This window comes from Fulvivirga lutea (genome assembly GCF_017068455.1).
Lineage (GTDB): Bacteria > Bacteroidota > Bacteroidia > Cytophagales > Cyclobacteriaceae > Fulvivirga > Fulvivirga lutea.
In genome coordinates this window covers 2,154,972-2,212,642 of sequence record NZ_CP070608.1, presented here as the reverse complement: position 1 = coordinate 2,212,642, position 57,671 = coordinate 2,154,972, and the positions used below count along the sequence as shown (strand labels likewise).

General features: G+C 37.6%; 55 protein-coding genes (1 of these 55 only partly in view). 20 read left to right on the top strand and 35 right to left on the bottom strand.

The genetic code is table 11. From position 1 onward, the window contains the following. On the top strand, positions 1-157 hold the final stretch of the coding sequence (locus JR347_RS10020; RefSeq protein WP_205720470.1) for a hypothetical protein. Its footprint begins 539 nt before the window's first position; only the last 157 of its 696 coding nucleotides appear in the window; its start codon lies beyond the left edge, outside the window; the stop codon is at positions 155-157. A 17-nt stretch (positions 158-174) separates the two neighbouring features. Here JR347_RS10020 and JR347_RS10015 read toward each other — a convergent pair whose 3' ends face one another. Genes JR347_RS10015 through JR347_RS09990 form a run of 6 tightly spaced genes read right to left on the bottom strand, consistent with a single transcriptional unit; the run spans position 175 to position 5,515 of the window. Then, a complete protein-coding gene (locus tag JR347_RS10015) occupies positions 175-543 on the bottom strand; it encodes a DUF2784 domain-containing protein (RefSeq protein WP_205720469.1) in 369 nt (122 codons plus the stop codon). 14 nt (positions 544-557) lie between these two features. Beyond that, a complete protein-coding gene (locus tag JR347_RS10010; protein ID WP_205720468.1) occupies positions 558-1,481 on the bottom strand; it encodes an aspartate carbamoyltransferase catalytic subunit in 924 nt (307 codons plus the stop codon). Beyond that, positions 1,481-2,029 carry a bifunctional pyr operon transcriptional regulator/uracil phosphoribosyltransferase PyrR gene (gene pyrR, locus JR347_RS10005; RefSeq protein ID WP_205720467.1) on the bottom strand — a complete coding sequence of 183 codons (549 nt, stop codon included), beginning with the start codon at positions 2,027-2,029 and terminating at the stop codon, positions 1,481-1,483. The genes JR347_RS10010 and pyrR overlap by 1 nt, the downstream gene beginning before the upstream one ends. 30 nt (positions 2,030-2,059) lie before the next feature. Further along, positions 2,060-3,601, bottom strand: coding sequence for a hypothetical protein (locus tag JR347_RS10000; RefSeq protein ID WP_205720466.1), 1,542 nt, complete (start codon positions 3,599-3,601; stop codon positions 2,060-2,062). Continuing rightward, complete coding sequence (locus JR347_RS09995; protein WP_205720465.1) at positions 3,567-5,111, bottom strand: hypothetical protein; 1,545 nt, start codon at positions 5,109-5,111, stop codon at positions 3,567-3,569. The genes JR347_RS10000 and JR347_RS09995 overlap by 35 nt, the downstream gene beginning before the upstream one ends. Continuing rightward, on the bottom strand, positions 5,108-5,515 hold the full coding sequence (locus tag JR347_RS09990) for an EVE domain-containing protein (protein WP_205720464.1): 408 nt from the start codon (positions 5,513-5,515) through the stop codon (positions 5,108-5,110). Before JR347_RS09990 ends, JR347_RS09995 begins: the two co-directional genes overlap by 4 nt. A gap of 157 nt (positions 5,516-5,672) precedes the next feature. Here JR347_RS09990 and JR347_RS09985 point away from each other — a divergent pair, with 157 nt between their 5' ends. Then, positions 5,673-6,689 (top strand): glycosyltransferase family 9 protein, encoded by a 1,017-nt coding sequence (locus JR347_RS09985; RefSeq protein WP_205720463.1) that lies wholly within the window; start codon positions 5,673-5,675, stop codon positions 6,687-6,689. Here the strand turns inward: JR347_RS09985 and JR347_RS09980 are convergent. From JR347_RS09980 to murI, 10 genes are read right to left on the bottom strand one after another with little or no spacing between them, the layout of a single operon-like run. Then, positions 6,686-8,575: an amidophosphoribosyltransferase gene (locus JR347_RS09980; RefSeq protein ID WP_205720462.1), complete on the bottom strand. Its 1,890-nt coding sequence runs from the start codon at positions 8,573-8,575 to the stop codon at positions 6,686-6,688. The two genes, JR347_RS09985 and JR347_RS09980, sit on opposite strands and share 4 nt — an antisense overlap. A gap of 9 nt (positions 8,576-8,584) precedes the next feature. After that, the gene (locus JR347_RS09975) at positions 8,585-10,069 is read right to left on the bottom strand and encodes an NADH-quinone oxidoreductase subunit N (protein ID WP_205720461.1); all 1,485 of its coding nucleotides are present in this window, start codon (positions 10,067-10,069) and stop codon (positions 8,585-8,587) included. Continuing rightward, entirely contained in the window at positions 10,070-11,788 is a 1,719-nt protein-coding gene (locus JR347_RS09970) for a complex I subunit 4 family protein (protein WP_205720460.1), read from the bottom strand. A 1-nt stretch (position 11,789) separates the two neighbouring features. Continuing rightward, on the bottom strand, positions 11,790-13,757 hold the full coding sequence (gene nuoL / locus JR347_RS09965) for an NADH-quinone oxidoreductase subunit L (RefSeq protein ID WP_205720459.1): 1,968 nt from the start codon (positions 13,755-13,757) through the stop codon (positions 11,790-11,792). Positions 13,758-13,773: 16 nt separating this feature from the next. Further along, positions 13,774-14,064, bottom strand: a complete 291-nt coding sequence (gene nuoK / locus JR347_RS09960) for an NADH-quinone oxidoreductase subunit NuoK (protein ID WP_205720458.1) — start codon at positions 14,062-14,064, stop codon at positions 13,774-13,776. After that, positions 14,061-14,555, bottom strand: a complete 495-nt coding sequence (locus JR347_RS09955; protein WP_205720457.1) for an NADH-quinone oxidoreductase subunit J family protein — start codon at positions 14,553-14,555, stop codon at positions 14,061-14,063. The genes nuoK and JR347_RS09955 overlap by 4 nt, the downstream gene beginning before the upstream one ends. Continuing rightward, entirely contained in the window at positions 14,548-15,243 is a 696-nt protein-coding gene (locus JR347_RS09950) for a 4Fe-4S dicluster domain-containing protein (protein ID WP_205720456.1), read from the bottom strand. Before JR347_RS09950 ends, JR347_RS09955 begins: the two co-directional genes overlap by 8 nt. Positions 15,244-15,273: 30 nt before the next feature. Then, positions 15,274-17,298 carry a tetratricopeptide repeat-containing sensor histidine kinase gene (locus JR347_RS09945; RefSeq protein WP_205720455.1) on the bottom strand — a complete coding sequence of 675 codons (2,025 nt, stop codon included), beginning with the start codon at positions 17,296-17,298 and terminating at the stop codon, positions 15,274-15,276. A gap of 10 nt (positions 17,299-17,308) precedes the next feature. Beyond that, positions 17,309-18,391: an NADH-quinone oxidoreductase subunit NuoH gene (nuoH, locus tag JR347_RS09940; protein WP_205720454.1), complete on the bottom strand. Its 1,083-nt coding sequence runs from the start codon at positions 18,389-18,391 to the stop codon at positions 17,309-17,311. 56 nt (positions 18,392-18,447) lie between these two features. Beyond that, positions 18,448-19,260 (bottom strand): glutamate racemase, encoded by an 813-nt coding sequence (gene murI, locus JR347_RS09935; protein ID WP_205720453.1) that lies wholly within the window; start codon positions 19,258-19,260, stop codon positions 18,448-18,450. Positions 19,261-19,386: 126 nt separating this feature from the next. Here murI and JR347_RS09930 point away from each other — a divergent pair, with 126 nt between their 5' ends. From JR347_RS09930 to ispE, 3 genes are all read left to right on the top strand, one after another. Beyond that, a complete protein-coding gene (locus tag JR347_RS09930) occupies positions 19,387-19,965 on the top strand; it encodes a hypothetical protein (protein ID WP_205720452.1) in 579 nt (192 codons plus the stop codon). 58 nt (positions 19,966-20,023) lie between these two features. After that, positions 20,024-20,836, top strand: coding sequence for an enoyl-ACP reductase FabI (locus JR347_RS09925; protein ID WP_205720451.1), 813 nt, complete (start codon positions 20,024-20,026; stop codon positions 20,834-20,836). Between the two features lie 66 nt (positions 20,837-20,902). Continuing rightward, positions 20,903-21,658, top strand: a complete 756-nt coding sequence (gene ispE / locus JR347_RS09920; protein ID WP_205720450.1) for a 4-(cytidine 5'-diphospho)-2-C-methyl-D-erythritol kinase — start codon at positions 20,903-20,905, stop codon at positions 21,656-21,658. Here the strand turns inward: ispE and JR347_RS09915 are convergent. The 6 genes from JR347_RS09915 to tgt all read right to left on the bottom strand — a co-directional run bounded on the left by JR347_RS09915 (position 21,655) and on the right by tgt (position 28,519). After that, a complete protein-coding gene (locus JR347_RS09915; RefSeq protein ID WP_205720449.1) occupies positions 21,655-23,097 on the bottom strand; it encodes a serine hydrolase domain-containing protein in 1,443 nt (480 codons plus the stop codon). The two genes, ispE and JR347_RS09915, sit on opposite strands and share 4 nt — an antisense overlap. Position 23,098: 1 nt before the next feature. Next, complete coding sequence (locus JR347_RS09910; RefSeq protein ID WP_205720448.1) at positions 23,099-24,130, bottom strand: alpha/beta fold hydrolase; 1,032 nt, start codon at positions 24,128-24,130, stop codon at positions 23,099-23,101. A 12-nt stretch (positions 24,131-24,142) separates the two neighbouring features. Continuing rightward, positions 24,143-25,291, bottom strand: coding sequence for an aspartyl protease family protein (locus JR347_RS09905; protein WP_205720447.1), 1,149 nt, complete (start codon positions 25,289-25,291; stop codon positions 24,143-24,145). A 116-nt stretch (positions 25,292-25,407) separates the two neighbouring features. Further along, entirely contained in the window at positions 25,408-26,319 is a 912-nt protein-coding gene (locus tag JR347_RS09900) for a DMT family transporter (RefSeq protein ID WP_205720446.1), read from the bottom strand. Then, positions 26,316-27,389, bottom strand: a complete 1,074-nt coding sequence (locus JR347_RS09895) for an LptF/LptG family permease (RefSeq protein WP_205720445.1) — start codon at positions 27,387-27,389, stop codon at positions 26,316-26,318. Before JR347_RS09895 ends, JR347_RS09900 begins: the two co-directional genes overlap by 4 nt. Beyond that, positions 27,389-28,519 (bottom strand): tRNA guanosine(34) transglycosylase Tgt, encoded by a 1,131-nt coding sequence (gene tgt / locus JR347_RS09890; RefSeq protein ID WP_205720444.1) that lies wholly within the window; start codon positions 28,517-28,519, stop codon positions 27,389-27,391. The genes JR347_RS09895 and tgt overlap by 1 nt, the downstream gene beginning before the upstream one ends. A gap of 134 nt (positions 28,520-28,653) precedes the next feature. Between tgt and JR347_RS09885 the strand changes: the two genes are divergently transcribed. The 3 genes from JR347_RS09885 to rsmG all read left to right on the top strand — a co-directional run bounded on the left by JR347_RS09885 (position 28,654) and on the right by rsmG (position 31,071). Continuing rightward, the gene (locus JR347_RS09885; protein WP_205720443.1) at positions 28,654-29,757 is read left to right on the top strand and encodes a glycosyltransferase; all 1,104 of its coding nucleotides are present in this window, start codon (positions 28,654-28,656) and stop codon (positions 29,755-29,757) included. Further along, positions 29,748-30,356, top strand: coding sequence for an RNA polymerase sigma factor (locus JR347_RS09880; protein ID WP_205720442.1), 609 nt, complete (start codon positions 29,748-29,750; stop codon positions 30,354-30,356). Before JR347_RS09885 ends, JR347_RS09880 begins: the two co-directional genes overlap by 10 nt. A gap of 85 nt (positions 30,357-30,441) precedes the next feature. Then, entirely contained in the window at positions 30,442-31,071 is a 630-nt protein-coding gene (gene rsmG, locus JR347_RS09875; RefSeq protein ID WP_205720441.1) for a 16S rRNA (guanine(527)-N(7))-methyltransferase RsmG, read from the top strand. Here the strand turns inward: rsmG and JR347_RS09870 are convergent. Next, entirely contained in the window at positions 31,068-31,436 is a 369-nt protein-coding gene (locus JR347_RS09870; RefSeq protein WP_205720440.1) for a hypothetical protein, read from the bottom strand. The two genes, rsmG and JR347_RS09870, sit on opposite strands and share 4 nt — an antisense overlap. A 41-nt stretch (positions 31,437-31,477) precedes the next feature. On the opposite strand from JR347_RS09870, the gene JR347_RS09865 reads away from it, so the two are divergent. Further along, positions 31,478-31,744 (top strand): hypothetical protein, encoded by a 267-nt coding sequence (locus tag JR347_RS09865; RefSeq protein ID WP_205720439.1) that lies wholly within the window; start codon positions 31,478-31,480, stop codon positions 31,742-31,744. Here JR347_RS09865 and JR347_RS09860 read toward each other — a convergent pair. The 4 genes from JR347_RS09860 to JR347_RS09845 all read right to left on the bottom strand — a co-directional run bounded on the left by JR347_RS09860 (position 31,741) and on the right by JR347_RS09845 (position 35,755). Then, positions 31,741-33,750, bottom strand: a complete 2,010-nt coding sequence (locus tag JR347_RS09860) for a caspase family protein (RefSeq protein ID WP_205720438.1) — start codon at positions 33,748-33,750, stop codon at positions 31,741-31,743. The genes JR347_RS09865 and JR347_RS09860 overlap by 4 nt on opposite strands. A 4-nt stretch (positions 33,751-33,754) precedes the next feature. Beyond that, complete coding sequence (locus JR347_RS09855) at positions 33,755-34,468, bottom strand: hypothetical protein (RefSeq protein ID WP_205720437.1); 714 nt, start codon at positions 34,466-34,468, stop codon at positions 33,755-33,757. Between the two features lie 4 nt (positions 34,469-34,472). Continuing rightward, positions 34,473-35,036: an outer membrane beta-barrel protein gene (locus JR347_RS09850; protein ID WP_205720436.1), complete on the bottom strand. Its 564-nt coding sequence runs from the start codon at positions 35,034-35,036 to the stop codon at positions 34,473-34,475. Between the two features lie 113 nt (positions 35,037-35,149). Then, on the bottom strand, positions 35,150-35,755 hold the full coding sequence (locus JR347_RS09845; RefSeq protein ID WP_205720435.1) for a hypothetical protein: 606 nt from the start codon (positions 35,753-35,755) through the stop codon (positions 35,150-35,152). 181 nt (positions 35,756-35,936) lie between these two features. Between JR347_RS09845 and dnaE the strand changes: the two genes are divergently transcribed. Then, positions 35,937-40,163, top strand: coding sequence for a DNA polymerase III subunit alpha (dnaE, locus tag JR347_RS09840; RefSeq protein ID WP_205720434.1), 4,227 nt, complete (start codon positions 35,937-35,939; stop codon positions 40,161-40,163). 17 nt (positions 40,164-40,180) lie between these two features. Next, entirely contained in the window at positions 40,181-41,671 is a 1,491-nt protein-coding gene (locus tag JR347_RS09835) for a S10 family peptidase (RefSeq protein ID WP_205720433.1), read from the top strand. A 26-nt stretch (positions 41,672-41,697) separates the two neighbouring features. Here the strand turns inward: JR347_RS09835 and JR347_RS09830 are convergent, their stop codons facing one another. Continuing rightward, complete coding sequence (locus tag JR347_RS09830) at positions 41,698-43,122, bottom strand: outer membrane protein assembly factor BamB family protein (protein WP_205720432.1); 1,425 nt, start codon at positions 43,120-43,122, stop codon at positions 41,698-41,700. A 69-nt stretch (positions 43,123-43,191) separates the two neighbouring features. On the opposite strand from JR347_RS09830, the gene JR347_RS09825 reads away from it, so the two are divergent. From JR347_RS09825 to JR347_RS09785, 9 genes are all read left to right on the top strand, one after another. Then, on the top strand, positions 43,192-44,433 hold the full coding sequence (locus tag JR347_RS09825) for a hypothetical protein (protein WP_205720431.1): 1,242 nt from the start codon (positions 43,192-43,194) through the stop codon (positions 44,431-44,433). Continuing rightward, a complete protein-coding gene (locus tag JR347_RS09820; RefSeq protein WP_205720430.1) occupies positions 44,433-44,840 on the top strand; it encodes a VOC family protein in 408 nt (135 codons plus the stop codon). Before JR347_RS09825 ends, JR347_RS09820 begins: the two co-directional genes overlap by 1 nt. A 125-nt stretch (positions 44,841-44,965) precedes the next feature. Further along, complete coding sequence (locus JR347_RS09815) at positions 44,966-46,015, top strand: DUF4407 domain-containing protein (protein ID WP_205720429.1); 1,050 nt, start codon at positions 44,966-44,968, stop codon at positions 46,013-46,015. A 97-nt stretch (positions 46,016-46,112) separates the two neighbouring features. Next, on the top strand, positions 46,113-46,769 hold the full coding sequence (locus JR347_RS09810) for a CPBP family intramembrane glutamic endopeptidase (RefSeq protein WP_205720428.1): 657 nt from the start codon (positions 46,113-46,115) through the stop codon (positions 46,767-46,769). Between the two features lie 358 nt (positions 46,770-47,127). Next, complete coding sequence (locus tag JR347_RS09805; RefSeq protein ID WP_205720427.1) at positions 47,128-47,379, top strand: type II toxin-antitoxin system Phd/YefM family antitoxin; 252 nt, start codon at positions 47,128-47,130, stop codon at positions 47,377-47,379. Then, positions 47,379-47,636 (top strand): Txe/YoeB family addiction module toxin, encoded by a 258-nt coding sequence (locus JR347_RS09800; protein ID WP_205720426.1) that lies wholly within the window; start codon positions 47,379-47,381, stop codon positions 47,634-47,636. Before JR347_RS09805 ends, JR347_RS09800 begins: the two co-directional genes overlap by 1 nt. A 776-nt stretch (positions 47,637-48,412) precedes the next feature. Next, positions 48,413-48,985, top strand: coding sequence for an energy transducer TonB (locus tag JR347_RS09795; protein ID WP_205720425.1), 573 nt, complete (start codon positions 48,413-48,415; stop codon positions 48,983-48,985). A gap of 330 nt (positions 48,986-49,315) precedes the next feature. After that, positions 49,316-49,930 carry a hypothetical protein gene (locus JR347_RS09790; protein WP_205720424.1) on the top strand — a complete coding sequence of 205 codons (615 nt, stop codon included), beginning with the start codon at positions 49,316-49,318 and terminating at the stop codon, positions 49,928-49,930. Between the two features lie 243 nt (positions 49,931-50,173). Further along, positions 50,174-50,557 carry a VOC family protein gene (locus JR347_RS09785; protein ID WP_205720423.1) on the top strand — a complete coding sequence of 128 codons (384 nt, stop codon included), beginning with the start codon at positions 50,174-50,176 and terminating at the stop codon, positions 50,555-50,557. Positions 50,558-50,560: 3 nt separating this feature from the next. On the opposite strand, the gene JR347_RS09780 is transcribed toward JR347_RS09785, so the two are convergent. From JR347_RS09780 to JR347_RS09750, 7 genes are all read right to left on the bottom strand, one after another. Next, positions 50,561-51,526 carry a glycosyltransferase gene (locus JR347_RS09780; protein WP_205720422.1) on the bottom strand — a complete coding sequence of 322 codons (966 nt, stop codon included), beginning with the start codon at positions 51,524-51,526 and terminating at the stop codon, positions 50,561-50,563. Further along, a complete protein-coding gene (locus tag JR347_RS09775; RefSeq protein ID WP_205720421.1) occupies positions 51,526-52,491 on the bottom strand; it encodes a glycosyltransferase family 2 protein in 966 nt (321 codons plus the stop codon). The genes JR347_RS09780 and JR347_RS09775 overlap by 1 nt, the downstream gene beginning before the upstream one ends. A 2-nt stretch (positions 52,492-52,493) precedes the next feature. After that, positions 52,494-53,021 (bottom strand): DUF4199 domain-containing protein, encoded by a 528-nt coding sequence (locus tag JR347_RS09770; RefSeq protein ID WP_205720420.1) that lies wholly within the window; start codon positions 53,019-53,021, stop codon positions 52,494-52,496. Positions 53,022-53,138: 117 nt separating this feature from the next. Next, the gene (locus tag JR347_RS09765) at positions 53,139-53,681 is read right to left on the bottom strand and encodes a DUF4199 domain-containing protein (protein WP_205720419.1); all 543 of its coding nucleotides are present in this window, start codon (positions 53,679-53,681) and stop codon (positions 53,139-53,141) included. After that, positions 53,678-54,946 carry a dihydroorotase gene (locus tag JR347_RS09760; protein WP_205720418.1) on the bottom strand — a complete coding sequence of 423 codons (1,269 nt, stop codon included), beginning with the start codon at positions 54,944-54,946 and terminating at the stop codon, positions 53,678-53,680. Before JR347_RS09760 ends, JR347_RS09765 begins: the two co-directional genes overlap by 4 nt. Positions 54,947-54,959: 13 nt before the next feature. Continuing rightward, complete coding sequence (locus JR347_RS09755; protein WP_205720417.1) at positions 54,960-56,939, bottom strand: BatA domain-containing protein; 1,980 nt, start codon at positions 56,937-56,939, stop codon at positions 54,960-54,962. A 253-nt stretch (positions 56,940-57,192) separates the two neighbouring features. Continuing rightward, positions 57,193-57,531, bottom strand: a complete 339-nt coding sequence (locus JR347_RS09750) for a single-stranded DNA-binding protein (RefSeq protein ID WP_205720416.1) — start codon at positions 57,529-57,531, stop codon at positions 57,193-57,195. Positions 57,532-57,671 lie beyond the last annotated feature (140 nt).

Sequence of the window (57,671 nt, the reverse complement as noted above, 5' to 3'; positions counted from 1 at the left end):
GTTTCTCACTTCAATTTATGCACCTCACCTTTATCCAGAGAGCCCTTATATTTCATTGAAATTTACCTCTTATCCCTTTGTTTTGGTAGCAGGTTATTTGATGCCAGCAGCGGTTTTTATTCATGTTTTGTCAATAGTTCAGTTAACAAAACGCTAGAAGTATTAAGGCTGAAATTAGACTTTCTTGCCTTTGAAAAAGTTTACTTTCAGGGTTATTACTATCGCTAGTAAAAAAGATCCTAATGTCACGCCATCTACGAATATTCTGCTCCATCCTAACCCAAATATGTTATTCGAAAGATATTGAATGAACGAGGCAGGTAAATTTCTTTCGCCTAACTCACGTTTTATATCCCATTCCCAATCAGTTAAAATGCAATAGCCAAAGCCTTTCCAAAAGCCTAAGACTAACCATGAAAACAGCGTTAGGCCAACCACAACCAAATGCAGCTTTCTTGTTTTAGGGTGCACCCAGCCAAATAAATTGAAAAGTATTACAACACAGTGTGTTATGAACAATAGTACATCTAAACTCTTAAGCATATTGTTGGCAAATATTACTGCACTCCTGCAAGCAAATACAATACCGCCATTCTTACCGCTACACCATTTTCTACCTGTTCCAGAATAATGGCATGGTCAGAATCGGCAACATCGCTATTTAATTCAACACCCCTGTTAATTGGACCAGGGTGCATAATTGTGATTTGCTTGTCGAGGCTATCCAGCAACTTTTTATTGATACCATAATACAGAGAATATTCTCTCAAAGAAGGAAAGTACTTAATATGCTGACGCTCTAACTGGATTCTTAAAACATTGGCTACATCGCACCACTGTAAGGCTTTTCGCACATCCAGCTCCACTTTAATATCCAATGAACTAATATATTTTGGTAGTAGTGTATTTGGACCACACACCATAACTTCTGCTCCCAACTTTTTAAGGGCAAAAATATTTGACAATGCTACTCTAGAATGCAGAATATCTCCAATAATTGCCACTTTCAGTCCTTCCAGGCTTCCATGTCGCTGGTAAATCGAAAAGGTGTCTAGTAAAGCCTGAGTTGGATGTTCATGCGTTCCATCACCCGCATTCACAATGTTTGCATCGATATGTTTGGCTAAAAAGTGCGGTGCACCGGGGCTACTGTGCCTCATCACCACCATATCTACTTTCATGGCCAATATATTATTAACTGTATCCAATAAGGTCTCCCCCTTTTTAACCGATGAGTTAGATGATGAAAAATTTACCACATCGGCTGAGAGCCTCTTCTCGGCTAATTCAAATGAAAGTTTGGTTCTTGTAGAGTTCTCGAAGAAAACATTCGCGATAGTTATATCTCTTAATGAAGGAACCTTTTTAATAGGCCGATTAATAACCTCTTTAAAGCTGGCAGCTGTTTCAAAAATGAGTTCAATATCCTCTCGGTTTATGTTCTTAATTCCCAGAAGGTGTTTTTGACTCAGTCTTGACATTATTTTTCTTCCTTATTTATTAACCAAATTTTATTACTCTTATGGCCCTGTGCTTCTAATTCTACCAACACTTTCTGGCTATCCATAGTATTTACCTCAATACCTACATAATCCGCTTCTATTGGTAACTCGCGCGTATATTTTCTATTTACCATAGTAAGTAGTTCCACCTTTTTTGGGCGGCCAAAGGCGATCATTGCATCCAATGCTGCACGTACTGATCTGCCTGTGTATAAAACATCATCTATCAAAATGACGTTTTTCTCTTCGATAATAAAAGGCACATTCGTTGAATTGGCTGCTACAGGGGTTTCCCTCCTTCGAAAATCGTCTCTGTAAAAAGTAGTATCCAGCTGGCCATAGTGAATTTTCTTACCAATTGCTGCCTCTAATTTTTCATGAATTATATCTGCTAAGAATACTCCACGAGGCTGCATGCCCAGTATTACAGAGTCTTCAAAATCGTCATGAATTTCAATGAGTTGCTGGCAAAGCCGATCAAGTGTGATGCTTAAGAGGTTGGAATCTAGTATGAGTTTCTTTTGCATTGCCAATCTGAATGCAAATATATAATTATCTCATTTGTAAATCACCTTATTAATAAAAAACACCTTTCTTTTTAAATCAACTTCTCCTGAGGTAAGGTTTTTAATTTCCTGTGTTCCATAGGTAATGAATACATTATCGTACCAACTGTTCAGCCCTTGAATAATTGTACTGTTATCCACAAGGTTATCTGAATCATATTTTAATCTTATTGGTGTTAATTCTTTATCCTCAATTACCTCACTCTCTTTAATGATTTTTGAGCGTATCTTATCATTGAAAACATAAAGTAAGGCTATCTTGTCTTTTTCGACACTGGCATGTACAAATTGCTCTAATTCAAATGACTTAACATCATTAATTTCAAAACTATTATCCCAAAGCAGGTCTCCTTGTTTATTAAAGCCAAGTAATACAGCATGCGTATATTGGAAACCATCAAATACTCTATTTGAGCTATAAAGGCCCCTATTTATAGAATAAACCGGGGTGAATATTCCGGTATAGTTACCCTGTATGTTTTTGTATTTAGGATAAAAAGCTTCACCCAGCAATATATAATTTTCTCCGTTTTCAATAATATCATGCACCAACAGCCTATATGTGAATTTTATTTTTTTCTCCTTGATTTTTCTTCGTTCGATCCTGTTTCTAACTCTTCTCTCTCTTCCAGAGCGCATGTAATTAAAGAAATTACCTAACTCAGCATAGTTATAGTAATTCATATCTTGGGTTCCATCTTCATTCACATTGGCTAAAAACACTCCTCGAGAATATTCAGAATTTCGCCTACCATACACTCCGGCTACAATCTGCGAACCCGGGTTCAACGATTCAGAGCGCCCAAAGAGAAGGCCTTTTTTCTTGTCAGTATCTAAACTGGTTTGCCTTAACAGTTCGCCATTAGTACTGTATGTGTAAATAAAAATAGTGGCTTTTTTATCGATGGTTTTACCTGTAAGTAGAATATCAAATGTACTTCTGTTATTCACTTTTATTTGAGCAAAATCTGCATTTTCTATAAAAAGGCCGGGTAGTATTACCGGAATTTGATTGGCAAAATTATAGAGTATTACTAGCGGACGATAGTTAAAGTACCCGCCAATAATTGCAGCATTATCAGTTACTTTAAAATCAAATAACGAGAATGGGATGTAATTGCGAATAACATAGCTTTTAGCTGAGCCATCGCGCACGTCAAATGATATTAATTCAAGGTTACGATCTTTCGGATCATTCTTGGAAAACAAAAAGTAAAGTTTGCCATTGTCGAAATACTTACTGAGTAGTACCTGGTTCTTTGGAACGCTGTACGTTCTGTCCCAATCGCCAAAAAAGGCCGTATCTAATTTTATTACCTGCCACTCTACTTCCGATTCGCCCGGCTCACGGTTACTGCTAACCAGAAATAAACCATTTTCTCCAGCTGGAATCACGTCAATATTGTCATACTCACCAACAATTTCGAATCTATCTGGCTGAATAATTTGCGCTGAAAGCTCCATTGCCAACAATGGCATTAACAATACAACAAACAGGCTATTTAAATACCACTTTATTAATGTATAATACATTTCTCCTATCTAAGGTCTCTACTTCGCTATCTATTTTGTGATAACCCCACACAATAAAATTATTGTTATACCAATACTCACTTCGGCCTGCACCTTTATACGTATGTATTATTTTTTCACCGTCATTTAACAGCTTTAGAGGTTCCTTGCCTTCTTCTATAGTCTCAGATTGCTGAACAGTTTTAAAATTGATACTTTCTTCAGCTCGATACAACATACTCAATTGATCATCATGCTCCGCAACCTGAACTATCTGATCTAACGCATAAGTTTCTACATCGTTGATCTTAAGGCTATTATCCCAAACAACATTTCCTGATTTATTCAAACCAACTACAATTGATTCCAGGTATTCAAAGCTGGTAGCATCATCTACATTATAAATTTTACTCGGTTGTTTTGAATACCGCTGAGCCGCCCTATTCCTCCTTTCGAGTTCTTCCTGCGAAGAAAATCCATTATCAAAACCTGGTCTGGTGGGCGTAACATAATCCGGATCAAAAATTTCAGCCGCTAACAGATACCCATCTTTACTTTTTCGGACTTCATGTAAAAGCAAACGAGATGAATAATGTACATCCTTACCTTTTTCCGATCTGCGTTTCATTTTGGCTTTAATTCGGGCGGCTCTTTTCGGTTTCATATAATCGAAAAAGTGCTCCAGCGAAAAGAAATTGTGGAATTTGACAATGTTATCCTGTCCGGCAGGCTTAACCACAGAAATATAAAGACCAGAAGAGTAATATGATTTATTTATTCCGTAAGTACCGGCTACAATAATATTCCCATCAATAAATCCGCTGGATTTTGCACTTAGAATATGGTAACGTTCATCAATTTTTACTTCCCGCTCAAAGAGCATCTCACCATCATAACTATATGTGCGTAAGCGAATTAAAGAGCCTATATAGTCCTTTTCAAGTGTAATTACGTTGAACGTTGAGTTTCCATTATCCCTTAAATCAACCACATTGCTTCTATCTTTAAAGAAGCCTTGCACCACTTCAAAACTTTGCTCACCAAACTTATAGGAAACCAATGTTGGGCTGAGATTAACATAACCCGCCAGTATCAGCCCATCTTCTAAAACAGCCATATGGCTAAGCTCCAGCGCTATTTCATTCTTGATATCGTATCTCGTTACTTCACCATCCAACACAGAAATTGCCATGAGATGATAGTCGTTCTTTTCGTACTGACCATCACGGAAAAGCAAATACAATTTTGAACGAGTAATATCAAAGCCTTTGAACTCTAGTTTGGTATCGATGGCCAGTTCTGTGTTCCAACGTTCGTTCAGTGCGGTATCTAAAGAAACCAGTTGAAGTATATTACCTTTCCGGTATTCATCGGTATCTCTATAAATAATTACACCTAGTTCACCTACAGGGAGTACTGTAAAGAAGTCATCATTATTCTTCTTTTCAAGCTCATATCTGTGAGTTTGATATACCTGTGCCGATACATCCGTTATCAGTAAAAAAGTCAATATGAATAATACATTCCTCACTCGTTGCCTTTGCCTACTATAATGTCAAATTCTTCTTTTCTTACAGGTTGTACTGATAAACGTGAATTCTTTACTAATACCATCTCAGACAAACGCGAATCTGCCTTTACATCTGCAAGTGTTACTTCCCTCTTAAATTTCTCTACTGGTTCTATTTCTACTACTACCCAGCGGTCGTCATCAGTGGTAGGGTCTTGATAAAACTCTTTCACTATTTTGGCCATACCAACTACGCACTTATCATTTACACTATGATAAAATAAGGCCAAATCCCCCACTTTCATTTCCTTCATATTATTACTTGCCTGATAGTTTCTTACTCCATCCCAATGTGTTCTTTTATCTTTTACCAAGTTATCCCAAGAATACGTGTTGGGCTCCGATTTCATTAACCAATAGTTCATTTTTGTTCTGTTTCTAATTTGACAATTCGATTTTTTTAAATTTACATAAAATCAATTATCATGTCGGTCGTCACTAAATTTGATTTTATTTACAACTTATCATTCCCCCAATAAAGGGGATTCATCATTTTAATGCATCTGCGAGAGCATTGTTTATATGGAATTGAATAAAATTTTAATCATTCGTTTTTCCTCCATTGGAGATATTGTTTTAACCACCCCTGTCATTAGGAATTTAAAAACCCAACTGCCAGACGCAGAGATTCATTATCTGACTAAGAAAAGCTACGAAGGGATAATAAAACACAACCCTTACATAGATAAATATCATCTATTACATGACAGTTTAAACGAAACGATTAAAAGTTTAAAGAATGAGAAGTATGATTTGATCATAGACCTGCATAAAAATCTCAGGACTCTAATTATTAAAAAGAGGCTGGGCGTAAAAAGCTATTCGTTCGATAAGTTGAATCGAGCCAAATGGTTGATGGTGAATCTCAAAATAAATCAGCTGCCCAATAAGCATATTGTTGAGCGTTACATGGAAACTTTAGCGCCTATCAACATTTCAATGGACACACTTGGGCTCGATTATTTTATTCCAGAAAAAGATGAAGTTCCTACAGACTGGTTGCCAGAAACCCACAGAAAAGAGTATGTAGCCTATGCCATAGGTGCGCAGCACGGAACTAAGCGCTTGCCACTAAAACGAATGATTGAGTTATGTGATAAAATTAACAAGCCAATCATTTTATTGGGTGGCAAAGAAGATACTGCTGTCGGTGAAAGTATTGTTAAATTCTTTACTAAGTCCAAAGTGTCGGAGCCTTTTGAGGAGGGCTTAACAGAACTAAATAAAAAATCGATTATCTACAATGCCTGCGGCAAATACAACCTGAACCAATCGGCTTCAATCATTAAACAGGCAAAATACGTGTTTACGCACGACACAGGCTTAATGCATATTGCAGCAGCCTTTAAAAAGGAAATATTTAGCATATGGGGGAACACTATTCCTTCTTTCGGAATGTACCCTTACCGAACTAAGTTTACTATTCTTGAAAACAATAAAATTGATTGCAGGCCTTGTTCAAAGATTGGATATGAAAAATGCCCCAAAGGGCATTTTAAATGTATGAATAATATTGTCTTCGATTTTTATCTGCCCTAGTAAGCCCGCACCAATTTCCCGGACATGTAATTCACAAATGCCTGGTTCGCCACACGCATACCGCCCGGTGTTGGGAAGTTACCTGTAAAGTACCAATCGCCTTTATGGTTCGGACAAGCCACATGTAGATTCTCTACAGTCTGGTAGATTACTTCCACCTCTGCTGTAGAATTTGCGGGTTTCACAATTTCAGCAATCTTAGCTGATATTTCTTCATATGTAAACTCATCAAATAACTCATTTACATAATTCACTTCTTCCTTATTCACCAAAGCAGAAGCACATTTGTCGCGCACCTCGTCTAACTTGTAGTCCTTTCCGCGTTCTTTCAAAAGCTGAACTACCGCTCTAAAGGCAACGAATTCACTTATTTTAGACATATCAATACCGTAGCAATCAGGGAAGCGAATTTGTGGTGCTGATGATACTATGACGATTTTTTTCGGTTCCAGCCTGTTAAGCATGGTAAGGATACTTTTCTCCAGCGTAGTACCCCGCACAATTGAATCATCCAATATCACCAATGTATCAACACCTTTTCTAATTACTTCATAGGTGGTGTCGTACACGTGCGCAACCATCTCGTCACGGTGCGTATCATCGGTAATGAACGTACGAAGTTTGGCATCCTTAATAACAATTTTCTCTACCCTCGGTCTGAATGATAGAAAATCTTCCAGTTCACCCACATGCGGTTTGCCTTCGATAAAAACTTCTTTCTGCTTTTGCGATAGGTAATCTTCTAGCCCATGCATCATACCTAAAAAGGCAGTTTCGGCAGTGTTAGGAATGTAGGAGAAAACTGTATTCTTTAAATCAAAATTTATGGACTTTAACACTTGCGGAACTAGCAACTTACCAAGTGCCTTTCGCTCGTTGTAAATATCGGGATCAGTTCCTCTTGAAAAATAAATTCTTTCGAAACTGCAAGATGTCTTTGGCTTAGGTTCAATGAATTGATGCTGGCCATACTCTCCGTTTTTCTTGATAACTAACGCATGCCCAGGTTCAATCTCTTGAATGTCTTGATAGTCTATATCGAAGGCCGTTTTAATCGCTGGCTTTTCAGAAGCAACAACAATTACCTCATCATCTGCATAATAGTAAGCAGGTCTGATACCTGAAGGGTCACGGGCTACAAATGAATCTCCATGACCGACCATTCCACCCATCACATAACCACCATCAAAATCTTTACAAGCTCTTCTTAACACCTTCACAAGATCCAACTCACTCTCAATCAAACCCGTAATCTCTTTGTTGGAATACTTGTCCTTATACTTTCTAAAAATTTCGTTATTCTCTTCGTCAAGGAAATGGCCTATTTTTTCCATTACCGTAACGGTGTCCACCTTTTCCTTAGGGTGCTGACCAAGCTTCACTAATATGTCAAAAAGCTCGTCAACGTTGGTCATGTTAAAATTACCGGCAACTACCAGGTTTCTACTTCTCCAGTTGTTCTGCCTTAAAAACGGATGGCAATTCTCAATGCTATTTTTCCCGTGGGTTCCATATCTCAAATGCCCTAACCAGACTTCACCGGTAAAAGCACAATTCTCTTTTAACCAGTTCTCGTCATTGTAGCCTTCATCACCACCTTCTTTTCTTGCCTTACGATACTTACGACCAATTTTCTCGAAAATGTATTTGATTGGATCGTGTTCAACGGATCGGTAACGACTGATATATCTTAAACCAGGCTTCTGATTTAATTTGATGTTAGCAACCCCAACGCCATCCTGGCCCCGGTTACGTTGCTTCTCCATCAAAATATACATTTTGTTTACAGCATAGGTGGGTGATCCATATTTTTCAATGTAGTAGGCTAAGGGTTTTCTCAGCCTGATCATGGCTATACCACACTCGTGTTTAATTTGGTCGCTCATTGCCTCCGATTAAAATGCAAAGTTAATATTATTAATCCACCCCATCAACCAGTCCGGACGGAAGAAGAATAATAATATTGCTACAACCAAAAGCGTTGCTAAATAATTCTCCGAACCAAATAATATTTGGTGTTTTTTTTCAGAACTCTTCCCTTCTTTGAAAATCATAAAATAAGGCACCTTTAAGTAATAGAATAGTGATACTACTGTATTGAGTAAACCAAAAATTAATAATGTAAGGAGCCAATTATTTCCTGTTGTTGAATACGAATCCCATAGTGCTCCAAAAATTAGAAATTTACCTGTGAAGCCTGAAGTAGGTGGTAAACCAGTTAGGGATAAAAGTGCAGTGAGAAGTAGAATGCATACAAGAGGGTGTCTTTTAATCAATCCTGCATATTCACTTACTTCAGTAATCTGATAATTCTTTTCAAAAAATTGAATCAGCGCGAACACAGCAATATTAGCTAAGGCAAAAACGATGACATAAAAGCTTAGACTACTTAATCCTAGTTCAGAAAATGCTGCAATTGCTGCTAATAAAAAACCTGTTTGCGCAATGGAGGAATATGCCATCATTCGTTTGAAGTTGGCTTGCCATAGTGCCGAGAAATTACCCAGTGTAATGGTTGCCATGGCGATAATACTTATCATTACGGGCCAATTGATTGGTGATTGCCCAAATAGATTAAGTGCTAATACGATTTTAATAAAAATGGCAACACCCGCCACTTTTGGCACTACTGAAAATAAAGCAACAATAGGTGTTGGCGCAGCGGTATACACATCAGGCGACCAGATATGAAATGGAACAGCTGCTATTTTAAAGAGCAACCCAGCTATTACTAAAATTGATGTAATGATTAGCGGTAAAGCTTCTGCAGCCAGTAATGAATCTACAAATTGCTGTGAGGTAAAATCGAGCGTGCCTGTTATTGCAAACAACAAGGATAAACCATACAACATGACTGCTGCGGATGTTGCCCCAAATAATAGGTACTTTAATGCCGCTTCTGTACCTTTTTTATCAAATGAAAAATAGGCTAGAATATATGAGCTAATTGAGATGATCTCAACACAGAAGTACACCATCAGTAAATTTGATGACATTACCAGAAAATTGGAGGCAAGCAAGAGCGTAAGAATGAGAATGGTGGCCTCTGCCCTTCTAAAAATTGACTTACCAGATATAAAAAGAAGCAGGCAGAAGAAGGTGCTCAATGCCAGTACAATTTTCCAGAACAATGCTGCCTGACTTAAAATCAGCATATTTTGAAATAGAAACTTGGATGAGCTAAAACCAACAAATGCTTCTATTGACAGATAAATGGATGTCAGCAATCCAATAATTACTACAGAATCTGTTATTCGTTTATTTGAGAATAATAGATCAGCAACTAAGGCGAGAATAATAGTACCAATCAGGGCATATTCACTACCTAACAATCCCAAGTCATTAATTAATGATTCTAATTTCTGACTTAACTCTTCCACTTACTTAAGTATTGATTTGAGATTTAAAATGCCCTGAGACGACAATAGGTCTACCCCTTGATTCACAGATTCATTGATAATATCGAATAGAAAATGAGGGAAAATACCTAATACTAATGCCAATAAGACTAGCGGCCAAAGCATTAAATTCTCTCGCTTCGTTAAATCTGTGAAAACCGAATTGCTATCCCCTAATCTATAATAAAACGGACCGTAAAACATCCGCTGGATTGTCCATAAATAATAGGCGGCAGAAAGCACCAACCCAACCGAAGCAACAATCATCATCCAACCGGGGAGGATGGGGGAAATAAAGCTTCCGATTAGCACAAAAATTTCAGCTATAAAACCTGATAAGCCAGGGAGACCCATTGATGCAAAAAAGAATATGACCACCATTACAGTATATTTCGGCATTTTTTGCGCCAGGCCAGAGTAGTTTTCTATCAATCTATCATGCGTACGATCGGATAAAACACCAGCAATAAGGAATAGGCCTGCTGAAATAACACCATGGCTTACCATCTGATAAATGGCGCCACCAAACCCTTCGGATGACAATGCAGTGATACCTAGCAGCACGAATCCCATATGAGAAACGGATGAATAAGCTATTAATTTCTTTAAATCATTACTTGCTAATGCATTCATGGCTCCATAAATGATTGATATGACACCTAGCGCACCTAGCCACCAGCTAAAGTGAATCAATCCATCCGGAAAAATAAAGATGCCCGCTCGTATGAGCCCATAAGCACCAACTTTAAGTAAGACACCCGCCAGTATCACAGAAATTGGCGTTGGGGCTTCTACATGTGCATCAGGCAACCATGTATGAAAAGGTACTACCGGTATCTTAATTGCAAAGCCTATAAAAATCAATAAAAAGGCCACCAACCTCAGCGGAAGGCCAAATAACATTCTGGTTCCTTCTGTGTCTAATATCGATCCCGGAATAAGATTGGCAGGATCAGTCATATAAATTAGGTTAAAAGTATGCACCTGCTTGGTGGAAGAAATCTTTCCAAAATTGAGCATCTTATGAACTTGCGTCTCTACCTTATCAGAATATTGATCGGCTGTTTCAATTAAGTCAACTTCAATAGCAGTTTTAACCGGATCAATGGTTGAAATATTAAGTGCAATGAGTACAATTAATATTAGTATAGAGCCAAATAAGGTGTATAAGAAAAACTTGATTGATGCATACTCTCGCCTAGGCCCACCCCATAAACCAATGAGGAAATACATTGGTAGAAGCATAAACTCAAAAAAGAGATAGAATAAGAGAAAATCTAGGGCTACAAAACATCCTATAATAGCACCATTTAATAGTAGAAACAGTGCGAAATACCCTTTATAACGATCAGTAATATTCCACGAACTGATAGTGGCAATCACCATCACTAATACCGACAACAAAACCATAGACAAGCCCAAGCCATCTATTCCCACAAAATAATCGGCACTAATTTTACCGTAGTTGGCCAGTGAAAATTCAAACCATTTTACTTTCTCCACATAAGAGAATGAAGCCAGGCCGTATTCTCCTGCCGATTGACTGAAGTTCAGATATAGTCCTATTGCAATGCACAATTGCACCGCAGCAACTATGAGAGTTATGTATTTAGTTACCTTTTGACTGATGGGACTAAATGCAACGATAGCACTTGCTAGAATTGGTAGGAATATTAATATGGATAGAAGTGCTCCGTTCATTTTAAATCGCCAAAAATATAATAATTATCAAACCTAAAATAGCAAGCAAGATATAACTCTGAACTTTACCCCCTTGCACAGATTTTGTAATTAAGCCAGTTCTGCCAACCACATAAACCGAAGCAGACACAAAGCCATCTACAACATGTCTGTCTAGCCAGCCTATTACATGTGATAATACGGCTGTGCCAATTCCAATAAGATTGACTATCCTGTCAATAATCTTATGCTCAAGTCTTTTTAAAATCTGGGCGAAAGAGGTAAATGGCTTTATGAGTAGTAACTGATAAATGTCATCCAAATACCAGTTATTTAATGAAATGTTTCTAGGAATTGACTGACTATTTGAAGTTAGGTTGCCTTTTCTATAGCCATACCAGGCAATTGAAGCACCTATAAGTATACATGCCAATGATACTGTGCTTGTTAAAAGATGAGGTAACTCAGATGAATTGAAGTTCCGTAAATTGATGGAGCTTAATACCCAACTGCCTTCCACTGAAAATGGATTAAACGACCAGACAAAACCAACAGACCCAATGGCTAGAACAATCAGCACTATTTTAAACGTTAAAGATGATTCCTTAATGGCATTCTGATTAGATGCTCTATGCGAACCAAAAAACACAAGGGCCAACATCCGAATAACATAGTAAGATGTTAATGCTACGGATACAAACCCAAGAATAACAATCAACCAATACATGCCTCCCTGTGTAGTTGCTGAATGTATTGCACCTAATAAAACGGCTTCCTTCGATAAAAACCCTGATGTAAAAGGTATTCCTATTAACGCCAGACTAAAAACCAAGAAGGCAGCAAATGTTATCGGCATAGCAGATTTTAGTCCGCCCATATTTCTCATATCCTGAGCGTCTAATGTTTCATTTGTATAAGCCTTGTGAATGGCGTAGATGATTGCACCAGCACCTAAGAACAGCCCTGCTTTGAAAAATGCATGTGTAAGCAAGTGAAAGAAAGCTGCATCTGGCGTACTAACCCCTACACCAATAATCATATAACCTAATTGCGAAATAGTAGAAAAAGCAAGGACCTTTTTAATATCATTCTGAAAAAGGGAAGCATAAGCACCCATAAACGCAGTAATTGCGCCAATTACTGCAACAATAATTAAAACATCAGCTGATAATAAAAATGATACTCTAATCATTAAATAAACTCCGGCCGCCACCATTGTAGCGGCATGAATCAATGCTGAAACAGGTGTAGGCCCTTCCATGGCATCGGGCAACCAAACTTGCAGAGGAAATTGGGCTGATTTACCCATAGCTCCCAAGAAGAACATGAACCCACAAATTGAAACTAAACCTGGGGAAAGCAATGAAATACTACCCAAAGACTCTTGAATTATCAATAAATCGAATGAATGGAAGTTAAACCAGGCAAGTGCCAATCCTATTACAAAACCTATGTCACCAATTCGGTTAACGATAAAGGCTTTTTTGGAGGCCTTGGCTGCCGACTCTTTGGTAAACCAAAAACCAATGAGCAAGTAGGAACTGAGTCCGACCAACTCCCAAAACATGAAGATTATGAGCAGATTGCTGGATATTAGAATTCCAAGCATGGAGAACGTAAAGAGGCCCAATAATGCAAAATACCTATTGCGCCCGGCATCCTCTTTCATGTAATCAATAGAAAACCAGTGCACCAATGCTGATATGAAAGTAACAATGAAAAGCATTAATCCAGTGATTCGATCGATAAAAAATGTCAAAGTATAGCTGGTACTGCCAATTGAAAACCAGTCGAGATGATACTTAAGCGGGTTGCCCCACGAAGCACTTAGTAAAATAAGGCTTATAACTGTAGATGTAAAAAGTAAAACTACGCTTATTAATGGCGACCGATTAGCCTTGAATACACCAACATTGACAATAATTGAAAGTAAAGGCAATGCGAGTAGAATCAGCAGCCAATAGCCGTTGAAATCCCAATCAGATATCATTGTTGAAGCTTGCAAGTCAGTCTTTCAGTTCATTTATTTTATCGAGCTCAATCGAATTATAATAGTGATATATTTTTAGTACCAAGGCCAGCCCCACGGCTGCTTCAGCAGCTGCTATTACAATAACAAAAAGTCCAAAAAATATACCCTGACCAGCATCTCCACCGATGGCCACCAAATTGATGTTCGATGCATTAAGCATTAGCTCAATTCCCATTAGCACGAAGATTGCATTTTTACGAGTAATAACTATCGCCAATCCTATAGAAAATAAAAATGCGCTCAATATGAATAGCTCTAATATCATACAGTGTCTTTTTTCGATGCTATAACAGAGGCTCCAATTAGAGCAACAAGGAGTAATATGCCGGCCAACTCAAACACTAATAAATAGTCTGTAAATAGTCCCTGCCCTATCTGCTTAATATTATAAAGCGACCCGCTCACCTTATCGTTAGAAAAGTTTATTTGTACAATAGCGTAGCAAAGAAGACCAAATATTGATGCTGAAATCAACCCAGCAATAAACTTATTATGGCTCCCAGATTGAGGTGGTTCATTGCCTAATTTATTGGTAAGCATTACTCCGAATATGATCAAAACAATGATACCGCCAACGTATATCATTATTTGGGTAACGGCAATAAACTCTGCTCCCAAAGCAAGGTATAACAGAGCTATAGATATGAAAGTAACCACAAGAGAAAAGGCTGCATATAGTAGATTGGAGGTAAAAAGCACGTAACAGGCTGAAAGTATTGCTATGAAGCCTAAAAAATAAATAAGCCAATCACTCATCGTCTTTCTTTTTCTTTTTAATCATTGGCCTCGGCTTAAACTTTGGTTTAGGCTTATTAGACTCCTCTTCTTTCTTTTTAACCACTGGCTTAACGGCCATTTTCTTTTTAGTAGAACTTACTTCGTCCGTTTTTTTAGCTTTTTCAAATTCTTCGATCTCCTTCTTTTTTTCGAGGATTTCAAGTGGAGTCATGGTTGCAAATTCATACGTGTGGTCTGCAATATCATATTCACTAAAGTCGAAAGACTTCGTCATGGTAAGGCATTCGGTAGGACACACCGTTGTGCATAAACCACAGAAACAGCACTTGCCCATATCGATATCAAATTTGGCTGCATAAATTCTTTTAGGAGTTCCATCTGATGTGTAGCCAAATGTTTCTTTCGCTTTAATTGGTTCAATATCAATACAATCTACCGGGCAAATTTTTGCACACTTGTCGCATACAATACAATCGTCAATTTCATTGTGCAATTTGTATCTACCGTTATCGGGTATAGGAAGGCTTTCGTGTGGATATTGCAGTGTCATGATACCCTCTTGCCTGGTAAAGTAATTAGGATCGCTCACACTCATAGGTTTTACCGTTTTCTTGGCATCCTTAAAGTGTTTGATAGTGGTTTTTAATCCTTTTACTGAAGTATTTAAAGCAGACTTTATGTTTTCCCAGTATCCTGAGTTATTCATTATGATAATGCTTTAGATTAAAAAATTCAATCAGGCTAAGCTGATGGTAAATTTAAAGGTACTTCCTTTGCCTTGCTCACTTTCTACCCAAATATTTCCACCCATGCGCTCCACAAATTCTTTACATAGGCGCAACCCAAGACCTGTACCTTTTTCATTAGCTGTTCCTCTGGTAGTATAAAGCTCAGTGGCATTAAAAAGTTTATCCATTTGATCGGGAGCCATGCCAACACCGTCATCCTTCACCATAACTATTAATGAATTCTTCGGACCATCTTCCGTTAAAATTTCTACACGACCACCGTCTTCAGTAAACTTAATTGAGTTTGATATCAAATTTCTGATTATCAGGTCTAGCATGTTTTTATCTGCCTTTACAATCCGTTCTTTCTCTACACTATTTACGAAAACAATGTCTTTTTCACCTATCTCCCTGAAAAAGGTAAAATTTTCTTCCACAATACCCTTTAGATTGATTTTTTCCGGCTTAATTTTTATCTCATTCATTTGAACCATGGCCCAGTCCAGAAGTGTGTCTAATAATTTGCGCGTATTATCCAACCTAACTTTTAGTGCATGGCTCACCTCTTTAAGTTCTTTTTGCGTCATATTGCCTTCATCAAGGATATCCAGAATGCCTACCAATGCATTTATCGGAGATCTTAAATCATGGGAAACAATAGAGAAGAATTTGTCTTTCATTTCAAGCAAACTGCTTAACTCTTTGCTTTTAGACTCTATTTCTCTCTGTTGAATAACCAGCAGATCGTTAATCTTTTTTCTTCTTTGGTTATTCTTATACAGCGAGAATAAGAGCACGGCCGTAAACGCTAGAATTACAACAAGAATATTTCGAATGAACTCCTGATTCTTCAGTTCAGAGATTTGTTTTTGCTCTTTTTGGTTGAGCAGCTGAATCTCAATATCTTTTTTAGCTGTTTCATACTGTATTTGAACCTGACTAAATTGTTCTTTTTTCTTTTCGCTGAATACACTATCCTCCAGTTCCTTATACTTCTTATAATATTCTAGTGCTTTCGCCAGGTTTCTCTCAGATTCATAAAGTTCGGACATGGCAGCATAGCATCTGATTAATGATCCATTATCGCCTATCTCTTCGGCCATCTTCTGGCATTTCTCAAAATACGCTTTAGCCCCAATTTCATCACCCATCCGTTGACTCACCCTGCCTTTGCCATAAAATACCTCAACAATACCGTTCTTATTGCTCTGTTTTTCGTAAATATCAAGTGCATCATCATAATGGATTAACGCCTTTCTATACTCACCTTTCTTTTCATATGCCTTGGCCATATTTGCCATAATTTGTGGGGTGAGCACATCTTCCCTAAACTTTACACTTACATCGTATGCCTCCTTTAATACATTTAGCGCTTTTTCATAATTGGATTCTTCTATGTCAATTAATGCTAAATCGTTTTTAGAATAAGCTATACCTGCAGAGTCGCCCACCTCGATGCTTACTTTCATCGATTCTTCGATATATTCCCGAGCTCTATCTAATTGCCCCATAGCAAAAAGCACCCGACCCATATTATAAGTTGAAATAGCTATCTGAAGTTTATCACCTAGCTTTTGTGCTTTCTGCAGACTTTGCCTGTAATAGTCAAATGCCTCATTATATAAATCAAGATTCAGATAATCTTCTCCCACAGCATTTAAAAGGTCAGATTCCTGAGTTCCTGCCCCTAGCTTCCTATAAATTTTCAGCGCCTCAAGGTCATTTCTTAATGCTTCGTTATGATTGCTTTGTACAGAATAAAAAACACCTAGCGACTGCGTTGCAAAAGCCAAATTCACACTATCTTTCAGTTTTGAAGCAAGATCTACTGCGCGTTTTGCAATTTGAATGGCTGTATCCACATTACCCAATTCAGTAGAATTAATTACCTCAATTAGTAATTCTAATTTTACTGAATCACTTTTTGCGTCCCTGTAGTCTTCCTCCAACTCACTCATTTTGAGTGTGTCCTGTGCAACTACTAAACAGGGTAGCAGAATAATTAACAATATGGTTGTTATTCTTCTTATCAAGTAATCGAATTTATATCATTATAAGCCGCCAAACACTACAAATTAACAAAAATATTAATGCAATGGGAGTTAGGTATTTCCATCCGATTGTCATAAGCTGATCGATTCTTACTCTTGGAAATGTCCAGCGCACCCACATTTGTAAAAAAATCATCACTAATGTTTTAGAAATAAGCCAAAAGATTCCCCACAATGTGGCTGATAGAGAACCCATATTACCGCTTGTCCAATTTGCTAGTTCTACAGCTCCAATGTTTGGTAATGGTGTAGCCCAGCCACCAAAGAATAGTACAACTCCAAGCAAACTTACAAGCAGCATCATGCCATATTCCGCCAGCATAATTATACTCCATCTAAAGCCTGAATATTCTGTATGAAAACCTGCTACTAATTCTGATTCTGCCTCGGGTAAGTCGAAAGGCGCTCTGTTTGACTCAGCTAATGATGCGATGAAGTAGATCACCCAGACACCAAACAGAAGTGGCATTTGAATAACATTCCATGATAGAACTCCACCAATACCCGTTACTTCAATTCCTAAAGATTTGATACCAAACAAATAAATAGTTGACTCTGACCAAATGCTTTGTTGCATGTTAATTTCCTGCAGATTTAAAGTTTGGGCTATTACCAATACACAAAGCACACTTAGTGTTAGTGGAACCTCATAAGCAATAATTTGTGCCGCTGATCTGATAGACCCCAGTAATGAATACTTATTGTTAGAGGACCAACCAGCCATGATTATTCCAATCACATCTAATGATACAATGGCCATTAAGAAAAACACACCGGTTTCAGCCATTGAACCCGCCCAATTTGGAGCAAGCGGTATAAAGGCAAAGGCAACAAAAACGACTATAAATATGAGAATTGGTGCTACAAGGAATAATAATCTACTCGCAGCCTTCGGAACAATATCCTCTTTTTGCAATAATTTTAAAAGGTCTGCAATAGTCTGCAGCAAGCCATACGGACCAACCTCCATGGGACCATATCTGTCCTGAATGAATGCAGAGATTTTTCTCTCTGCATAAACCGCAAACACAACGAAAATGAGTAAAAATGGGAGTACAAATAGAAAAGTGGACATTTACTCGATTTACATTTAGGAATTAAAGTGACAAAAAAATAGCATTAAACCTAATTCTAGTCCCAAAGTATGTGTCTTTCAAGCTTTACTCGCTCTTTAAAGAATATTTTAGTGGATGCTTCAAATGATTCTGTATAGTCCGAAACCAAAAAATGATCATCCTCAACATGCTCATCATTTAACAAACCGGTGTCAGATAAATACTTTTTCAAGTAATCAGCTGTTACTTCAGAGCTATCTAAAATATCTACTTTGTTGTTAAAGAATTTATTGATTTGATCTTTAACCAAAGGGTAATGTGTACAACCTAATACCAGCGCTGATATGTTTTGCAAATCCTTATGCTGCAAGTATTTCTCAATAATCTCATAACTGATTTTATTATTAAAAAAACCTTCCTCAATCATCGGCACTAATAAGGGGGTAGCAAGAGATTCAAGTGCAATATTCTTTTTTAAGGCCTTTACCTTCTTTCCATAAACGTTTGAAGTGACTGTTCGCTTTGTGCCAATTAAGCCAACCTTTTTTCCCTCGTAATGATTACTCAAATAATTAACCATAGGATCAATTACATTAATCACTTTAGCGCGCTTGCCAGTGTATTCCTTGAGCAATTCATAAGCAGCACTACTTGCAGAGTTACACGCGATTACAATTACTTTGCAGCCCTTGTTCAATAGAACATCGGCAATTTTAATACTGTATGCCTGAACTGCTGCCTCTGACTTATCACCGTAAGGTAAATGGGCAGTATCTCCGAAGTAGATAAGTGATTCTTGTGGTAAAACTGCTCGTATGGCATGCGCTACGGTTAACCCTCCTATTCCACTATCAAAAATTCCAATCGGACTTTTTTTATCTACATTCATTCTTAAAATAGTAATGAGCATTAGGTCTCATAGAACCAAAATTATTGAAATAGTACCATAAGAATGGCGCCAAATATTTATTTTTTCTAAATTGTCTTTCCGTTCAAAGGTTGGCAGAATATTTTGATGAAAAAAAGAAGGATTCTTGAAGAGGAGTTTAACGATATGCTCGAGGAACATGAGCTAATGGTTAAGTTTCGAGGCGACAACGAAATAACTATTATTGGAGCTCCCACCAATAATTTTATATCAAGAATGCTGTTATCATTTAGTGGTGTAGCACTCGTTTCATATTGCCTCATATTAGGCGCAGAAGAAGGCAGTACGGTTGTAATTGGTGGTGCATTGTTAGGATTAATTTTCACTGCAACTCCATTTCTAAGTTTTTACTCCAAAAAACATTTTAAAGTGCTTTTCTCAAGACAAACCAAACAAATTAATATCATCAGCAATGCCACCGGGCCTTATAAGCGCATCGACTTTTCTAATATTGATAGTTTTAAATTTAAAAGGGTTGAAGTGGATGATTTTGTAAGTCCGGATATAGAAATTCCTGTAACATACAACTACACTTTTACAGCATTATCTGAGGGTAAAGAAATAGATCTTTTTGCTATTCACTCAAAGGACAAATCTATAGAGGCGTTCACTAATAAATTTAGTGATTTTATGGAAGGGTTTACAGAGAAAACGGTGAAAGCCTGAATACTTCCCACAGGCTAAAATAATTTCGTATTATTGCCAATCAATTAAAATTCTAGAAATGGGTAACAACTTATTAAAAGGAAAAAAAGGAATCATATTCGGGGCGTTAAATAAAGACTCAATCGCCTGGAAAACTGCGCTACAAGCGCATGAAGATGGTGCTGAGTTTGTTTTAACTAATGCACCTATAGCGATGAGAATGGGTGAAATTAATGAATTGGCAAAAATGTGTAATGCAGAAGTTATTCCTGCAGATGCCACCTCAATTGAAGATTTAACGAACCTTTTCGAAAAGTCAATGGAAATTTTGGGTGGCAAATTAGATTTTGTTCTTCATTCCATTGGAATGAGTCCCAACGTAAGAAAAGGACGTGAATATGGTGATCTTAACTATGATTGGTTCTTAAAAACATTAGATATTTCTGGTTTATCGTTCCACAAGGTTTTACAAACTGCTGAAAAAACGGAAGCCATGAACGAGTGGGGTTCTATATTAGCCCTGACTTATATCGCTGCTCAACGAACTTTCCCTGATTACGGTGATATGGCACAAGCAAAAGCTGTTTTAGAATCTATTGCAAGAAGTTATGGCGCTAGATTCGCCAAAATCAATAAAGTGAGAGTGAATACCATTTCACAATCACCAACCATGACAACTGCGGGAAGTGGTGTTGGTGGTTTTGATGTCTTCTTAGATTATGCCCATAAATTATCGCCACTTGGAAATGCAAGTGCAGAAGATTGTGCCAAATACATTGTCATGATGTTCTCTGATTATACTAGAATGGTAACAATGCAAAACTTAATGCATGACGGTGGATTCTCATCTTCAGGTATTACGGATGAGATCATTGGCGAACTGACGAAATAAAAACTGATTAACAATACATTGAATCCCGAATCATGAAAAATTGATTCGGGATTTTTAATTTTAATTATGGTAGTTTTTCCGAATGCTAAAATTAACCTTGGTTTAAATATCCTCTCAAAGAGAGAGGATGGCTATCATAACATAGAATCTTGCTTCTATCCGTTTGATTTATCAGATATTTTAGAAATTCTACCAGCAAAAAAATTATCATTTACTTCTTCTGGAATTGCCATACCAGGTAATACCAAAAACAACCTTTGCATCAGGGCTTTCGAGCTATTGAAAGCAGATTTTAATATAACTGATGTTCAAATTCATTTACATAAAATTATTCCCATTGGAGCAGGCTTGGGTGGTGGTTCATCAGATGCCTCGTTTACTTTAAAAGTGCTTAATCAACTATTTGACTTGCAATTGACAGATGATCAATTGGAGGCTTACGCAGCACTGCTGGGTAGCGACTGCCCTTTCTTTATTCGCAACAAACCAGTACTGGCCAAAGGCACAGGAACAGAATTTGAAGATATTAACATCAGTTTAGCTGAGTACGAAATAAAGATTGAATACCCTCAAATACATATCGGAACGGCAGAGGCCTATGCTGGGGTAACACCCAATAAGCCGAGTAAAAGCGTGAAGGAAATTCTTACTCAACCTATCTCAACCTGGAAAAACGTGCTTAAAAATGATTTTGAGAACTCCATTTTTCCAAATCATCCGAAAATATATAGCTTGAAAGAAGACATGTATGCTCGTGGTGCGGTATATGCGAGTATGACTGGTTCCGGATCAGCCGTTTATGGAATATTTAAGCGCGACTAGTTTAGTTTTATTAGCTTGATATCGCGTGGCTTCCAATAGTCATCTTGCTCAGGTTTACCATTTACATTAAAATCATGCAGCCAATGGCCTGTCAACGTGTTACCATCTAACGTAAGATACATATCTAAGAACATAGGTGTTACAGCTACTATTCTAAATTGACCATCCGGATTCCTATAAACAATGCCTTTATACTCCTCTTTCTTTCTACTTCTGGTAAATTCTAACATGACGGTCGAGACGTTGTTCAAGGTTGATACACGTAATAAGCCGGTCGATTTCTTACCAGCCAAAGAGGTAGTTTCAATATTCCATTCTCCATCAAGTTGAGTAGCATTCTTTAGCATATTGTTATCTTGAAGCAAGAACAACTCTGCTAACGATTGAGCCTCTCGATCATTAAAAAATACATTGGAGCCAGTGTTGGCCACATAGGCCATAACAAGTTTGTGTTCTGGATAAATCAATACATGTGCTCTTGCCGATTGCATGCTACCGCTATGATAAATAATCGGTGTATTTAATCTGCTTACGCCAGACTCCCAACCCAGTGCATAAAAAGTACTTTCCCCATTGGGTAGCGCTCTTGGTCTGGTGAATTCCTCAAATGTTGTTTTAGAGATGTAGGTATTCTCGAGTAAGACATTTCCGAATTGAACCAAATCTGTAGCAGTAGAAAGATAACCTCCACCAGCGTACATAAAACTCCGATCTTCATCAGGTGCTGTTTCACGTTTTTTATCATTCTTGTAAATATATTGGATGGTTCGATGGTCAGATTGCAAATCATATTTATCAAAAGTAGTATTGGGCATCCCAACCTCAAGAAATAGTTGTTGCATTATTGATTCGAAGGTCATTCCAGTTGCTTTTTGCATTGCCGCAGCAATTAATGTCCACCCGTAGCTACTATATTCAAAGTTGGTTCCTGGCTCAAATAAGAGCGCATCATTTTTAAATATATCGAGTGCTTCGATGGGATAATCATAGTGTTTTGTGTTATGCGTTTCTTCACTCGAACGATAGTGCCTTACTCCTGAGGTAGAGCTGGCAAGTTGTTCTATGGTTATATCATATTCTTTTTTAGGGTAATCAGGTACAAGGGCACGTATGGTACTTGAAAGTTGAATTTTTTGTTCCTCCACCAACCTTGCAAGCGCAATGGAGGTGATAGATTTAGATACACTACCAATTCTAAACTGAGTCATATTGTCAACTACAAGTTTGTTCTCAATATCTCGATATCCGAAAGATTCATTCCACACAGTTTCGCCATCAATAGCCACAGCAATTTGAAGTCCGGGAATATTAGTCATGGACATGTGCTCGGTGAGTAGATGCCTAGCTAACTGCATACTAACATTGGTATCATTCTCTTGGGAATACGTTTTTAAAGCAAATAGAACATTACTTAGCACTATCAGAATGACAACCTTCATCTTAATTTTTTATGAATTCAAGTACTAATTTGTTAAATATATTCGGCTGGTCAAGAAAAGACTCATGACCGGCATTTGGGATTATTTCTATCTTAGAATTACGAATTAATTTTTGGGCGTCTGCCATTTCCTCAGGCGGTGCAATATCATCATACCTACCTGATATCAATAAAACATTGTGTTGAATTTTTGGGTACAATTCGAAGCAATTGGAATTCAATCGATCTTCCCATAATAGATCGTCCACTAAATCATTATCATTTCTTTTTATGTATTTTATTGGATTATAGGGTCTTGAGAATATTACTTTAAAAACCATTCCAGGGGTTATTTTTCTTTTTGTAGGCTCAAATGCACTATTTACATATTTATTCCATTGTCTGATGTGTTCTACCGACTGAAGGGAGTCTATTGATTCAATCCAATCCAAAGCCACTTGCCAATATTGATCATCTTGACCTGCCAAAATTTTTTCTTTAGCCAAATTCTTTAGGTAAGTAGGTCTGTATAATTGATACCGCTCTGCATTAAAATCAGCGGTCAGCGGGGTATTACTCAAAATAACAGCCTCAATTAGTTCTTGCGATTCATCTGGAAAATCAACTAAGGCTTTGGACACAAAATCGCCACCTGCACTATGACCCATCACATAAATTTTCGACTTATATTTCTCCTTTAGATATCTCGCTAATGCCAAAATATCCTTCCCATATTGGTGATAACTGATCATAGCTTGATCAATTTTTCGTGCAGGTTTGTTTAGTCCGCGTTGGTCATAATAAGCAATAAACACCTCTTTTTCTAAGCTTTCTTTCCAGTAGGGGTAATTAGATCTTCCAAAGTCTATGGCATTTTCTCCAGGACCGCCCTGTACAAAAATTATAATCTTCTTACTTGATGTATTTCCTCTTAAGTAAACTGGCAATTCATCTCCTTCAACTTTTACGTGAAAAAACTCTTTCACTTTTTGAGCTTTTGACTGAAATACTAATAGAAATACAAAAGCACTAATAGCTGCTATTCTAAAGATCATTGAATCAATTAATTATAGAGAAATAGTCTTATTTGAAAGAGTTTGCACAACCACCGAATCGCTGCTCAATAGTTTATCAAGGCCAAAAAAGTATTCACAATGATTTTGAAACAGGTCTTTAGGTTTCATACCATTAATCGATTGAAGTGTATCACCTAATTGAAGTGTAGAGTTCACCTCAACTCTATTCACTATCCAATATTCATCGTTCAATATGCCGGGAATGAAGGTAGGATCGGGTTTGCATTGTACTTCTGATCTCAACTTTAGGTTGATGATATTTTCATCGTTATCGATGACAATATCAAAATGTTCTAACACATCAGTACCTAAAAGCATTTTACCATTGGCTGAAAAATGGATTGGGACTTTGAACGTGTTTTTACCAAGTGTCACTGGCAGTTCTTTGACTTCTACAGTGTCAATTCTTGATCCGTAAATTCCTGTAGTTGCCTGATCTATAAGTTTACGACTTTCCGTATCGAACATGTTAGAAAATTTAGATGGTAGAATTAATCCGCCATTATATCCTAAATCAAAAAGCATGTCCTCAATTATCTCATCGCCTATTTTGATATCTATGAGTGGTGTCCCTGAAAGCATTGGGCGATCAAATTCAATCGATGTCCAATTTTGATCAATGTTTATCGGACCAGTTGTTATTCTTATCTGTTGAGATTCAAAATCGAAGTGCCAGTTAACCAGTTTGATCAGATTAGCACCAATGATACCATTTTTAGCAATACAGGGACTAAACGACTTCTCCCCATATTCAACCTCCCCTGCACCAATATTATAAAATGTAGCATCTCCAATGCTCAGGGAATCAACACTTACCACTTCGATTAACCTTGTGTTGCCATTAGAATCTGAGTTTTCTTTTGTGGCTTTCGTTTCAAGCCCAAAAAAATCTGAGAGCGACTTTTCAACTTTGGAGTTGAAGGCTCCTGTATCAAATATAAATTCCCGTGCTTCAGAATCACTATTCAATTTAACATTGACTACGATGATCCCTTTTTTATAAGTAAAAGGAACATGACAGTCCATCTTTTTACTTGCACTTCCACTTACTAACAAATTCACATTTTTAGCATAATTGCAGGATGCTATTATAATAGGTAAGCTTATGCACATCAGATTAATTACTACTCTCTTTATCATCGTCTCATTTTGTTAATGATTGCGAATTTGATCCAAAAGCAGGATAATACCCCATATATTATCAGTTCTGTGATTAATTGGAACAGTTAGGTATAAAAGGGAAAGCAGAAATTGTATTATCTCAAATTATCCAGCGGTAGGGCTTTTCTTTTATAGTACCTATTCAGTACCGGATAAATCAAAACAGAGATTAGTATTATCACCGTTCCTACATAGAAGCCGGGTTTCATTTGCTCTTTCTCTCCAAAAATAATCACGGCCAAAATGATACCGTAAACAGGCTCCAGATTCACAGTAAGGTTCACAACAAAGGCAGATACTCTTTTCATAATTTCTACAGAAACAGAAAAAGCATACACTGTGCAAATCACTGCAAGGATAAATAACCATAACCAATCGATAGCAGTAGGAATTAACTGCAAACCTTCAGGGGCAAAGTAGTAGGTATAAAATGGAAAGAAAAGCGCAGTACCTATACACGCACCGGCCATTTCATAGAAAGTAATCATGTAGGGGTTGTGCCTTACAGTCAGTTTACCATTGATTACGGAAAATAAGGCCGATAAAAATGCTGATGCCACGGCCATAAATAGACCCAGTGCATGGTTGAATTCGAACCTGAAAATCACATACAGCCCGGCAATAACTATTAAGCCAAGCACAACTTCAAACGCTTTGATTTTCTTTTTATTCATCAAGGGTTCTAAAAAGCTGGTCCATAAAGAGCATGTAGCCATTCCCGCCAGACAAACAGAGGCGGTTGATACTCTAGCTGCTGCAAAAAAGAGAATCCAGTGAGCAGCGATAATAAACCCTGTTCCTAATATTTTATAGGCTTCTCTTTTACCAATTCTAAAACTTACTTTACTATAAACTAATAAGCCCCAAAGCACAACAGCTGCAATGAGCGTTCTGTAAAAAACAATTTCTACTGAAGGAATGGAAATGAGCAATCCGAGGATGGCCGTAAAGCCCCAAATCCACACAATAAAGTGCAGTTTAATGTAATCAGTTGTAGTCTGTGTCAACGGGGAACGTATTTATACATTAATAATGAAATGCCTCCGAATACAATATTTGGTATCCATACTGATATGGCCGGATGCATGCCCCCAGCTTCGGCAATACTCTTACTCATTATAAAAAATAGTATGTATAAGAATGATAGTAAAAAGCCCAATGCAATTTGAAAGCCTGTTCCACCCCTACTCTTTCTTGCTGAAACTATTACGCCCATAAAAGTGAGAATCAAAACTGCAAACGGTGAAGTAAAACGCGTATACTTCTCTACCTGGTAGAACTCAACATTACCAGCACCCCTTAGGGTAAGCTTATCAATTTCATCATTCAGCTCAGGAATAGTCATCGCTTCATAATTCTTCTCCAAGTTCTCAAATTCACTAGGATGAATGGCGAGTGTAGTATCCATGGTGGTACCTTTCTCAATTTCTTCCTCGGAACCGTTAAAAATATGTCTACTCCAATTAGTAAGTGTCCATTTTTCTTTTTCCTGATTCCAGGATATTCTGCTGGAGCTCAGCTTTTCCAAAAGTTTGGTGCTATCCATCAGCTCCAAAGTAAAATTGTATCCTACATCAGCCTGATTATTATAACTCCGTATGTACAAGTATTTACCTTTCGCCACCTGCATGTGGATGTTAGTTTTATCAAAATAATACCGACTTTTTAAATACTGGATTTCAAACTCACGCTTGGTTTTGTTTGAATCAGGAATAATCCATCCTGTAAGCACGAAGCTTACCAAAGCTATTATGGTAGATCCTATAAGGTAGGGCACTAACATTCTTCTAAACGAAACACCGCTACTTAGAATAGCAACAATCTCCGTTCTACCAGCCAATTTGGAAGTGATAAATACGGTGGCAATAAAAACTGTTAAAGGTGTAATGAAATTGGCTATCCATGGAATGAAATCCATATAATAACCCACAATTTGCCCTGTTGACAGTTCGGCTTTCACAAATTTTTCAGTCTTCTCAGTGATGTCGATCACCAAAATAACCGAACAGATGATTAGCACTGTAAATATGAATGCCCCTAAAAATTGCTTAAGTATATATCTGTCGAGTAATTTCATTACAATCTGTTGCTTACCTTTTTAACCATGTCGTTCTTCCAATCAATAAAGGTGCCGTTTATTATGTGCTCTCTTGCCTGGCCAACCAACCAAAGGTAAAAAGTAAGGTTGTGAATACTTGCAATCTGTCCACCTAACATTTCTTTACTAGTAATAAGGTGCCTTAAATAGGCTTTTGAATAGAAAGTATCTACATAACCACCAAGATTAGGATCGATGGGTGAAAAATCATCTTCCCACTTTTTATTTTTGATATTAATGATGCCTTCAGATGTATACAAAATTCCATGTCTTGCATTTCTGGTTGGCATAACACAATCAAACATATCGATACCCAACGCTATACATTCCAAAATGTTAGCAGGTGTACCAACACCCATCAGATATCTTGGTTTGTCTTTTGGTAAAATATCACATACCAAGTCAGTCATTTCGTACATCATTTCTGCAGGTTCGCCTACAGACAAACCACCTATGGCATTCCCTTCTCTTTCAAATGATGCAATGGCTTCTGCCGATTGAACTCTTAAATCTTTGTAGGTACTACCCTGTACAATTGGGAAAAGCGTTTGATTATACCCATACAATCCTTCAGTAGCATCAAATCGATCGCAACACCTTTTTAACCAACGGTGAGTCATGTGCATCGACTTTTCCGCATATTTATATTCGCAAGGATATGGCGTACACTCATCGAAAGCCATAATTATGTCTGCGCCAATTCTTCGCTGAATATCCATTACACCTTCAGGAGTAAAAACATGCTTTGAACCATCGATATGCGACTGAAACGTAACGCCCTCCTCTTTAATCTTTCTGGTTCCGGCCAAAGAATACACCTGATATCCTCCACTATCTGTTAAAATAGGTCTATCCCAGCCGTTAAATTTGTGTAAGCCTCCAGCTTGCTGAATAATGTCTAACCCTGGTCTTAAATAAAGATGATAAGTGTTTCCTAAAATTATTTGAGCAGAAATATCTTCCTTCAACTCTCTTTGATGAACAGCTTTGACTGACCCAACAGTGCCGACAGGCATAAAAATAGGAGTAGCAATTTCACCGTGGTCTGTCGTGATCTTTCCTGCTCTGGCTTTGCTGCCTTTATCTTGTGTCTGTAAATGAAAATCCATTGGCTATAAAAACAGCGCAAAGTTAATGGATTAAAGCAAAGTAGACTTACGAATTTTAGATTATGGAATTTACTTTCAGATGTGAATAATCAGTATATATTTGCCACCCTAAATATGACCACTTCTATTTTTTAATGATCGACACGCTAATACTAATTTTTATTGTTCTTTCTGCCATACAGGTACTTTTTTACGGCCTTTTCTTGATTAAGCTCACTACTTTTAAAAAGGAGAAGAAGGAGTATCATCAGGGGATTTCAGTTGTCATCGCCTCCATGAACGGTATGCCGCATTTAAGTCAATTAGTAGATAATCTGATGGATCAAGATTATAATGAGTTCGAAATTGTAGTGGTGAATGATCGCTCTACAGATGACACCAAAGATTATTTAATTGATGCCACTAAAAAATATAACAACCTGAAAGTAGTAACTGTGGAGCATAAGCCAAATAATATGGATGGCAAAAAGTATGCACTAACATTAGGAATAAAAGCTGCCAAACACACTAATATATTACTAACCGATAATGATTGCATACCAGCAACTAACCAGTGGATAAAAGAGATGGCTATGGGTTTTGCTTCAGAGAATACACAAATTGTAACTGGCGTTAGTTTGTATCAATCACAGTCCGGCATACTAAATTCATTTATACAATACGATTCTTTATGGACAGCCATTCAATATGTGAGCTTACATTTGTTGGGTATGCCGTATATGGCTGTTGGGAGAAACCTCGCCTACAAAAAAGACTTATTCTTGACTAAGAAAGGATTTTCTGGTTACATGGAAACCACAGGTGGTGATGACGACCTATTCGTTAACAAACATGCTTCAAGTGTAAACACCTCTTTAGTTATTGGTAGCAACAGCTTAGTTTGGTCGCAGCCGAAACAAACTTGGAAAGAATTTTTAACTCAAAAACTGAGGCATCTATCTGTAGGAAAGCACTATAAAGTGAAGCATAAATTGGTGCTAGGGATACTTAGTTTTTCTCATTTAGCATTTTGGTTGACATTCATTGCTTCAATGATATTCAACCCACTGAATTACATAGTTTTAAGTTGTTTCCTGATCCGAACCTTGTTGCTCTACCTTACGTTTAGAAGTGGAAGCCATAAATTCGGCAAAACTTTCGGTATGTGGGGATTGCTGTTTTTAGATTTTATATTTGTCTTTTACTATCTTTCCACTGGGTTAAGGGCAATTTTTACTAAAAAAGTTCGATGGAGTTAAAAAAACAGTTTTCTGATAAGGCCTTAGAAGATTTTAAGTTGATCGATCAGGCTGTTAAAGAAGGCGATGAGCAGGCTTACGCCATGCTTATGGATAGATACAAACGTCCTGTTTACCACATGATTCTTAAAATGGTAAGAAACGTTGATGACGCAGAAGACTTAACCATCGAAGCGTTTGCCAAATCGTTTAAAAACCTTCATAAATTCAAAAAAGACTTCACATTTAGTACCTGGCTGTTTAGGATAGCTACTAACAATGCTATTGATTTTATTCGTAAAAAGCGATTGGATACCATGAGTCTGGACACCTCATTTACTGATGACAATGGTGAGGCAGTTGGTATTGATGTGGAAGATAAAAACCTTAATCCACAAGAAGTAGCTATTAAAAGTCAGAAGATTGAGCTAATACAAATGTTTGTTACCAAGCTACCTGCTAAATATCAACGTCTTGTTCGACTGCGGTATTTTGATGAGCTTTCTTACGAGGAAATTGCAACAGAACTAGATGCACCATTAGGTACAGTAAAAGCCCAACTCCACAGAGCCAGAGAGCTTATGTACGATCTGGTGAAAAACAAAAAAGAGCATATCTAATATTAGTAGTTCATAGTTTAAAATTTGAAGTTCAAAGTTCTTTTAAGATGATATCTTTGAACTTTGTAACTTAGAACCAGCCCTCATGCACGCTGAAATCATAACACAATATTTTCCGAATCTTACTGCTAAACAAAAAGCTCAATTCGAAGCATTGTTGCCTTTATATAAAGAGTGGAACAGTCAAATAAATGTTATCTCGAGAAAAGATATTGATGAGCTTTATCTGAGACATGTTCTACACTCTCTGGGAATTGCCAAGGTGATGCAATTTGAGCCTGGTACAAACGTACTGGATGTAGGCACCGGAGGCGGCTTCCCCGGCATTCCATTGGCTATTCTTTTCCCTGAAACACAATTTCATTTAGTAGATTCTATCGGTAAAAAAATTAAAGTTGTGAGCGCAGTTGCTGATTCATTAGGATTAAAAAACGTAAAAGCCACTCACACACGGGCTGAACAGATTGATGATAAATATGATTTTGTGGTAAGCAGAGCCGTCACTCGATTGAAGCCCTTTTACCAATGGGTAAAAGGCAAGTTCAAATTAAAATCTGTTCATGAATTACCGAATGGTATTTTATACCTAAAGGGTGGTGATTTGGAAGAAGAACTGAAGGAGTCTAAAAAGAAATACCGCCTTTACAATCTCAGCAATTACTTTAAAGAAGATTTTTTCGAAACCAAAAAAGTGGTTTATGTACCAGGCGGTTAACGTCTTGACTCGGCCAGTAAATACTCCATAGCTTCGTCCATCGTATCTACTAATTTTATATTTCTACCTGTAAGTACTGCAATACTTTGCGCCATTAATTTTGTGATGGAGTCTAAGCCTGAAACAACAGTTGCTTTATTGTAAGCATTATTCTTTTTTACCACGCCCTTGATCCTATCAATCATTTCCTTGTTAATTTTTGCACCTTTGGCATTTACCAAAGAATAGACTGTATTAAGAGGTCTTTCGGAGATGATTTTCACAGATTCTTCAAACGCTGCAATTGCCTCGGATGGTTTTGCATTAGATATATCAGTAAACACTATTTCCAGGCCCTGATATTCAATAACACTACATTTAGCCACTTATATTTTTTAATTTAATTTGCGGAAGAATCTAACCGTTAATGAAAAAACAACTTCTATTTGCGCTTCCGCTCACCCTCATTTGTTTAATATTCTACGTTAGTTATACAGGAGATATAATAAGTAACCTGCAACACCTGTTTTTTTTATCAATCACCACATTTATTGTGTATGCTTATCAGGTGTCTTTGAATCCAGGCTTTAAACTACTGGATAAAATAACATGGTGGCTCTTTATATTGGCATTACCTTCAATAGCATCAATTCTCTATTGGTTCAGGCATATCAACAGAAAGGAAGAAGATTAATTTATTTTTAAATAGAAAATTCCTTTAAGTCTGGCCTCTTCCCAGGGCTGTTGGGCTCCATTGCTTATTTCTTCCACACTATTTCTGGTGCGCATAAATACATCTTCAATTCGCTGAGGTTGCTTCATTTGTTTTATAAGTTCACCGGTGTACAACCCATTGTCCCCATCACCGTCAGATGCAACACTACCGGGCGCTGTTGAGTATGCAATTAAGGTACCTCCGGGTGGTGTAGACTTGGCTAATCCGGCCCCACCCCGCTTACCTGTTGGGAATGGATTATTTCTACAGGCATCGAGAATGATCATATTTAAGCCATCTTCATTGGCATACTCGATTGTACGTAAGACGCCAGTGAGAGGAATAGTTTTCAATTTAACATCTAAGGGACTATTAATTTCTGCATCTACAGGCACCAGGTAGTTGACACCTTCTATCTCCAAACCATGGCCGGCATAAAAGAAAACTGACACATCTACATCTCTAATGGCATCACCGAAGGAATAAACAGCACGTTTCATGTCTTCATAAGATCCATCAAGTATAGATGTTACTTCAAAACCCAATTCCTTAAGTGTTTCCTCCATTACCTTGGCATCATTTACTGTATTCACCAAAGCTCCGGCCCCTTCATAAGCAGCATTTCCAATAATCAATGCCACCCTTTTTTGTCCCTCATGATGTTCTCTTGCTACATCACTTGGAACTTCTATTTCAGGATTTCGAGTAACATAGATATCCTTAAATACAGTGTTTGACTGATAGTCTTCAGCAACAACTCTGATTTTGTTTTTACCAGGAACAAGTCCTACTTCGGCATTAAACTTTCCATTGGCTAAAATTTCTGCTTTTTGTCCGTTAATGCTTATATTTTTTATTTTGGATCCATCAGAAAGCACTCCTTCCAACTCCAAGTTGGCCTGTTGTACCATCGACTCACCATAATTTCTATTTAGAGCAGGCTTGGTGATTTTTATTTGTGGAGCAGAATTCCTTTGCAATTCAAACAAATGTATTGTGCCGTTTTTATCACCTGCAGCCAGATAAGAATCATCGCCTGAGATACTTATTGTTTCAGGAAATTCTTCCAAGGTAACTTCACTTGCTTCCGCGCCCTTATCTAAATCTACTAATGTGATTACATATCTTTTATCAGTATAATACGCGATGTGAGTTGGCCCGGGGCCTAACACAATTTGATCTACTCTATTATTTACCCGAATTCTCTTGATCTCATTTGAAGAATCCCAATCATAGGCCATTATACTATTCCTTCGCTCAGGTTGTCCACCCTGCATTCCACCTTTAGGAATAAATACTTCTTGAACACCGGTTACGAACAAATCACTACCTTTATTTGATGCGCCTGCATGCATAACCGATGATGAATTCGCAAATTCATCGCTCCTAAGTTTTACTTCTCGTAGTATATTTTGCGTGGTAGGATTACATGTTAAAGTAGTTCCATCTTCACCCATTACAGCGAGTTGCTGCCCGAAGCGATCATAACCTAAATAAATTGGCTTCTTAACTCTATTAGAAATATCAACCGAAGCTTGCTGCATATTGGCTTTAAGGCTATACACCTTCAATTGATCCTCTTTATTGACATAGCTTAAAAATTGCTTTTCCGGATCAACCGTCACCAATATCGGATCATCAGGAATTTTGCTTGATCTGCTTTTAGAAAGATTATTTGCGAAGAAAAAATCGAGATTCCCACTCGCATCAACAACTATTAATTCTTTGTTATCTCTTAGGAATTTCAGGTGAATAATATCATCATTAACCTGAGCTCTGCCAATTGGCGCCAGTTGATCTAAATCCCATAGCTGTAGGTTGCCTTTGCGGTCTCCAGCGACCATTAACATGCCGTCTGATGAAAAAGCCACTGATGTAACACGATCGAGTTCTGAGGTTAATTTACCTACCGGCACAAAAGAAATTTGCTGAGCTTGGAGCTGCCCAGCAAATAGTAATAAAGTAATTACAATCTTTCTAATCATAAAATCAAGATCCTTTTCTTCCTATAATATAACCAAAGCCTACTGTAAACTGAATTAAACTTCCCGGATCATCCGTACCTAAATCAATAGATGTACCAAAAAACTCCCCTTCTACTGTTTCTTTCGTCACTTTTCCAATTGTTAAATTGTTATCGATATTAATTCTTTCTGTTACGAAAAATTTAATACCTGCAGATAATGACATAATAGTTCTTATGTAGCTAAATGTTATTTCTCCTTCCGGCAACTGAAATGATCCCCCCGGAATGGCACCTCCTGTGGCACCTCCTGTAAAACCATCCAAAGCACCTTCAGCTGTTCCAGCCAATATGCCAAAAGCAGTATTAGGGTCTTCAAATACAACATTGGTGCGCATAGCTGTATACTTAAAACCAAGATAGGGCATCACCTTCCCGTTGGCACTTAAGAAATTGTAATCGATAAAAAAGTTGATACTTCTTGATCTAAATGCGATGGAATTATCAACTACTTTGGTGATATTCCATGCAGGCGCTATTCCTAATGAAACCCGATTACCCACATAATATTGATAGTTAAGAGAAATATAAGTAGCTGAATAAGTTAATAGGGGATCATCTCCTTTTTGACTTAATAATCCGAAGTTACTACCAATGTTACTATCTCCTTTTTGTACCTGAGCTTGTGCACTTAAAGCTATTACTGAGCATAAAATGAATACAATTTTTATCTTTTTCATAGCCTTATCTTTTACCTAATATATAACCTAAACCAACATTTAATTGAATGACAGTGCCATCAGCATCAATGCCTAATTCATCCAGGGTATCATTCCCTGAAATTACCCTGGTGTAACTAAAGTTATTATCCAGGTTTAGTCTTTCGGTTAAGAAAAAGCGTATTCCAATATTACCTCCAACACTGTTGGTAACGAGTGGGTCACTTTGTCCTTCTTGCTTTTGGGATACTTTGGTAAACTGCCCACCAAAATATGGCATCGCAAAGCCATTCTCTGAAACAAATGCGTAGTTGAGAAAAACATTATATCCTATTGAGTTGCTCTTTTGATCATTGGCATCTTTTAGCCATCCAAATCTTGGCCCAAAACCTATAGAGATTCTTTTGCCCATGAAGTAAGTGTAGTTTAGAAAAAGGTTTGTTCGGCTCTCACCGTTATCTCCACTCAGAGAATTTGTATCAAACCCTAAGCCTAAATTAGAATCACCTTTTTGCACTTGGGCAGTACTTTGAATGTTGAATAGTAAAAGCATGAATAGACAAACACATGCTACTTTAAGTGTTTTCATAAGCCTGATTTTTAAGATTAGAAATGAGAAAATTTTTAGAATGTAGTCAAATAATAGTTATAACCAAAACTAAATATCTCAAAATCTCTCATTTACAGTGACTTATGGCTTTATCAGCTACCCTTCTTGCCAATAATAACACCTAACCCTATAGTAAATTGAAGAATACCGCCTTCGGCATCTGCTTCCTCAAAGCCATTACCAGAGTCTACAGAAGTAGCTATTATTGACGTATAGCTGAGGTTCACATCAAGGTTGGCATACTCATTAATAAAAAATTTGATTCCTGCATTACCCCCAAGCGAACCACTCCTTGACTCAAAGTAGTTGAAATCAGTATTTCCAAAACCATCTGTAGTTTCTGATTCGTTATACGATATAAGTCCGGAATACTGTAGCCCTAAATAGGGCAATGTTTTGCCTGTAGAACTTAAAAAAGAATAATTGAAAAATAAATTCATTCCAAAAGTACTTCCGAAATTATCACTTGTGGCATTCCAACTATATAATGGACCAAGGCCTAAAGAAATATTATCGGTTACATATTTCTGATAAGTCAGGAACAAGGTGCCATTAACATTGTCAGTTTCCAATCCTGTGATAGTTGATAAAAAGGCATTCAATCCTATATTAGAATCTCCTTTTTCAACTTGTGCGAGTGCCTTGTTTGAATAAAATAAAGCAGTTGATAAAATTAGTAGTGTGTAAATCTTTTTCATAGTTTTTTTGAAATCAATTTACAGCCTTTGAAAGGCTAATTCAATACCTACTTTCAGGTATGTTAATGCCTTGCTTTTTATTTACTGAACATATTCAACTTCATTGGTCTGTTTTTCCGATATTTGATAATCTGTTTGTTCTTGAATTGCACAAGCAAACAACCACTACAACCACTACAGAATGTACATTATTTTCGACACCGAAACCACCGGTTTACCTCATAGCTATAGTGCACCTATAACCGATCTGGAAAACTGGCCGAGACTTGTTCAGCTTGCCTGGCAATTGCATGATAATAAGGGTAAACTTCTCAATAGAGGCAATTTCATAGTTAAACCCGAAGGCTTCACAATTCCATTTAACTCGGAAAAAATTCACGGTATTTCTACTAAAAGAGCTTTAGAAGAGGGGCATGAACTAAAAGACGTTCTAGCAACTTTTCAAAAAGATCTGGATCAGGCAAAAGTGGTGGTTGGTCATAATATCGATTTTGATAATAGAATCATCGGTACTGAATTCGTTCGAACAGAACAAGAGAGTTTAGGAAACGCCCTTCTTGAAAAAGAGAAAATTGATACTTCTGAAGTCTCTAAAGAATTCTGTCAATTTCAAGGTGGTATTGGTGGAAAATTAAAAGCTCCAAAGCTCATTGAGCTGCATGAAAAGCTATTTGGGGAAGGTTTTGCAGATGCTCATGACGCAGCCTATGATGTAGACGCAACCGCCAGGTGTTTCTTCGGCCTAATTAAGGAAAATGTTGTTAAACCTTTGGACGGTTTAGCCATTGAAGAAATACTTTATGAAGCACCAAAATTAGAAGATGCCAATTTTGCCAAGGAAGAAAAAGCCTCTGGTTCAGAATTTGGTGGTGACGAACAAGCCGCTAAGGATATCGATCATCCGTTTGTTCATCTGCATGTTCATTCACAATACTCAGTATTGCAAGCTGTACCCAATGTCAAAGGAATTATTGCCAAGGCAAAAGAGTACAATATGCCTGCCGTTGCACTAACAGATTTAGGCAATATGTTTGGTGCTTTCAAGTTCGTTCGTGAGGCCATCAACAATGAAATCAAACCAATCATTGGGTGTGAATTTTATGTAGCTGAAGAAAGAAGGACGCTCAAGTTTACCAAAGACAATCCTGACAAAAGGTACAATCAGGTATTAATTGCGAAAAACAAGAATGGCTACCACAATCTGGCTAAACTGAGTTCTCTTGCCTACATTGAAGGACTTTACGGGATTTACCCTCGTATCGATAAAGACTTAATCAAAGAATATTCGCAAGACGTAATTGCTTTGACTGGCGGCATTTATTGTGAGATTCCTAACCTCATTCTAAATGTGGGCGAACATCAGGCAGAAGAGGCATTTGTTTGGTATCATAATGTATTTAAGGATGATTTTTATGTAGAATTAATTCGGCACAATCTGGAAGAAGAAAATCGTGTAAATGAAGTCCTCTTGGAGTTTGCGAAAAAATATAATGTCAAAGTTATTGCGGCCAACGATGTCTACTACCTCGAAAAAGAAGATTCTGAAGCTCATGATGTTTTACTATGCGTGAAGGAAGGCGAAATGAAATCTACACCCATCGGCCGCGGACGAGGTTTTCGATTTGGCTTCCCGAATAACGAATACTATTTCAAGTCTCAGGAGGAAATGAAGACCATTTTCAGTGATATTCCCGAGGCTATTGAAAACCTAACGGAGCTCATTGATAAGATTGAAACCTACAAATTAGACAGAGATGTACTGCTACCAGCCTTTAACATTCCAGAAGAATTTAGAGATGTACAAGATGAAGATGGTGGTAAAAGAGGTGAAAATGCTTATCTAAGACATCTAACCTATGAAGGTGCTAAGCAACGATACGTTGAGCTCTCTCCCGAAATTACCGAGCGTCTGGATTTTGAATTAGAAACAATTAAAAACACCGGATATCCCGGCTACTTCCTCATTGTTCAGGATTTTACCCGAAAAGCCCGCGAAATGGGAGTATCTGTTGGCCCTGGTCGTGGTTCAGCAGCAGGGTCAGCCGTTGCCTATTGCATCGGAATTACCAATGTAGATCCCATTGCTTACGACTTACTATTTGAGCGTTTTTTAAATCCTGATAGGGTTTCACTACCCGATATTGATATCGACTTTGATGACGAGGGTCGTGATAAGGTGATCCAATATGTGATCGATAAATATGGTAAAAATCAGGTAGCACAGATTATCACATATGGTACCATGGCTGCTAAATCATCCATAAGAGATGCGGCCAGAGTAATGGAATTATCGCTTTCCGAAGCGAATGACCTGGCCAAATTAGTACCCGAACGACCCGGCACCTCGTTGGATAAAGCCTTTAAAGAAGTAAAGGAGTTAGAGGAAATCAGACAAGGGGCTGACCTCAAATCACGAGTGTTGAATCAGGCAAAAGTTTTAGAAGGTGCGGTGCGAAATACTGGAACACATGCCTGTGGTGTCATTATTACACCTGACGACCTCACTAAATTTATTCCAGTTTCTACAGCCAAAGATTCTGAAATGCTTATCACACAGTTTGATAACAGTGTGGTGGAAAGTGCCGGAATGTTGAAAATGGACTTTTTGGGTCTGAAGACATTGACCATCATCAAGTCGGCCTTGAAAATTATTAAAGCGAGACATGGTGTTGATATTGATATCGATACTATTCCACTTGATGATGCCAAGACCTATGAGCTTTATCAGAAGGGACAGACCAACGGCACATTCCAGTTTGAGTCGCCCGGAATGCAAAAGCACCTGAGAGCTTTAAAGCCTGATAAGTTTGAAGACCTCATTGCCATGAACGCCTTGTACAGGCCAGGGCCGATGGAATATATTCCAAACTTTATTGCTCGTAAGCATGGTGAAGAAGAAATCACCTATGACATCGCGGATATGGAGGAATACCTGGCTGAGACCTACGGTATTACGGTGTACCAGGAGCAGGTGATGTTGCTTTCACAAAAATTAGCAGGCTTCTCGAAAGGTGATGCGGACGTTTTACGTAAGGCCATGGGTAAAAAAATCTTTGCCCTACTGGAAAAACTAAAACCAAAGTTCATTGAAGGTGGAAAGGAAAGAGGTCATGATCCTGAAGTACTTGAGAAGGTTTGGAAGGATTGGGAGGCTTTTGCTGCCTACGCGTTTAACAAATCACATAGTACTTGCTACTCATTAGTAGCATACCAGACAGCTTATATCAAAGCACATTACCCTGCAGAGTACATGGCTGCGGTGCTTACTCATAACCAAAGCCAGATTGAGAAAGTAACTTTCTTTATGGAAGAATGTCGAAGCCTAGGAATTAAGGTGCTTGGCCCACATGTGAATGAATCGTTCAAAAACTTTGCGGTAAATAAGGAAGGTGAAATCCGCTTTGGATTAGGCGCCATTAAAGGTAGTGGCGATGCTGCGGTTGAAGCAATCATTGAAGAAAGAAAAGCGAATGGCCCGTTTAAAGATATCTTTGATTTCGCTGAAAGAGTTAATCTAAGAACCGTAAACAAAAAGACCTTCGAATGTCTGGCTATGTCCGGTGCATTTGATTGTTTTGAAGAGTTTCATAGACGGCAATATCTACATGCACCGGAAGGTGATCAGCCTCTAATTGAGAAGGTGATTAAGTATGCCAACAAAATGCAAATGGAGGCCGAAAGCGCCCAGGCCAGTTTATTTGGCGGAGCTTCAGGAGTAGATACGCCAAGGCCAACCATAACACCTATTGAGCCATTTGGAAAGTTTGAGGAGTTAAATATTGAACGCGAGGTGGTAGGTCTTTTCATTTCAGGCCACCCATTAGATGATTACAAATTTGAAATTGACAGTTTCTGTAATATTGAACTATCTCAACTAAATGAGTTGGAACCATTGGAAGGTAAAGATCTGCGAATGGCTGGTATTGTTTCTGGCATTGCTCATAGAACCACCAAGGGCGGAAAACCTTTTGGAACACTAACTATAGAAGATTACAACAGCAATTTTACATTCTTCCTCTTTGGAGATGATTATGTGAAATTCAAAGAATATATGATGCAGGGCTGGTTCTTGTTTTTACAAGGACGTGTTGTGCGCCAGAAATGGGGCGATCAGCGACTGGAAATGAAATTGCATAGCATCGAATTGCTAAGCGAACTACGAGATAAAAAAACCAAAGGCATTATAGTTACAATGAATGCTGATGAGGTGAACAGTCAGGTAATTGAACAAATTGAAAAAGTGTGTTCTCAATTTAAAGGTGATCTTTCGCTTAGAATGAACATTCTCGATAGAGAAAACAATATTGCTTCAGAATTGCTCTCAAGAAAGTTTACGATTAACCCAAGTAATGAAATGATTGAGGAGATGAAGAAAATACCTGAGGTAGAGTGTAAAGTTCTCGTTTAAGCCAAAATATAAATCTTATGAATAAAATTATACTTACTAGTTTTCTGATTTTTGTTATCAGCATTTCTAATGCCCAAAATCGCAAGCTCCCTGTTGATACGCTTGTAGTCACACAACATTCCACCACCATAAATGGCCAAAAGGTAAACTATTCAGCCACCACTGGCACACAACCAGTTTGGGACGAAATGGGTGAGCCTATTGCTTCACTATTTTATACGTATTATCAGCGGACAGATGCTGGTGATAACGCTGCAAGACCATTAATCATGTCCTTCAATGGAGGACCGGGCTCTGCCTCTGTCTGGATGCATATTGCTTACACCGGACCTAAAATTTTAAAAATTGATAATGAAGGATTTCCTGTACAACCCTACGGCATTCAGGACAACCCCTACTCCATACTGGATGTGGCTGACATTGTGTTTGTTAACCCTGCTAATACGGGCTATTCACGCACCATTCCCGAGTCTGGCAAAGAGGTTGATCGTGATAAGTTTTTTGGTATCAATGCCGATATCGAATATCTGGCTGATTGGTTGAACACTTTTGTGACTAGAAATAACCGTTGGAGGAGTCCGAAATACATTATTGGTGAAAGTTACGGAGGTACTCGAGTTTCAGGTCTTGCTCTGGAGCTTCAGGAACGTCAATGGATGTACCTGAATGGAGTGATTATGGTTTCACCTGCAGATTATCTGGTGTTTGAGTCTGACGTACCAATTTCTTCAGGCACTAACCTCCCTTACTTTACGGCAGCAGCATGGTATCATAAAATGCTTCCACAAGAGCTCCAATCTAAGGATCTAACAGACATTTTACCCGAAGCAGAAAATTTTGCGCTGGACGAATTAATGCCAGCTTTAGCCAGAGGTGGGTTCTTACCAGAAGCTGAGAAACAGCGCGTTGCTAAGCGAATGTCATACTATTCGGGTTTGTCTGAAAAATCAATATTGCAAAACAACCTGGATGTGTCAACGGCCTTTTTCTGGAAAGACTTATTGCGAGATAAAACAGGCCAAACCATAGGTCGGTTAGACTCCCGATATTTAGGCCTCGACAAAATGGAAAGTGGAGATAGCCCAGATTATAGTGCAGAACTTACTTCCTGGTTGCATTCATTCACACCGGCCATAAATTATTATATCAGAGAGCATCTGAAATTTAAAACCGATATCAAGTACAACATGTTTGGCCCGGTTAGACCCTGGAACAATGAAAACAATACCGTGCGTGAAGATTTACGACAGGCTATGGCCGAAAATCCATATCTAAAAGTACTTTTCCAAGCCGGTTACTATGATGGTGCTACTACTTACTTTGCTTCAAAATATACCATGTGGCAGGTTGACCCTAGTGGTAAAATGAAAGATCGGTTTTACTTTGAGGGGTACCGTAGTGGTCACATGATGTATTTGCGTAATGAAGACCTGGAAAAAGCAAATGATGATTTACGAACATTCATCAAAAACAGCTTTGAGAAAGGTAAATCAGCCAAATACGAGTAAATATGATTAAAACTCAGGGGTAGGATTTATTGTTTAAACCCATAAATCCTACCATCGGTATTGCCCACCCAAATCATGTTATCAATGAGCACTGGTGAGCTGGTAAATCCATAATACGTGTCTTTTACATTCTCAACAGCATAACGCCATTGCTCTTCACCTGTTTCCGAGTTTAATGCAATAATGTAAGCGAAGTGCTTATAGAAATAAGAGTTGTTGCCTACGGTAGCAGCATATACGTTGCCTTCAGTAACTAACGGACTCGCCCAAGGGCAGCCGCCAGTATCGAAATTCCAAATCAGTTTACCATTGGCTGGATTAAGAGCTGTAATCGTTTGAGCATCTGAGGAACCCACGAACAACTTATCATTTTTAATAACTGGAGTGGATTCTACCCAGGAGAACCAATTATAATACTGCCACTCCATTTCGCCTGCCAATGAAAGTGCGAACAAATTATAATTTCTGCTTCCAAAAATTAATTGATCATCATACAATGTTCCGCCACCTACAATAGGGTAGCCTGAATCATAATTCCATACTAGTTCACCATCCCTGTTTAGTGCGTAAACTCTTCCATCAAAAGACCCAAAAACTATCCGCTCATCTTTAACTAATGGCCTTGTTCGAATAGCTCCTGATGTCTTATATCGCCATGCTACATTTCCATTGGCTTTATTAATCGCATAAAAATCTCCACTGCCATTACCATAATAGATTCTGTCTTCAGTAAATGCAGGTATGGCCGAAAAAAAGTCATAATTCTTGGCAAATCTTTCCATACTATCTACTTCCAACTGCACCTTCCAATTCATCTGTCCAGCTTTTGAAATACAATAAAACAATCCTTTATCGGAATACACGTAAATATTGTCTTCGTGCACGGTTGGTTCCGACCTAAAAGCCCCCTGCCCTTTAAATGACCACTCTACGGACTGATTGTTGGGGTTAACGCGAAATAAATGTCCATCAGTGGTAGCAGCCAGAATAGAACCTTCAATAGTACTAATGCCTGACCAGATGGATTCATGCAGATCAATCACTGCGCTTGGCTTTTTTGTTGTAGGCAGCAGCTGCGCTTCTTTTAACTCGGGCTTTTCGGCCTTCTTCAGTTGAAAGGGTATTTCATATTTCGGAACCAGCACTCCCGGCAATTTTCCCAGAACCAATTGATGCTCTTTATCATAATTCAATTTCCACCCACCTATTTTAATAGTATCATTATTAGTGGTTACCCCTTTAAAATTAAAGCTCCAATCATACGCAGGTACTAGCAGATTTACCTCGTAGCCAACACTATCTTCTATAAACTCAAGCCCAATGAGTGTTTTTTGATTATTAAAGACTGCCTCTCCCTGCCAATAGCCAACCAAAGAATCAGTATTCTCTTCAGTAGAACAAGATGTAACCAATGCCACTATGAAGATTATTGCGTAAACGGTGTATTTCATAAATTATAGTATCTTACAATTGTCTTTTGTCTATTTGCAATTTGTATTAATTGAATTTAATTTAACTAGATGCATTCATTTAAGTTGTCAATATTACTAGTTTTCATATCGGGTATCACCTTTGCTCAAGATCTAAACTCACTTAGTAAGCCTCAGTGGCTGGAAGATTATGATAAGTTGGCCTATAACATTAAAGCCCGGCATGTGGACCCTTATGCCTATGTAACGAAAGAACAATTTAACAACATTGTCATGAATCTGGGTTACAGTTTAGATGAGTTAACCCTAGCAGAAAAACTGGTTGAATTGATGCGTATTGCTAACCAACCTGGCGATGGTAAAACTTCAGTAAATGTTGAGCCTTATTTCCACTACTACCCTATCGAATTGTTTTGGTATTCTGATGGACTGAGAATTGAGAAAATCCAGTCATCCATGAAGCAATATGCCGGGCATCAGGTAATAGCCATTGATGGAGTGAAGATATTAGAGGCAGCACCAAAAATTCAAAAATTAATACCATCAGATGAAAATCTGTACTACCGTACCAAGTGGGATCAGAAGTGGCTTAGAAATGCCGACTTGCTACACATTCAAGGAATTACTAAAAACCCTAAAACTGCTATTTATACGCTGGTGGATGATAATGGCAACATTGAAAATATTACACTTAATGCTATTTCATATGAAGAATTACAGCAGGTAGAATGGCAAAGAGGCTACAGCCTTGACCCACGTCTCGCTCAAACCAAGGGAAAAGACTTTGCATATATTGTTTTTGACGAGTTTACGATTTACATCAACATGCCAAAATACCCAAGCACCGATGTAATGAAAAAAGAAACGGAGAGCCTGATACCTCTACTTGAAAATGAGGCCTACACGCATTTGGTTATCGACTTAAGACAAAATGATAATAGTTCAGGCGATGCGATGGAATACTTAGCCAAGCGAATTAAAAAGAGTGATTTTCAGGAGCATGGTAAAATTTATGTGATTACTGGTAGGGAAACCTTTGGACAAGCATTTACTGATACGTTTATGCTGATGGAAGATTTTGATGCTTACCCTGTGGGTGAGCCTGCGGCACAAAATCCGAATAATTATGAAATAGGTTACACTGATGTGTTACCACACTCTCAAATCAGCTATACGGTGGCGGGATCAGCCGTACAAATGCAGCCTGGCGAGCTGGATGATGTAGATCATATGCCTAACACTATTTTGATGCATCAATTAATAACGCCAAATTTTGAAATACGTAAAGAGGGCATGGACGAAGTGATGGAATGGATAACCAAACAACCTTAATGCATCCCTTTCAACTTTCATCGATTGATCATGTTGCAATTAGAGTAGCAGACATTAAAGCTTCCGTGGAATGGTATGAGAGTGTGTTAGGGTTGAAAAAAGTAGCTCCAAAAGAATGGCAGCCCTACCCCATCTTTATGATGCAAGCTAAATTTGGAGTGGCTCTTTTTCCTGCCAGAATACGAGACCCTCAATTAGATACCCATTCCAAAAATGTTAAGATTGATCACTTTGCCTTTAATGTAACAAAGGAAGCGTTTCAAAAGGCTCAAGTCCACTTTCAAAAAATTGGTATTCCCTTCGAGTTTCAGGACCATCATTACTTTCATAGCATTTATTTGAATGATCCCGATGGCCACACTGTTGAGTTAACTACTTTGGTAAAAGGGGAAAATATATTTGACTAATTCGGACATAAAAACTGTTCAATATTGAACAATCGAAACTAAAATCCCACTTTATTCAGCTTTCAAGGCAGTGGTACAACTATTGAGGCAATCCAATATTTTAATCACCTCAACGTTAGAACTCCATGAAAAAGGTCAAAAACTTCTTTTGGTATTGCGCAGGAGCCAATCACCAACTACTCGAAAAATGCCCGACTGATGAAAGTAAGTATGTAGGCATTGGAGCTACTATTTTCTTTACCGGTCTGTTTGCCGTACTAGCTGCAGGCTATGGTTTATACACGGTATTCGACAGTTACCTGATAGCCTCCACCCTGGGATTAGTCTGGGGTTTAATGATTTTTAATCTCGATCGGTTTATAGTCTCCAGTATGCGGAAAACCACATTGGGCAATGAGTTAATTATGGCAATACCGCGTTTTGTACTGGCCATTCTTATATCCATTGTGATAGCAAAACCGCTTGAACTAAAGATTTTTGAAAAAGAGATAAATGGTGAATTAACTGTGATGCAAGATGAAATGAAATCCGCCAAAGAAGCAACCATCAATACAAAATACGAAGAACAAAAGCAGTTATTAACAACAGACATAAACCGCTTAAAAGCAGATATCACTACTAAGACAGCTCAGCGAGATGAGCTGAGCAGAATAGCGCAGCAGGAAGCTGATGGCACCGGAGGCACGAAAAAACGAAATCCCGGCCCTATCTATCAAATTAAAAAGGACGATGCCGATAGAGTAAACAAGGAGCTGGAAGAGCTGCTAGCGATTAATCAGCCATTGATAATTGAAAAAGAAAAACAGATTAGTGGCATTGATTCACTGCAACAGTCTGAATTGCTGGCTTTAGAAACTACCGACATTGGTGGGCCTGCTGCAAGACTCGAAGCACTTAACCGAATATCTGCTCAAAGCGCTGCTATTTGGTGGGCAAATGCCTTTATTATTCTTTTGTTTATCGTGATTGAAATTAGCCCCATTTTGGTAAAACTACTTTCCTCCAAAGGCCCTTACGATTACCTATTACAAAAAGAAGAATACCAATTTGAAGCCAATGCGTATAAAGACAAAGGCTTTATACATGATGGCATTAAGAAGGAAACAGAAGCTCTGGCAAACAAAGAGAAAGAGTTTGTACGATCTAACCTGGATATGAAGCTGGACAATGCTTAACCTGTACTTTTGAAGAAGGTTGAAATGGGTTAGATTAGGGAAGTAAATTTCATTTGTCTATCTAGATATATTATAGTTGAAGATCTAAAGGTCCAAAATGCACGTTGTTAAGGCAATAATATATACTCTATTATTTTTTGGTATCCTCCTTATTAATGCTGCTTTGCTGTTAATCGTAGACTTTGATGATCAAGAAGCACTTTGGAATAATTACATATTTTTTACTGCCGTTTTTGAATTATTATTAGTGATTATATTCCTTACAATAACCAAATATTTTGATCAATCTAAATTCCATATTTTTAATAGTAAACTTCTATGGTTATCTATAGTCTTGGGAGTTTCTTTTCCTTTTGTACAAACACCTTTAAACTGGTTGTTCAATACACTTTTTAATACAAATTATTTCATAACATATGATTTCGGAGGCACAATACAAACCTGGCCAAACATCATTGCTGGTATAATAATTATTCCATTTGCTGAAGAGATGTTTTTCAAGTTGTCAGTTCAAACTGAATTACAAAAAACTCTTTCAAGAGGTAAAGCAATACTGATAACGGCATCTCTATTTGCTTTCATTCATCTACCTTTCGTCATTATTTTTATTGAACCAAGTGCATTTGAATTCCACACTGCATATATCGCATTCTTCATTGGACTGATTAGTAGTTGGTTGTATTCTAAATCAGATAATATTTGGTCATCAATATTGATGCATATGTCCGTAAATTTAATGGTGACATTAATATAAGGTGTGCTAACATAGGCTAGCATCACATATATTTAAGTACTTTTTTTTATAAGTTACTGCTAATCGACCATTCATTCTGTGTTTACATTTTTGGCTTTTAACCCTAGATCTTCCTTCAGCGACTTTCAGGGAGTAAGCCCTCGAGCAGACTCGGGCGGCAAGGAGTGTAGAAAGGCCTTTGCCTAAGTCTCTGCAACTTGGCTCAAAACACAGAATTCATTACTTTGCGTGCAAATCAGCTCAGGTAGCACACAGCGCGCTAGCCGGGTGTTAGCGCTTATTTCTTGCAGGATTTTAATCAATTTGAAACTTTTTAAAACTAAATTATGTACATAAATTTGTACATAATATTTAAAATATGCTAACCACAACTTTATCAGATTTTAGAAAAGACATCAAAAGATACTTGGACAATGTGACCAATAATTTTGAAACATTAATTATTAACAGAGGTAAAGACACAGGTGTTGTCATTATGTCTCTTGACGAATATAATTCCCTTACTACAACTCAGCGTGAATTATCTTCCAAAGTCAATGAACAAAGGCTAGACTCTGCAATCTCAAAGTTTAAGTCAGGAGATTCATTTAAGAAAGAACTCCTAGATTAATGAAATACATTTTTGTTGACGAGTCCTGGGAGGACTACCTGTACTGGCAAAAGACTGACAAAAAGATTCTAAAACGAATAAATAACTTAATTAAGGACATTGCTAGAAATCCTTTTGATGGAATTGGTAAGCCAGAACCATTGAAATACAAGTACAGTGGTTTTTGGTCTAGAAGGATTGATGGTGAGCATAGGTTAATTTATCAAGTTAAAGACGATGAAGTTTATATAGTAAAATGCAGGTTTCACTATGACTAAAATAACAAGCGCTAACATTCTTTAAGAGCGCACTTGGACTTCAACGTACGAAGTTCTAAATGCTCAAGTGCGATTAACACACACTTTTTTGGGTTAGCATTTCACATCCACTTTCATCTCTTAACTTGTGGACTTCTTGTAAGAAAGGGGTGTTTCAAGCTGCTTTATATAGGACTCTGCCTTCACTTACAGTTTCGGCAGACACGTAGGTTCTAAATCCAAATCATGCTAATTTTATGCTCCGTAATCCCGATAGCTATCGAGAAAGTAAACAAACGTGCCTTACATGGGCGTTAACATCAAAAACTCAGAATTAAAGAATGAATCCAAGAATTGCAATTAAAATGATGCTATGGTTATTAGTAGCCGTGATACTTTTTCATTTGTGCATAGTGATAAAAATAATTCCTTATGAAATTACTTGGGGAGGAAGATTAAAGAATGACACTGAAATGTATGTTTTTGAGAGTGTTTCGATTCTAGTTAATCTCTTTTTATGCTTTGTATTATTAATAAAGGGAAACTATTTGACTGAAATTATACCAATGAAAATTGTGGATGTTGCCTTATGGATCTTCTTAATCCTATTTGGAATGAATACTGTTGGGAACATCTTAGCGAAAACCAATTTTGAAAAATTTTTCACTTTACTAACTTTGGCATTTGCTTTTCTAATTTGGATGGTTCTAAGGAAAGACAAAAAACGAATACACAACAATGTATAAAAAGCGTCAAAACGACTTTTTGTACTAAACGTTAGCATGAATTATAACTATATGAAATACATACTTGCATACTTTTTATTAAGCATTTCATCACTTTCAATCTCTCAGTCGAAGAACACTGGACAAGAATACCTTGAAAAAGGGAAAAACTTTATAAAACAAAATAATATTGATTCAGCAAATTTCTATCTCCAACTTGCTGTTCAGAATAGAAATGCAAAAGCTATTAACCTACTTAAAGAGGAACTAAAAATTGATATAGAGTATCATGATATTATGCCTCTTCTTGTGGTAGATGAAGACCCTAAATTTTTGTACAAAGAGAAAGAATACCCTATAAATAACAAAGACTATTCCCTAAACCCAAAACTTGTAACTCAAATAAGAAAAGCTCTCAACTCTTCTGACGAGATTAGAAAATCTGAATTTACAGGTCAAATTTTCATAGAACTTGTCATCGACAAAGAAGGAAATTTTGCTGGAAGCCTCAAAAAAGGGACTGGGAGTGAATTGCTTGACAAAAATATTATTGAACAACTTAATAGAGAGCTAAAATTCAAACCAGCCATATACAAAGGACGTAATACTGGAGCCTGGGCTTATATGATTCCTATAGGATTTTAAACTCATGCTAACATTTTATAAGAGCGCACTTGGACTTCAACGTACGAAGTTCTAAATGCTCAAGTGCGATTAACACACACTTTTTTGGGTTAGCATTTCACATCCACTTTCATCTCTTAACTTGTGGACTACTTGTAAGAAAGGGGTGTCTTAAGCTGCTTCATATAGGACTCTGCCTTCACTTACAGTTTCGGCAGACATGTAGGTTCTAAATCCAAATCGTGCTAATTTTATGCCCTGTAATCCCGATAGCTATCGGGAAAGTAAACAAACGCGCCTAACAGGTGTGTATTTAAGAATAAAGATCAACCAAATAATATTCTATAATTGATGAAATCTAAATTTTTCCTGCTTGGTATAATCATTCTAGGGGGTCTGTTTTTTTTCGGGTGTGATGATGACGATGGAATCATCAAACCGACCAATTCAATTGTATACAAATTAGATGGACGAACTGTACAATATGGCGATCCAAGTGCTATTGCCATAGACTTGTCAGAGGATGGACATGTAGATTTTACAATTTTTGTAGAATTGACCGCAAATAGTCTGGGCGACCGCTTGTATGCAGGCATGAACCCAATTGGAGCTAATCTGATTAAATCTGGACCACCAATAGATGAAAATTTTTTGAGTATGGGTCTTTTGGTTGCCGAAAATTCTGGCGAAATCATAGATTTTGAAGTTAAACAAAATCAACAATGGACATCTGATTTCGGTGCTTTGGCCATAAGAAATACCTATACCAATGGCGAAATATCCTATGAAGGTAATTGGGCTGATTCTGTGCAGATTGTAGGAATACAACACAAAATAAATGAAACTACACATTTTGGCTGGCTAAGAATCAAGTTCGATAAGGTGACAGAAATTGTAACCTTGATTGATTATGCTTACGACTCAATTGTAAACCAGCCAATTCTTGCAGGAGCCAATTCAAACTAAAGCAAAGAATTATAAAGAAATTAGCCGTTTATGACTTCTGATCGTTGAGATAGTTGGCAGAAAATACTACGTTTATATTTATAGCCCCTTGTGGTATATATTTTCTAAAAGGGCGTGTGTTGCATGTAAATAGTTCTGGCATAGAAATAGTAAAACACTATGACTTAGTCTAATGGTAAATATGTAATCTATTTACCAACTAAGTAAACCAAACTTTCTCAATCAAACTACTACTCGACCAATATGAACCTCAACCAAATAACCGTACCATCATTAGATTTAAACAAATCAATTCCTTTTTATGAAAAGTTAGGGTTAAAATTGATAGTAAAATCCCTGCCTCATTATGCACGGTTCGAGTGCCCTGATGGTAATTCAACATTCTCAATTCACCTAACTGATAAACTTCCAGAAGGTGATGGCATTTATGTTTATTTTGAATGTGAGAACTTAGATGAACATGTTCAGAATTTGAAAGCTAAAGGAATTGAATTTGATCTGGAACCAACAGACCAACGATGGCTTTGGCGTGAAGCCCGATTGAAAGATTTAGATGGTAATCAGCTTATATTATTTTATAGTGGCGAAAATAGATTAAATCCACCATGGAGAATTGATACAGTTTAACTGTCACCCCACCACCAACTTCCTTCCCAACTCAGTCAAAAACCCAACGCCATAAGCAAACAACTGTACAAAGGAGGTTGCTATGCTCAATACGGCCACATGAATATTCTTATTCTGTGCCAAAGAGCTGCTAAAATTGATTAAAAAGAAGAGCCCATATACACTATAAGCTGCCATGCTTACATATATATTAACTGCCGACCAGAATGGCAATGATATAAAGCCAAGCGTAAATAATGCAGGAAACCAGTGAAACAGCTTTACTTCCTCCTCATAAAAGCGTCCTACGTTTATTCTGGCTCTGCCAAAGAAATGAAGCTGCTTATAAAACTGTGGTAATGAAGTCCTACGCTTGTGGTAAACATAGGCATCTGGTATTAAAGCAGTTTTAAATCCTGCTTTAATAATTCGCATACTAAATTCCAGATCTTCGCCCATACGGGTAATCTTATAACCGCCTACTTTCTCAAAAACTTTACGTGAAATGCCCATGTTAAAACTGCGTGGGTGGAAAGTGCCGTAATGCTTCTTATTCCCTCTAATACCACCGGTCGTAAATGGCGATGTCATGGAATAACTAATGGCCTTTTGCATAGGTGTGAAAGATGCATGTGCCTTATCCGGTCCACCAAACGCATCTACCTTGTGTTCAGTCAAGTAATCCTCCACTGCCTGAAAGTAATGCTCCGGTATCAGGCAATCGGAATCAAAGACAATGAAGTAATTGCCTTTGGCTTTTTCGAAACCGAAATTACGGCTAAACCCCTGCCCGGAATTTTCTTTGAAGTAATACTGTACATCTAATTTATCTGCATACTTCTGAACGATGTGTTCGCACTTTTTTGAAGAACCATCTTCGATCACCAAAACCTCAAAATTGGTATAGGTTTGCTTCGTTAAGCTTTCAAGCAACTCATCAATTTCTTGCGGACGATTATAAATAGGAATGATTACAGAATAGAAGCGCATTAGCTCACTCGAATAGAATCTGATACGAGATAATCTTTACTGGAATTGGATTTCATGGCAAGCATCTCTGCCAAGAATCCGGTTAAAAACAGTTGTACTCCAACCACTAAAGCCACCAAAGCCAAAAAAAACAGTGGCTGATCGGTAATATCTCTTACCGGTAATTTATTATGCAGCTTATACAACTTATCTCCAATAACATAGCAGGTAATAACGAAGCCTGAGAAGAAGGATAATGTGCCCAACAAACCAAAAAAATGCATGGGCTTACGCTTAAATCGGCTTACAAAAGTGATGGAGAGTAAATCCAAAAAACCATTCACAAAACGCTCTAACCCAAATTTTGTGGTGCCATACTTTCTTTCTCTATGTTGCACTACCTGCTCGCCTATTTTTCGGTAACCGTTCCATTTAGCAATCACCGGAATATAGCGGTGCATCTCGCCATACACATTCAAATGCTTTACCATTTCACCCCTGTAGGCCTTTAAACCACAGTTAAAATCATGAAGTTTAATGCCTGAAATTTTTCTGGTAACGTAGTTAAAGAATTTGGAAGGTATGGTTTTGGTAATCGGATCATGGCGCTTTTTCTTCCAGCCACTTACCATATCAAAGCCCTCTTCTTTTATCTTCTTATATAAAGCAGGAATTTCGTCCGGACTGTCCTGTAAATCGGCATCCATGGTAATGACTACGCTGCCTTGCGTTTGTTTAAAACCGCTATTTAAAGCAGCTGATTTGCCATAATTCCTGTTAAACTTTAATGCTTTTATATGCTGATTTTTGGCGGAAAGTTCCTGAATAACGTTCCAGGAGGTGTCGTCACTCCCATCATCCACCAAAATCAACTCATAAGAAAAGCCATGTGAGATCATCACACGGCTTACCCATTCACATAATTCAGGCAATGATTCCTCTTCGTTATATAAAGGAACCACTACTGAAATATCAATTTTTTGCATATTTAAACCTCCAGAGCAGGATTATTATTCTTTGTAATCGCACTAACGACCAAAGATATAAGAAATCCGAAGAATACAGAGACCAAAAAGGCCATAATCATTATGAATCCTGGTGTCATGAACCCTTGAGAGAATTCAAGTGCTTGCTCAATTTCAGCATCACTCATGCCACTGTTCATCATTTCCTCTACCTGCAATTCCTTCACGATATCCATGTAAGTAGGATCTATAAACTTGATATATACATACGCAAAAACAGATGAAATGGCCGATGAAATAGCTACTATCAAAGTGCCTATTCCTAATCCCTGGCCATAGCTCATGAAGCCATCACCTTGCTCCTTAAATTCTTTATGAGCCAAGAAGATCAAAAGTATTGCCGGTATATAGCCGAACCACTGTATGGCTGAATTACCTTGAAGTTGTGCAATGGCAATAGTTAAGAATAAAGCAATTGATATAATTCCTAAAATAAGTCCCCATTTAATCGATACCGACTTTACAGAGATTGTTGATTCGTTAGTTTCCATGTTTAATATTTTTAGGTTGAAGTTATTTCAAAAGTATTAGTACCTTCTGAAAATGAAAAATTACACTTAGTGCGTGGTAATTTAAATGGATTATCGGCAAATTCCACTTGCCAAGCGTTACTTACTAAACCTTTTTTCAGATTTTCTAAGGAATACAGCTATAATGATGGTGATAAAAAACCCAAGCAATGTGCTTTTAATAAAGTAATCAATTCCTAAAACCGTTGGAGTCGATTCTCTGAGCATTTGAACCTGAGCATTATACTGCTCTTCAGTCAAAGTAATTTTGCCTTGGTTAACAATTTGGTCTTTATCCAATTCAAGCCCACGAATAGTACCTTCAATATAATCTGCAAAGAATTGAGGCTCTATAGATGAAAATGCTATCACGAAAATACCTGTTACTAGCCCGATAATGACATATATACCAATACCTATCACCATTCCTTGCCAAAACTGCAAAAAACCTTCGTTAAACTGGGTCTTGTACTCTTTGATGCCGAAGAAAATAAACAGCGCGAATAATATTACCCTTACATCAAAGAAGATGGGTATTAATAGCGGATGTTTACCCGTATAATATAGAAATACGATCACAATCATGGCCATTACCGACCCAATTAAACCATACTTTAGCGGGGTTGATACAATTGGCTTCATATGCTACTAACAGATGCCTGACCGTTATTAAATACGGCTATGGCTTTTCCCTTTAATTCCTGATTAAAATAAGGTGAATTCACTGACTTAGATTTATTGCTCGAGGAGTTCAACTTCCATTTTGCGTTGGGATCAAACAGTGTTAAATCAGCTTCAGCTCCTTCTTCAATAGTTGCAGCGTCCAATCCCAATAAATTTCTCGGATTGGTTGTCACTTTTTCGATGAGCAGATGCATATCTACCTTTTCGCTTAGTGCTGACAAGTTAGAGGCGACTGTTTGAAGAGAGGTAATTCCAAAGTCTGCTAAATCAAACTCCAGTTTTTTACATTCTTCATCATGTGGAATATGATTCGAAACGATCACATCGATGGTACCATCCTGCAACCCTTTAATCAAGGCCTTATTATCGGCTTGTATGCGCAATGGCGGGTTTACCTTAAACGAAGTATCGAAACCTTCAAGTGCGGAATCATCTAATAAAGGTTGATATGATGCGATATCGCAAGTCACGTTTAAGCCCTTCTTTCTCGCCTCTTTAATCAACGCCACGGATTTTTCTGTTGATAGACATGTTAAATGTAATCGTCCACCCGAATATGCGAGTATTGATAAATTTCTTTGAATGATTAAATCTTCCGACAGGTTCGGCATCCCTTTCATTCCCAGCATGGTGCTCTCAACACCTTCGTTCATCACACCAAACATATTCAGATGAATATCTTCGGGCCTATCGATTAGCAAACCATCAAATTTTTGAAGGTATTGCAATGATTTAAGCAGAATATCTGAATGCCAAATCGGCTTCAAGCCATCGGAAAAAGCGATTGCTCCGGCAGTATGTAAATCAATCATTTCTGTGAGGTCCTCTCCTTTTGCGCCTAGCGTTACTGCCGCTATTGGATGTAACTGCACCAATGAACCAGCATTGCCTCCTTTGATATAAGCAACGTCATTTTTCGTTTGGGTAACAGGCTGGTTGTTTGGGAGAGCTGTAACATGTGTAAAACCTCCATCAGCAGCAGCCAATCTACTTGACTCCAAATCTTCTTTATGCTCCAGACCCGGATCGGCCAGCCACGCGCGCATATCTACCCAGCCTGAGCTCAGTATCATGCCCTTACCATTGATCGTAGTTTTAACCTCTTCTGTTACTTTTCCTATTTTCTTAATCTCACCACCTGAAACAAGCACATCCACTACTTTACCATGATGCGCAGACCCTTTGTTGGAAATTGTAACAGACTTGATAAGTACTTTAGCCATAAATTACTCCGAGTTAAGGAAAAAACCTGATTAATAAAACCTCTGACAGCAAAAATACAAGAGCTAGCACAATTGCCAACTTCCATAATGGCTGTCCCTGGTATTTACTTTCTAATTGATTTCTAAAATTAGTTTCATCAGTTGAAGAAATTACCTGCACATTTCCCTGATATAGTCCAGTTAGTTCCTCGGGCTCAAATTGATCTAAATTTGACTCTGTCTGAGGTACATTAAATGCAAGAGTAGTGATGGTGTCACCTTTAAATGTGAGGTTATAAAAACCTGATTTCAATTCATTGGACGGCAATTGAAGCTGTACTGAGTTATTGAGAATTCTTTGAGATGGAATGAGCTCCACATCATTATTTGACAGTTTTAGTACGTTATCCACCCTGATAGAATCAATTTGCACATTAATATAATTATCGTCAGTGTAGTAATAAAGCCTGTTGGGATCTCGCTCACTTAATGCCGCTAGCTTGTACATAACAGGAACAAATAAGGCATGGTTGGCAAAGGTGCTATACTCATTGCTTAATGGTGCCGCCAAAATAGTTAACCCTTTTTTGATTTGGCGTAAGTAGGAGCTCCCATTCTGAAAGTTGAGATAAGCCGTTTTATCATTACCTAAAAACAATACAGGTTGGGCTTCAGGCATTTGAAATCTCGGATTTTTCTCTTCAAATACATTTTCATAGAATGGGTCATTAAAATCCGGAGAAGCTATTTTGTACTTCACTTCAGCTTCAGAGAAACTCACATTTGCGCCTAACAATCCAAGGTTAGATAAATCGGGCTTTGAATTTGGGATGAGTAAGACATGACCATCATTATTAATCTTTTTCATTAAAGCCGACACCAAAGCCGATGTTAAATCCAGTTCGTTCATGATAATAAAATCACTCTTATCAAGCTCGTTGTAGTTTAGGTTGCTGATGTCATAACTTTTAAAATCGAAAAGATTGGTGTTGGCATATACTTCTTTAATGTATTTCGATGAATTTTCATTTCTAACCTCCAGAACTGCAATCTTATCCAACTGGTTGATGACAAAATACAGATCGTTATCAAACGTTACAGGATATTCTTCAATACTTACTCGCCCTCTATTTAATTTTTTCAAGTCGTAGCCTACATCAAAAGAAATTTCTTTTTTACCCAAAGCAGGAATATCCACCAGAGCTGTTGATACCTGGCGCTTATCCATGAAAACTTTCACCCCTAATCCGCTTACATCAGCATCACCTCTATTGGAAATTAAAACATTGAGCTTAAGTTTTTCATTACCGATTAGGAAAGGGTTTTCAATGTATAGCGAATCGACAAACACATTTGCGTTGGCTGTAAATAATTCAGGTATTAAATTCAGTTTCAATTGGTCAGCTACTTTTTGACCTGATTCTCCGAACGTTGATTTTTGAAAATCACTCATCCAAAAGACATCCAAAGAGTCAGTGTCATTTTCATTGGCTAACCTGTTTAAAATTTCATCAGCGCTTCTGGATATACCGGTCATCTGAATTTTTGTGAGCTGGTCTTCTACTTCGGTGCTGCTTTTATAGGTGATTGAGAAAGGGTCAAAATCATTCGTTAACAGCTTAAACGTAGTGCCTTTAGGATACACCTTAATCAACTCATTAGCACGGTTGATGGCTGAATTAAATGCAGATCGCCCATCGTCTACCTCGTTAGACATGCTGAAGCTATTATCCAGATACATGGCCACTTTAGAGGCTATTGATGTATTTCCTTCTCCAGGTACTATTGGTTGAGCAAATGCCATTATCAGAAAGAATAGAAATAGCAATCGAGAAAGTAAGATCAGGTAATGCTTCAATTTCAGCTTGGAGCTGGTAGCATCTTTCACCTGCTTTAAAAATCGCGTACTTGAAAAATAAACCCTTTTTGTTTTTCGGAAATTAAAAAGATGGATGATGATGGGTATGGCAAGTGCAAAAAGTCCGTACAGCAGCTGAGGTCTTAAAAAATCCATTCGGTGGTAAAATTATTAAAATCCTACGACCTATACGCAAGTAAGTTTTATAAGTGGCAAAATATCTGGGAATAAAACTCCAAAGGCGAGCCGTGCTCGCCTTTGAGTTGGACTGTCATTGAACATGATTGTTCATCTTCAATGTACTAGTACCACCATTTCTGGAGTACCTCACGAGTCAGTGACTCTCTGAAGTACATAGTAAATGTAAGTAGAAGATTAGTAAAAAAATATGACCAAAATCAGGATTCGATTATTTCTTTCCACCAATCATCAAAAGTTCATTTAGATTGATTTCTGTGACATACTTTTTCTCTCCGGAATTAGTCTCGTAAGACCTGTGAATAAGCTTGCCTTCAATCGCAACTTCCTGTCCTTTTTTCAAGTACTCCCCAGCTATTTCTGATTGCTTGCCCCAAGCAACAATGTTGTGCCATTGCGTATCCTCCACTTTCTCGCCATTCGCATTTTTGTAGGTATCGGACGTGGCTATGGAAAACGTTGTTAAAGACTTACCACTTGTTAATGTTTTTACTTCAGGATCTTTACCTAGTCTGCCAATTAATTGTACGCTGTTTCTTAGATTTTTCATGGTAATAAAATTTAAAGTTTATAATTAAGATTTTGATTTCGCTGTTCGGTTTTTCCGTTTCGCTGAAGCAAAGTAAGGATGAGAAAAAAGCGATAGTCGTATGATAATTAATTGTATTCGTTTAAATTACATTTGTAAAC

Bases quoted from the DNA above. Each gene is read 5' to 3' on its own strand.
- JR347_RS09925 (WP_205720451.1), top strand. From the start codon at position 20,024: ATGGGTAACAACTTATTAAAAGGAAAAAAAGGAATCATATTCGGGGCG.
- JR347_RS09785 (WP_205720423.1), top strand. From the start codon at position 50,174: ATGAACCTCAACCAAATAACCGTACCATCATTAGATTTAAACAAATCA.
- JR347_RS09810 (WP_205720428.1), top strand. From the start codon at position 46,113: ATGCACGTTGTTAAGGCAATAATATATACTCTATTATTTTTTGGTATC.
- JR347_RS10000 (WP_205720466.1), bottom strand. From the start codon at position 3,601: ATGTATTATACATTAATAAAGTGGTATTTAAATAGCCTGTTTGTTGTA.
- JR347_RS09835 (WP_205720433.1), top strand. From the start codon at position 40,181: ATGAATAAAATTATACTTACTAGTTTTCTGATTTTTGTTATCAGCATT.
- JR347_RS09830 (WP_205720432.1), bottom strand. From the start codon at position 43,122: ATGAAATACACCGTTTACGCAATAATCTTCATAGTGGCATTGGTTACA.
- JR347_RS09990 (WP_205720464.1), bottom strand. From the start codon at position 5,515: ATGAACTATTGGTTAATGAAATCGGAGCCCAACACGTATTCTTGGGAT.
- JR347_RS10010 (WP_205720468.1), bottom strand. From the start codon at position 1,481: ATGTCAAGACTGAGTCAAAAACACCTTCTGGGAATTAAGAACATAAAC.
- JR347_RS09790 (WP_205720424.1), top strand. From the start codon at position 49,316: ATGAAATCTAAATTTTTCCTGCTTGGTATAATCATTCTAGGGGGTCTG.
- JR347_RS09825 (WP_205720431.1), top strand. From the start codon at position 43,192: ATGCATTCATTTAAGTTGTCAATATTACTAGTTTTCATATCGGGTATC.
- JR347_RS09930 (WP_205720452.1), top strand. From the start codon at position 19,387: ATGAAAAAAAGAAGGATTCTTGAAGAGGAGTTTAACGATATGCTCGAG.
- JR347_RS09750 (WP_205720416.1), bottom strand. From the start codon at position 57,531: ATGAAAAATCTAAGAAACAGCGTACAATTAATTGGCAGACTAGGTAAA.
- JR347_RS09905 (WP_205720447.1), bottom strand. From the start codon at position 25,291: ATGATAAAGAGAGTAGTAATTAATCTGATGTGCATAAGCTTACCTATT.
- JR347_RS09815 (WP_205720429.1), top strand. From the start codon at position 44,966: ATGAAAAAGGTCAAAAACTTCTTTTGGTATTGCGCAGGAGCCAATCAC.
- JR347_RS09860 (WP_205720438.1), bottom strand. From the start codon at position 33,750: ATGATTAGAAAGATTGTAATTACTTTATTACTATTTGCTGGGCAGCTC.
- nuoH (WP_205720454.1), bottom strand. From the start codon at position 18,391: ATGTCCACTTTTCTATTTGTACTCCCATTTTTACTCATTTTCGTTGTG.
- JR347_RS09775 (WP_205720421.1), bottom strand. From the start codon at position 52,491: ATGCAAAAAATTGATATTTCAGTAGTGGTTCCTTTATATAACGAAGAG.
- ispE (WP_205720450.1), top strand. From the start codon at position 20,903: ATGGTAGTTTTTCCGAATGCTAAAATTAACCTTGGTTTAAATATCCTC.
- JR347_RS09805 (WP_205720427.1), top strand. From the start codon at position 47,128: ATGCTAACCACAACTTTATCAGATTTTAGAAAAGACATCAAAAGATAC.
- JR347_RS10015 (WP_205720469.1), bottom strand. From the start codon at position 543: ATGCTTAAGAGTTTAGATGTACTATTGTTCATAACACACTGTGTTGTA.
- JR347_RS09885 (WP_205720443.1), top strand. From the start codon at position 28,654: ATGATCGACACGCTAATACTAATTTTTATTGTTCTTTCTGCCATACAG.
- JR347_RS09795 (WP_205720425.1), top strand. From the start codon at position 48,413: ATGAAATACATACTTGCATACTTTTTATTAAGCATTTCATCACTTTCA.
- JR347_RS09970 (WP_205720460.1), bottom strand. From the start codon at position 11,788: ATGAACGGAGCACTTCTATCCATATTAATATTCCTACCAATTCTAGCA.
- murI (WP_205720453.1), bottom strand. From the start codon at position 19,260: ATGAATGTAGATAAAAAAAGTCCGATTGGAATTTTTGATAGTGGAATA.
- JR347_RS09800 (WP_205720426.1), top strand. From the start codon at position 47,379: ATGAAATACATTTTTGTTGACGAGTCCTGGGAGGACTACCTGTACTGG.
- JR347_RS09760 (WP_205720418.1), bottom strand. From the start codon at position 54,946: ATGGCTAAAGTACTTATCAAGTCTGTTACAATTTCCAACAAAGGGTCT.
- JR347_RS09850 (WP_205720436.1), bottom strand. From the start codon at position 35,036: ATGAAAACACTTAAAGTAGCATGTGTTTGTCTATTCATGCTTTTACTA.
- JR347_RS09845 (WP_205720435.1), bottom strand. From the start codon at position 35,755: ATGAAAAAGATTTACACACTACTAATTTTATCAACTGCTTTATTTTAT.
- JR347_RS09855 (WP_205720437.1), bottom strand. From the start codon at position 34,468: ATGAAAAAGATAAAAATTGTATTCATTTTATGCTCAGTAATAGCTTTA.
- dnaE (WP_205720434.1), top strand. From the start codon at position 35,937: ATGTACATTATTTTCGACACCGAAACCACCGGTTTACCTCATAGCTAT.
- JR347_RS09895 (WP_205720445.1), bottom strand. From the start codon at position 27,389: ATGAAATTACTCGACAGATATATACTTAAGCAATTTTTAGGGGCATTC.
- JR347_RS09770 (WP_205720420.1), bottom strand. From the start codon at position 53,021: ATGGAAACTAACGAATCAACAATCTCTGTAAAGTCGGTATCGATTAAA.
- tgt (WP_205720444.1), bottom strand. From the start codon at position 28,519: ATGGATTTTCATTTACAGACACAAGATAAAGGCAGCAAAGCCAGAGCA.
- nuoL (WP_205720459.1), bottom strand. From the start codon at position 13,757: ATGATATCTGATTGGGATTTCAACGGCTATTGGCTGCTGATTCTACTC.
- JR347_RS09950 (WP_205720456.1), bottom strand. From the start codon at position 15,243: ATGAATAACTCAGGATACTGGGAAAACATAAAGTCTGCTTTAAATACT.
- JR347_RS09980 (WP_205720462.1), bottom strand. From the start codon at position 8,575: ATGAGCGACCAAATTAAACACGAGTGTGGTATAGCCATGATCAGGCTG.
- JR347_RS09910 (WP_205720448.1), bottom strand. From the start codon at position 24,130: ATGATCTTTAGAATAGCAGCTATTAGTGCTTTTGTATTTCTATTAGTA.
- JR347_RS09780 (WP_205720422.1), bottom strand. From the start codon at position 51,526: ATGCGCTTCTATTCTGTAATCATTCCTATTTATAATCGTCCGCAAGAA.
- JR347_RS09955 (WP_205720457.1), bottom strand. From the start codon at position 14,555: ATGAGTGATTGGCTTATTTATTTTTTAGGCTTCATAGCAATACTTTCA.
- JR347_RS09820 (WP_205720430.1), top strand. From the start codon at position 44,433: ATGCATCCCTTTCAACTTTCATCGATTGATCATGTTGCAATTAGAGTA.
- nuoK (WP_205720458.1), bottom strand. From the start codon at position 14,064: ATGATATTAGAGCTATTCATATTGAGCGCATTTTTATTTTCTATAGGA.
- JR347_RS09755 (WP_205720417.1), bottom strand. From the start codon at position 56,939: ATGGATTTTTTAAGACCTCAGCTGCTGTACGGACTTTTTGCACTTGCC.
- JR347_RS09985 (WP_205720463.1), top strand. From the start codon at position 5,673: ATGGAATTGAATAAAATTTTAATCATTCGTTTTTCCTCCATTGGAGAT.
- rsmG (WP_205720441.1), top strand. From the start codon at position 30,442: ATGCACGCTGAAATCATAACACAATATTTTCCGAATCTTACTGCTAAA.
- JR347_RS09915 (WP_205720449.1), bottom strand. From the start codon at position 23,097: ATGAAGGTTGTCATTCTGATAGTGCTAAGTAATGTTCTATTTGCTTTA.
- JR347_RS09880 (WP_205720442.1), top strand. From the start codon at position 29,748: ATGGAGTTAAAAAAACAGTTTTCTGATAAGGCCTTAGAAGATTTTAAG.
- JR347_RS09765 (WP_205720419.1), bottom strand. From the start codon at position 53,681: ATGAAGCCAATTGTATCAACCCCGCTAAAGTATGGTTTAATTGGGTCG.
- pyrR (WP_205720467.1), bottom strand. From the start codon at position 2,029: ATGCAAAAGAAACTCATACTAGATTCCAACCTCTTAAGCATCACACTT.
- JR347_RS09865 (WP_205720439.1), top strand. From the start codon at position 31,478: ATGAAAAAACAACTTCTATTTGCGCTTCCGCTCACCCTCATTTGTTTA.